Source organism: Synechococcus sp. CS-205 (assembly GCF_025128255.1).
Taxonomy (GTDB): Bacteria; Cyanobacteriota; Cyanobacteriia; order PCC-6307; family Cyanobiaceae; genus Regnicoccus_A.
In genome coordinates, this window is the sequence record NZ_JAHLZB010000036.1 from 1 (window position 1) to 51,224 (window position 51,224).

A 51,224-nucleotide genomic window follows, 5' to 3' on the forward strand; every position below is an offset into this window, starting at 1 on the left:
CCGTTTCTGATATTCCGGCCGGAGGGGTGGGCATCTCATGGAGTCTCTGCCTGAGATACAAGCGGGAATTACCGTGCCGTCAAGAGATCAGCAGGAGCGGAGTTCCTGGCGAGCCATCCCGACCCCTGAATGGATACCTTCGATCTTCTGTGAGGAGGCATTCGCCTCGAAGATGGGCGTGCCGGTGAAGCCGAACAGCTGGGCCCTGGGGAAGAAGGCCTTGATCGCCTTGTGGTTCTCGCCGAACTGGGAGCGGTGACACTCGTCGAAGATGAACACCAGACGCTTGTCTTTCAACGATTCGAGCTGCGCCTTATAGGTGGCCTGGCCGCTCCTGGCCCGTTGCTGATTGCGCTTGCTGTTCTCATCCAGTGCCAGCCCCAGTTTCTGGATGGTGGTGACGATCACCTTGTCGGCGTAGTCGTCCGACAGCAGGCGGCGCACCAGGGCCGCCGTGTTGGTGTTTTCCTCCACACAGCCGTCCTGGAAGCGGTTGAACTCCTCGCGGGTCTGGCGATCGAGATCCTTGCGATCCACCACGAACACGCACTTGTGGATGTGTGGGTTCTCCTTGAGCAGGGTGGACGCCTTGAAGGAGGTGAGCGTCTTGCCGCTGCCGGTGGTGTGCCAGATGAAGCCGTTGCCGTTATCGTCATCAATGCATCGCACCAGATGCTGCACGGCATACACCTGGTACGGCCGCATCATCATCAGCTTCTGTTCGCCTGCTAGGAGAACCATGTAGCGGCTGATCGTGCGCCCCAGATCGCATTTCGGCAGGAAGCGCGCGGCGAAGTCGTCGAGATGGGCGATCTTCTTGTTGTCCTCACCTGCAAATTCATAGATCGGCAGGAAACGCTCTTCGGCGTTGAAGGCGAAGTGACGGGCGTTGTTATTGGCGAAGTAATAGGTGCGATCGCGATTGCTGACGGCAAACAGCTGCATGAAGCAGAGCAGCGTGCGGGTGTAGCCGTTGCCGGGATCATTCTTGTACTCGACGATCTGCTCCATGGCCCGGCGTGGATTGATGCCAAGGCTCTTGAGCTCGATCTGCATCACCGGCACGCCATTGATCAGCAGGATCACGTCGTAGCGGTGGTGGCTGTACTCTGTATTGATTCGGAGCTGATTGATCACCTCAAAATCGTTCTTGCACCAATCTTTCAGGTTCACCAACGAGTAGTTCAGCGGCGTGCCGTCGTCTCGGGTGAAGGCATTGAGATTGCGAAGGAGCCTGGCAGCAGCGAAGACGTCAGGCGTGATGATCTCGTCGAGCAGCCTGGCAAACTCGCCGTCCGTCAACTTGACGCGATTCAGGGCCTCAAATTTCTCGCGAAAATTAAGCTCTAGCGCCGCACGGCTATTGATATCTGCGCGATAAACGTATTTCAGTTCAGTCTGGCTGGCTATCAAGTTGGCTTCGATTTCTTGCTCAGACATGAACTGCGGCCAAGCTTGTCCTTGCGGGAATTATAGAGCAGCCTATCCAAGCAGCACAGGCCATGGGGGATGTGTGAGATTTTGGTCGCATCTTTCAGGCTCTTGGTTGCCTTTGCATGGCCCGCACAACTAGTCATTGGAGGGTTCCGTGAACCATGCTCCCCGTTCCCTTGCCTTCCGATAACCACAGGCGGATGCGCTCTTCAGAGCTTGCCGAACCCTCTTGCGCCAATCGGTTCCAGGGGATGGAACCAAAATCTAGCCGTGGTTCACGGGTCCGCAAACCATCTGTTCATTGGGCTACAGAATGTCGGCGGGACTGCGCACGCCCAGTGGTCCGCGGTTCAGCACGTGCGTGTAGATCATCGTGGTGCTCACGTCCTTGTGGCCGAGCAATTCCTGGATCGTCCGGATGTCCTGGCCGCGCTCCAGCAGGTGGGTGGCAAACGAATGGCGGAAGGTGTGACTGCTGGCCGCCTTGAACACCCCAGCTGCAGAGACGGCCCTCTTCACGGCTTTCTGCACGAGGCTCGGATCCAGATGGTGGCGACCCTGGGTGCCTGAGGCTCGATCGTGCCAGCGACGCTCCTGAGGGAAGACCCACTGCCAGCCCCACTCTCGAGCGGCATTGGGGTACTTTCTTGCCAGGGCATAGGGCATCAGCACCTGGCCCCACCCGGCAGCCAGATCCACCTGATGCACTTGCCTGACAGCCAGCAGATGGTGCTGCAGGTCTGCCACAAGGCTCTGGGGTAGCAGCGTGAGCCGGTCCTTGCCGCCTTTCCCATCCCGTACGGTCAGTTCACGCCGCTCGAAATCCAGATCCTTCACGCGCAGCCGCAGGGCCTCCATCAGGCGCAAGCCGCTTCCATATAAGAGTCCCACTACCAGGGCCGGATCCCCCTCCAAGTGCTCGCGTACCGCCCGCACTTCCGCTTCGCTCAGCACCACCGGCAATCGGCGTCGGTTCCGCGCCCGCACCACACCCTCCAGCTCCAGACCCCGTTCCAGCAGCTCTCGGTAGAGAAACAACAGCGCCGCCAGTGCCTGGTTCTGGGTTGAGGCGCTCACCTGCAGCTCCACCGCCAGGTGGTTCAGGAAAGCATTCACCTCCGCGCTTCCCATCTCCCGAGGGTGGCGCATCCCGTGGAAGCGCAGGAAACGCCGCAGCCACTGCTCGTAGGTTTTCACGGTTCGGCGAGCGTAGTGGCGCACCTGTAATTCCTCCCGGTACCGCTGGATCAGGCCCGGTGGGCGCGAAGAGCTGGTCATGGGTCGGGAGAGATCGCCGCTCTCTGAGGATTCCCACCCACAACGCTTTCGAAATCAAATTGCCGGATTACTCACACCATCGCTTCCGGTTTCACCCACCGATCGAACTCCTCAGCGCTGATCTCGCCGAGCACCAGGGCCGCTTCCTTGAGGCTCAGCCGGTGCTCGTGGGCATGTTTGGCGATGGAGCAGGCGCGGTCATAGCCGATCGCCGGGGTGAGGGCCGTCACCAGCATCAGGCTCTGATCCAGCAGATCACTGATGCGACTCTCGTTGGCCTGGAGCCCTTCAATGCAGTGCTCGCGAAAGCTGGTGCAGCCGCCGGTGAGCAGCTCAATGCTCTCCAGCACGTTGTGGGCGATCAGCGGCTTGAACACATTGAGCTCGAAGTTGCCCTGGCTGGCCGCCATCTGCACAGCGCTGTTGTTGCCCATCACCTGTACGGCCACCATCGTGAGGCTTTCGCACTGGGTGGGATTCACCTTGCCCGGCATGATCGAGGAGCCAGGTTCGTTCTCCGGCAAGATCAACTCGCCCAGCCCACAGCGGGGTCCGCTGCCGAGCCAGCGGATGTCGTTGGCGATCTTCAGCAGGCTTCCGGCCAGCACCGTGAGAGCGCCATGGGTTGCCGCCAGGGGTTCATGGCCCGCCAGGGCCTGGAACTTGTTCGGTGCGCTGTTGAACGGCAGGCCGATCCGTTCGGCCAGCCGTGCCGCCACCTTCTCGCCGAAGCCTGGGGGGGCATTGAGGCCGGTGCCCACGGCCGTGCCGCCGATCGCCAGCTGGCGAACCTGGGGCAGCGTGTGACGCAGACTGTCGAGCCCCAGCTCCAGCTGGGCCCCATAGCCGCCGAACTCCTGGCCCAGGCTGAGCGGCACAGCATCCTGCAGATGGGTGCGACCGATCTTGATGATCCCTGCAAACCTCTCCGCCTTGGCATCCAGGGCTCTGATCAGCGCTTCCACGGCGGGAATCAACCGCCTCTCCAGTTCCAGCACCACCGCAATGTGCAGGGCGGTGGGAAAGGTGTCGTTGCTCGACTGGCTCAGGTTGACGTGGTCGTTGGGGTGGACCGGGGCCTTGCTGCCCAGCACGCCTCCGGCCGCCTCGATCGCCCGGTTGGCGATCACCTCGTTGACGTTCATGTTGGTCTGGGTGCCTGAGCCCGTCTGCCAGACCCGCAGAGGAAACTCCGCCGCCAGATCACCGCTGGCCACCTCTTCGGCCGCCGCCACGATCAGGGACGCCAGGGCCGGATCGAGGCCCCCCAGGTTGGCGTTCACTTCGGCGCAGGCGGCCTTGAGCTGGCCGAAGGCCCGCAGGATCGGCTCCGGCATCGCCTCGCCGAAGGGGAAGAAGTGAAGCGACCGCTGGGTCTGGGCACCCCAGTAGTGCTGCGCCGGCACCTCGAGGGCACCGAGGCTGTCGGTTTCGCGGCGTGTGGAGTCTCCCGGCGGGGTGGTCATCAGCCTGCGGGCACCACTTCGCTGTTGAGCTCATTGAAGCTGCGGGTGGCGCTGGTGCTGGCGCTGCCGGCGGGATTGAGCCCGGTGGCCTTGCTCAGGGCCGCACTGACGGCTTCACTGCTCACCTGGCCCTTGCCGTCGAAGACGACCCGGCCGGCCGGATCCAGCACCACCACCTGGGGGATCAGCCCCTTCCAGTAGTGGGCTGGGTCACTCGTGCCCTCGTCGGGGCGGTTCTGGAGCAGATCGGTGGTGAGCGGAATGATCTCCACGCGTGCACCCCACAGCCGCTGCAGCTCCGAGACCACGGGGGCGAACTGCTTGCTGTCGGCGCTGTCGTCGAGATAGAAGATCAGCACCACCGGCCGGTGGTCGGCCATGGCCTGGGCCAGGCTGCTGCGCGGTGGCACCAGGGAGCCGTTGCCGGCGTAGAGGGAATAGATGTTGCCGTCGTAGCTGTTGGTGGTGAGGGCGGCCGCCACCGGCCAGGCTGGCGCCAGCCACAGCCAGGCGCCCACGATCAGACTGAGCAGGCCTGAGTGCAGACAGGAGAGAAGCCCGGCTTGAAAGCCGAGGCGGGTAGGAACGCGCAACCGAACACCAGGTGGGCTGGAGCCATTGTGACCCTCAGGGTCGGCTGATGCTTCGCCCCAGGCCCTGGAGGATCCCGCGCCCCACCAGGCCGATGGCGCGACCGATCACCTGGGTGAGCACCACCACGACCAGATCCCCGACGCGTTGCAGCAGGGCACGCAGCTGGGGTGCGAGAGCGTCTCTGGCCTCCAGCGCCAGGGTGACGCTCTGCTGCAGCCAGCCCAGCTGGCGCAGTTCTTCGTCGCGGGGTTCGGTGAGCAGCAGGGGGCGGATCGTGCCTCCTTCCTCCAGGCGGTAGAGCAGCCGCTGGCTCTCATAGAGCTGGACGGGCTTCTCGAACCACTCGCTCCAGCGCTGCTGGGCATTGAGCTGGTTGCGCAGGCGCTCCAGGCTTCGGGTGGCGATCAGCTCCTCCACCAGCAGGTAGCGGCGCAGTTCCGGCCAGTCGCCGCAGCTGGCGAGCACGTCGGCACTGATGCGCTCGGCGCTGCGGATTAACCAGTTGCTCACCAGGGCTTCGAGATATAGAAGGGCCTGGGGTTCATCGGGGGCAAGCAGGCGGCCATCCACCAGCAGCGGCTGGGCGGAGAGCAGGGCCGCCAGCATCGGCTGGCTCGAGGGGAGTTCAGGGTCGTCGAGATCGAAGCTCCCCTCGCTGGTGAGCGTCTCGGCCACGGGCAGCAACGCGCCCTGCTGGGGCAACTGCACATAGGGGCCTGCCATCTGACGCAGCGCCTGGCGGCGCAGGTTGGGCTGCAGGGCCTGCCACCTCTGCTGGAGGTCGTCGCCGCGCAGGTGCTCCTGACGCAGCTCGCGCAGCAGCTGATCCAGTTGGGTGAGCAAGGCCAGGAACAGATCCCTGCGCCGCTCGGGGCTGAGTCCCTCGAGGGCGAACAGCTCGCTGCTGCCCTGGCGCAGGAGCTGTCCCTGGCTGGCCTGGCCCAGCCGTTGATGGATCGCCTCCCACACGGCCACGGCGGTGCGCTGCCGCAGGGTGATCGCGGTGCTGCCGCTGCTGGGGGGGCGTGGTTCTCGGGTGGGGGCCTCCAGCTCCAGGGGCACTCCCGTGGCACTCCAGGCCATCGACACCGGCCCCCAGAGCCAGATCACCAGCTGCCGGGCGGCGTGCAGCTCCCGCCGTCGCCCTTCCAGGATCAGCTGCAGCAGCAGATTGGTGGGGGGAGGGTCCAGCAGGCCACGGCAGACCTCCAGCTCCCGATCGATCTGCTGGAGGCCACTGATCAACAGCCACTGGCCGAGCCCCATCGTTCCAGCGCCCCAGGCACCCTCAGCCCTGGGGTTGGCCATGGTGTCGCTGCCGTCCCCCACGGCCACCACCCTGCCGCCTCCCAGCAGGGTGGACACGGCTCCGAGAAGGGCTTCCGGCTCGGGCTGCTGCAGAAGACCGGCGGCCGGCAGCTGCAGCAGCCACTCAGGACTGCAGCCGGGCTGAGCAGGAAGCAGGAGAAGCAGAGGCGCTGGCAGCCAGCGCTGCTCCAGGCGCTGCAGTTCCAGCAGCAGGTTGTCGGGATGAATCGGGGCCTCCAGGCTCCAGATCACCAGTTGAGGGGCGCCATCGAGCTCGGAGGGCCCGCTCGCCACCCGGCAGGGGGGGCTCGCCTCCTCCAGCAATCGTCTCAGCCCCTGACGCAGGAGCGGCTGGGCCAGCAGCAGCACCTGCGCACCCAGCTGCCCCCCTGGCCCCTGAGCGGGCAAAGGCTGAGTCACGCGCCGATCCTGTCCATGGGCTCAAGGTAACGAGAGCGGGCTGGAAACTCCAGAGGCCGGAATCGGTTCAGCTGCGGCGACGCCCGTAAAGCTGCAGGGTGTACGACTCGATGCTGTAACCGGTGAGATCCTCGATCTGGTGCACCAGCTCCTGGGGTAAGACCACGTCGAGGTCTTGGATGTCGCCGCTGTGCAGGCAGGTGAGGTGGCTGTGGGGATCGCTGCGATAGCCATAAAGCCGACCGCTGGCACGGTCGAGGCACTCGATCACACCGGCTGACTGGAGGGCTTCGAGATTCTGATAAACGGAGGTGTGGCCGATGTTGCGGCCCTGGGCGTTGAGCCGCTCGAAGATGTCGCGGGCGCTGAGGTGACGACGGTCGCTCCAGAGCAGTTCCAGAACCATCCGCCGCTGGCGGCTCAGGCGCATGCCCAGGTCGCGGCAGCGCCGGAAGGCCTGGGAGACCGTGGCGCGCACGTCAACCGGGGACGAATCCTGCCGGGAGCTGCCGTCGGCTTCTGAGGATTCTCCGGATCTCACCGGCACGTCTGTGGTGGTGAGGGCAACGGACACGGACCCGGTTGAGGAATGATCACTGATCTCTATGTTAAGGGCCTTGCCCAGCGTGATGGCTTCCATCGGGGGATGGGCCCGCTCCGATCAGTGCTCAGCGCAGCGCTTCGATCAGCAGACCGTCGCATCCAGGGGGTCCTGGAGCCGTGCGGATCCCACCGCCTGGAGGGCTTCGCGCAGGTCCACGCTGCCGTCGTAGAGGGCCCGGCCCACGATCACGCCCTCCACCCCCAGGGGGGCCAGGCTGAGCAGCGCCAGCAGGTCAGTGAGCGAGCCCACGCCGCCCGAGGCGATCACCGGCAGGGAGCTGGCGTCCGCCATGGCCCGCAGGGCCTCCAGGTTGGGCCCGGCCAGGGTGCCGTCGGTGGCGATGTCGGTGCTGATGATCGCCGCCACGCCGCTGCCCTCGAAGCTGGCGGCCAGTTCGGTGGCCATGGTGTGGCTCTCCTCGATCCAGCCTCGGGTGGCCACCTTGCCGTTCCGGGCGTCGATACCCACCACGATGCGGCCGGGATGGCGCGCCGCCAGCTGCCGCACCAGCTCAGGCTGCTCGATCGCCACGGTGCCGAGGATCACCCGATCGAGCCCGCAGGCCAGCAGGTCGTCGGCCCGCTCCGCCGTGCGCACGCCTCCCCCCAGCTGCACGGGGATCGTGAGGGCGGCGGTGATGGCGCGCACCACGCCATCGTTCACGGGCAGACCGCTGCGGGCCCCGTCGAGGTCGACCAGGTGCAGCCGCTCGGCCCCCTGCTCCTGCCAGGAGAGGGCCTGGGCCACCGGATCGTCGCTGAAGCGGGTGACCCGGTCGTAATCGCCCTGGTGCAGGCGCACGCACTGCCCGTCGAGCAGGTCGATGGCCGGGATGATCTGCATGGCGGCGAAGGGGAACTGGCGCTGGGTTGTGTTCCATCTTCCCTGGCCGCTTTCGGGGATGGTCTCCGTCTCAGGCTCGGGTTGCGGCAGTTGCTGCCAGCCCGGTAGCCAGTGCCGCTGGTCGCGCAGCTGCTTCAAGGGCACCACCAGCCGAAACGCTGGATCCAGCAGTGCCGAGAGCTCGATCGCCCGCTCACTTCCGCGCCCCCGCGCTCCGAGCAGCCGGAAATGACGATGACCGCCGCTCTCGGAAAGGGCGGCTGCCTGGGCGGTCCAGTGGGGCGGCAGGCGCGGCTGACTCCTGCTCACAACCCTGGTGCGAGCGTCAGTCCATAGGGGGTGTGATCGGCCGGCTCGCGGATCCCCAGTTGCTCGCGCCAGTCCTGCACCGACCGCTCCCAGCCCTCTTCCCAGCGCACCGCCGCCAGGCAGGAGGCGCTGCGGGCGATCGCCATGGCGTGGGCCAGAGCGGTGCTGAGCTGCTCGTAGTCGAGCTGGGCCGTCCGTTGCAGGCCCTGCTGACGGAAGCTGCTCAGCTGGGCGGCGGTGTTGAGCAGCACGTAGGCGGGAAAGCCGATCTGGCTGGCGGTGATCATCAGCACCCCGTTCTCGCCCACGGCACCCGTGCCGAAGCCGGTCACCACGTGGTGAATGTCGTGGGTTGTGCCGATCCGCTGGGTCAGCCAGCGCGCCTCGGTGTCGGTCGTGCGTGGCCGGAAGAACTCAGGGTCGTAGTTGAGATGCCTGATCAGCTGCGCATACCCGTGGCCAAGGCTTCCCTCCGGCATCTGGATCATGCGCTCGATGTCGGGTTGCAGGGGGGGATAGCGCTGATCCATCATCTCGGCGCCGCCGGGGATGGCGCGGAAGCGACGCACGCAGGCCTCCATCTGGGGGCTCTCGAGCATGTTGTCGACCAGGTCGGCCACCGAATGCAGATCGCCACCGCTGCGGCCTATGGCGGAGAGCAGTTTGAGGTTGTTGAGCGAGCGCAGCAGCTCGGTCCAGCGGGGCATGGCCTTGCGGGCGATCCAGCGCCTGCAGCATTGCAGCCGGGTCTGAGGCTGACGCCCCGGCCGCTTGAATGGCGCCCTCCCCGCTGAATGGCCGTGAAGATCCTGGTGATGGGTGGAACCCGTTTCATCGGCAAGCCTCTGGTGGCGCAGTTGCTCGCCGCCGGCCACCAGCTCACCCTCTTCACCCGCGGCCGCCAGCCCCTGCCCGAGGGGGTTGAGCATCTCGCGGGCGACCGCAGCGACCCCGCCGGCCTTGAGCCGCTGAGCGGCCGCTCCTTCGACGTGATCATCGACAGCAGCGGCCGCAGCGGCGCCGACAGCCAGGCTGTGGTGGAGCGCACCGGAGCGCCGAGCTATCGCTTCGTGTACGTGAGCTCCGCTGGGGTCTACGCCGACAGCGAGCTCTGGCCCCTGGATGAGGACGCCGCCACCGACCCCGCCAGCCGGCACGCCGGCAAGCTCGACACCGAGGCCTGGCTGCGGCAGCAGGCGATTCCATTCACCAGCTTCCGCCCCACCTACATCTACGGACCGGGCAACTACAACCCGGTGGAGAGCTGGTTCTTTGAGCGGATCGTCCACGGCCAGCCGGTGCCCCTGCCCGGCGATGGCACCACGATCACCCAACTGGGCCATGTCAGCGATCTGGCCACGGCGATGGCCCGCTGCCTGGATGTGGAGGCCGCGGCCAACCGCATCTACAACTGCAGCGGCGCCCAGGGCGTCACCTTCCGGGGCCTGGTGGCCGCGGCGGCCAGGGCCTGCGGGGTCGATCCCGAGGCCGTGGAGATCCGCAGTTTCGATCCTTCTGGCCTCGAGAAGAAAGCCCGCAAGGCCTTTCCGCTGCGCCTGGCCCATTTCCTCACCGACATTCACCGCGTGCAGCGGGAGCTGGCCTGGTCACCCGCCTTCGATCTCGAAGCCGGCCTGGCCGACAGTTATGCCAATGATTACGCCCTGCGCGGCCCCACCACGCCCGACTTCAGCTCCGATCAGGTTCTGTGGGCCGGCTGAGGCCGGCCCACAGGTAGGTGGCGCCGGAGCTGAGCGCCAGCAGCAGCGAGGGCCAGAACAGCCACCAGCCCAACCTTTGCAGGCCGCTGGCCAGAGGCCAGGTGAGGGGCCAGAGCAGCAGCAGCAGGGCCGCGAACTGGAGCACGGTCTTCGCCTTGCCGGCCGGGGAGGCCGGAGCGCCGCTGGCCTGGCCGGCCCGCCAGCCGGAGATCAGCAACTCCCGCGCCAGCAGCAGCCACACCGCCCAGACGGGCAGGGTCCCCTCCCTGGCCAGCCAGAGCAGGGGTGCGCTGATCAGGATCTTGTCGGTGAGAGGGTCGAGCCGTGCTCCCCAGACCGAGCCACCACCCGAGCACCGGGCCAGCCAGCCGTCGGCCCAGTCGCTGAAGCCGCCCAGCAGCAGCAGAACCCACGCCAGCCCCGCCTGGCCTGCGCCGAGGGCCAGCAGCAGGGGCAGTCCGAGCAAGGCCCGGGCCACGGTGAGTCCGTCTGCCAGACGACGGGACAGCGGCGCAGCGGGCCGATGCCCTGGCGGTTCGTGCGCGGTGGAACGCATCGGGAAAGGGTCGGGTCGTGCCCCCACGCTGGCCTAGAACCCTTGCAGATGCTCTGCCCCGATGACCACCGACACCCCAAGGACCGTACGGGTGGCCGATGCGATGTCCACACCCGTGCTGTCGGTGACGCCGACCACGCCGCTGCAGGACGCGGTGAAGCTGATGAGTGATCACCACATCAGTGGCCTGCCCGTGCTCGATGGGCAGGGGGCCCTGATCGGAGAACTCAGCGAACAGGATCTGATGGTGCGGGAGAGCGGCTTCGATGCCGGTCCCTACGTGATGCTGCTCGATGCCGTGATCTACCTGCGCAACCCCCTCGACTGGGACAAGCAGGTGCACCAGGTGCTGGGCAACACGGTGGCCGACGTGATGGGCCGCCATCCCCACAGCTGCAACGCCGACGTGTCGCTGGCGGCTGCCGCCAAGCTGCTGCACGACCGTTCCACCCAGCGGCTGTTCGTGTGCGAAGACCAGGCTGTGGTGGGAGTGCTCACCCGCGGCGATGTGGTGCGCTCCCTGGCGGCCGAGGGCTGATCTCCCTCCAGGGCAGGATCGCCCCGTCGGCCACCAGCCAGATCTGCTCGAGTGGATCGCAGGGATGTCCGCCGGTGAGCTGCCCGAAGGAGGGCAGCAGCAGCCGCCGACTCCTGATGTCGTAGCTGAAACAGGGCAGTCGCAGCCGGTCGCTGCGGTCGCCGATCAGCGCCACCGGATGCAGGTGACCGCAGATGTGCAGGTGATCGGCTGCCCCGGGCGGGGGCTGATCCTCGGGACCATGGCTGAGCCAGAGGGGGCCACGGGGCGTGGCCGGCTCCTGGGGCAGGCCCTCGATCCAGCTGCCCTGTTCGTGGTTGCCGCCGATCAGCCGCAGCGGGCAGCCCAGCAGCTGGGGCAGGGCCCTGAGCTTCTGACGCAGCTCCGCGGTGAGGCCCAGCCGGCTGTGGATCAGGTCGCCCAGCACCACCACCTCCCGGGGCTGCCAGCGGTGGGCCAGGGCCAGCAGGGCGTTGAGGGTGCCCGCATCCCCGTCGCTGGGCAGGGCGATGCCATGGCTCTGGAAGGTCTCGGCTTTGCCCAGGTGCAGGTCGGCCAGCAGCAGCAGCCGTTGCTGCGGGTCCCAGATGGCCTTGGCCGCCAGCAGCTCCAGCCGGTGCCCCTGCCAGTGGAAGGGGGCCCGATCGAGAGGGTGATCCGTCATCGCCGCGCCCCGGATCAGGTGGCCATCGCCGCCTGGTATGCCGGCCTGGCGCGGGTGGCCTCGATCGTGGCCTGAACCGCCGGGTACGGGCTCAGATCGAGCTGGGGGAAGAAGACCGGCAGGTAGGCCAGGTGAGCGTTCACCGCACAATCGGCCACACCCCAGACCTCACCGATCAGGGGGCTTCCTTTGGCCAGGAGCTGGTCGAGGGCGGCCATCAGCCGTGGGAATTCCCGCTCCCTGGCGCTTTCCACGAACAGGGCCGTGGCCAGGGTGGCGTTGGCGAACAGCACCCACTGCTCCGCCAGGGCCCGCTGCTCGGGGGTCGAGAACTCCTGGCCATAGCGATCGGCGAGGTAAAGCAGGATCGCGCCGCTCTCGAACAGGCGCAGGGGTTCCCCGTCGGGGCCGCGGGCGGCGCTGTCTTCAAGCGCTGGCACCTTGGCGAAGGGATTGATCGCCAGAAAGGCCTCCTGCCGGTGTTCACCGGCCTGCATGTCGAGGAGGTGCCAGGTGTAGGGGATCGCTTTCTCGGCCAGATACCAGCGGGGCATCGAGGCCCTGGAGCGGGCTCCGCCGTGGAGGGTGAGGGTCATGGGGTGGGTGCGGTGGAAATCCTCGCCGCAGAATGGAGCTTCACGGGGATGGAATGCCGGTGGACGACAGCCTGCTCCGTCTGGCGCCTTATCTGGTGGGCCGCGCCCGCCGCGGCATCGTCGGCGACAGCCGCTATGCCCGTTCCCTGCGCGAGGCGGTGCGGGAGGCCTCCCAGGATCCCGATGGCGGTGCCCTGCTGATCAGCGGCGAGCCCGGCCTGGAGAAGGACAACATCGCCGCGCTGATCCATTTCGGCTCCCCCTCCCGGAGGACGCTGATGGTGCGGCTCGACGGGGCGGTGCTGCGGGGCGATGGCGCTGAGTTGTTCGGCAGTGCCGGCCGTGGCGGTGAAGGCTCCCTGCTGGAGAATCCGCAGGTGGGGGCCCTGCTGATCGACAAGCTCGACCGCGTCGACCCCCAGCTCCTGCCAGCCCTGCTGGAGCTGGCCAGCAGCGGCCGCTGGCAGCCCCCGGATCCCGGCGCGGCCCCCCGCCACTTCCCGGGTCGGGTGGTCTTCACCACCGAGGCGGTGGTGCCCGGCTTCGAGCGCGCCTGCACACTGATCCGCGTGCCGCCGCTGCGGGTGCGGCGGCAGGACCTGGGCGACTGGCTTCGCTACGACCTGCGCCTCAAGAGCCGGGCCCTGGGCTGGCCGGTGGCACCGGTGGTGGGCACGGAGCTGATCCGGCGCCTGCAGACCCACGACTTCCCCGGCAATGTGCGCGAGCTGGAGGACCTGGTGGAGCGGGCCCTGCGCCAGCTGCCGGCGCCCAGCGAGGGCGAGCCGCCGCCGGAGCTGCCGGAAGAGGTGTTCTGGCTGCCCTCCCGCCAGAGCCGCCCACGCTTCGACCTCTGGCGCTGGAAGCCGGCCCTGCGCACCTGGATGCGCTCGCCACGGCTCTGGAACGCCCTTCTGTTCGGTCTGGTGAGCTGGCTGTTCGTGCTGGTGAACCTGTGGTTGTGGCTCGGCCCCCAGGATCGCGCCCACAACGGGGCACTGAATCTGTTCTGGGCCTGGTGGTGGCCTCTGATCCTGCTGGGGTATCCCCTGGTGGGCCGCCTCTGGTGCTCCTTCTGCCCGTTCATGGTCTGGGGTGAGATCAGCCAGCGGCTGGCCGTTGCCCTCGGTTGGCAGCCGGCCCGCTGGCCCAGGGGGGAGACCGACCGCTGGGCCGCGCCGGCCTTGGCCGCCGGCTTCGCCGCGATCCTGCTCTGGGAGGAGCTGGCGGATCTGGAGAACAGCGCCCGGCTGAGCAGCTGCCTGCTGCTGCTGATCACCGCCGGGGCCGTGGTCGGTTCCCTGCGCTTCGAGAAGCGCTTCTGGTGCCGTTATCTCTGCCCGGTGGGGGGGATGAACGGCCTGTTCGCCAAGCTTTCTGTGCTGGAGCTGCGCGCCCAGGTGGGCACCTGCAGCGGCAGCTGCAGCACCTACGCCTGCTTCAAGGGCGGCCCCGCCGACGGGGAGGGCCTGGCCACGGCCGGCTGCCCCCTCGGCACCCATCCGGCCCACCTCGACGACAATCGCAACTGCGTGCTCTGCCTCACCTGCGCCCAGGCCTGCCCGCACCGTTCCGTGCAACTGAGCCTGCGGCCTCCCGCCGCCGACCTGCAGCGGGAGATGGCTCCTCCCGACGGTGAGGCGGGTCTGATCCTGGTGCTGGCCGGTGGCGTCTGCCTGAAGTTCTGGGATCGCCTGCTCGGGGGACTGCCCATGGCCCCCGAGAGCCTGCAGGCCGGACCCCTGCTGCCGCGCCTGGCCTTCGCCGCCCTTGCCCTGGCGCTGCCCTCGGCCCTGGCGCTGGTTGCGCATCGGTTCGGGAGCTGGCTGACGCCGGCGGGCAGGGCCGCCCGGCGCCTGCGCCTCGGGCTCTATGGCCTGCTGCCTCTGCTCTGGGCCCTGCTGCTGGCGCGGCATCTGCCGGTGGGGATGGCGGAAGCGGGCCTTTGGCTGCCGGTCACCTTCCAGCAGCCACTCCCCGGCTGGAGCGCTGATCACCACGTGATCGCCTTCTGTCAGAGCCTGGTGCTGCTGGTGGGGGTGGGCAGCTCGCTGGTGTTGCTGCGCCGCCTGCTGCTGAACAGGGGGGCGGCCCTGTGGTGGGGCAGCGCCGCTGCCCTGGCGCTGGGGGCGGGGGGGCGCTGGCTGGTGGCGGGTTAGGCAGCCCGTGGCGCCAGGATGACCCTCGCCTTCACAACAGCGCGCAGAGCCGCCGGATGTCTGAGCTGCTGTAGAGGCTTCGGGATTCTCCCGGGGTGGCCACAGCGAAGTTGTGCTCCTTTGTGAGCAGGTTGGCGGCACCGAGGCGGTTGGCGATCTCGACCCGTTCCAGGCCGCGGCTGCTCCGCCAGAGGCGGCAGTCGTGGCGGGTGTCATGGGTGGTGGCCAGCAGGGCGGTGATCGCCAGGGCAGGCCCAAGCCAGTGGTGGCTCATCACAACGGCATCCAGTGGCGACCAGTGTCCAACCGGATGTGTTCCTCTTGCTACACCAAAGGCAAGGCGCTCCGCCAGGATTCCGCCATGGATGGAGAGCCCTATTGACTCGACGACGCCTCCAGCGCCAGCTTCCGGGTGAAACCCGCCACTGGCTTGAGTGCCGCCTGCACGCTCTCGAGAGCCGTGAGCGATTCGAAGAGGCCTATGCCCTGCGCATGGAAATGGCCGAGTGGCTGCTGGAAAGTGGCCACGATCAGCCGGTGAACAACCTCACCGTGGCGCGGCTGCTGCGGGATGGAACGGTGTTGGTGGATTCCCTGCTCAGCGACCCGACATAATCACCCCACAAGACTTTCCCCCATGACCATCGCCCTGCTGATCGCCCTGGTGGGTTCCCTGGTGCTGATGAACTGGATCGTCAAGAAACTGAGCAAAGCCTGAGTCGGGCCTTCCAGAGCTGGCATTGCTCAGCCGTCGTCTTCGGCTTTTCTGGCTTCGGCCACCAGCCGCTGCACCCGCTCCAGCACCGACTCGTTGCTCATGCGGTTGTTCAGGCGCTCCACGAGCAACGGGAACGCGAAGGGGCCAGGCCGTGGTGTGCGTTCCAGCAGCCGCTGGGCGCGGCTGAGGCGATCGAGGGCCTGGCGCAGGCGGCCCAGTTCCAGCTGCTCGTCCATCACTTCGCGGCGCGCCTGCTCCAGCAGGCGGTTGCCGGGTTCATGGCGGTTGAACACATCGAAGAGCAGAGCGGCGCTGATCTGCAGCTGGCCGCCGCTCTTGCGCTGGCCGGGGAAGCCGTTGACCACCAGGCCGGCAATCTGGGCGATGGAGCGGAAGCGGCGGCGGCAGAGCTCCGAGAGGTTGATCGAGGCCTCCAGATCCGCTTCCAGCTCCCCTTGATCGAGCAGGGCGTCGCTCCAGGCCTCGTACAGGGCTTCGAAGGGGTAGCCGCGGGGGGCCAGCAGCTCGAAGCCGTAATCGTTCACCGACACCGTGATCGTGGCCGCCTGGATCCGGGTGAGGCGTCCGGCCCAGAGGAAGCCCAGGCCCTCATGCACGAAGCGCCCCTCGAAGGGGTAGGCGAACAGGTGGCTGCCCTCGCGGCTGCGGGTCACTTCCACCAGGAACTGATCCTCCCGCGGCAGGCGCGAGAGGTCGGCCTGGCGGCGCAGCAGCGGCTCCAGGGCCCGCAGTTCGGCCGTGTCGAGCCGGTGATCGTCGGCACTGGCTGCCGCAGGTTCCGCCGCCTGGATGGCCCCGGCACAGCGGTGCACTTCCCGGCGCAGGTGAACGCTGAGCAGATCCGAGAGGGCCATCTGGCCCCCGGCCCAGGCGGGCACCGTGCGGCTCTTGCGGGTGCTGGCCTTCACCAGGGCGGTCATGTCGCGCAGCCGCACGAACTCCAGCTGCCGTCCGGCAAAAAAGAACACATCACCCGGCTTCAGGCGCGAGATGAACCCTTCCTCCACATGGCCGAGGGTGGTGCCGCGCACCACCTTGACGCTGATCGAACTGCTGGAGGTGATCGTGCCGATCCCCAGGCGGTGCAGGCGGGCGATGGCGGGATCCTTGACCCGGTAAAGGCAGGGCTCCTCCCGCTCCAGCTTGCGGAAGCGGGGGTAGGCGCCGAGGCAGTCGCCGCCGTGCTCGAGAAAGCGCAGACACCACTGCCAGCTGGACTGATCGAGGTTGCGGTAGCTCCAGCTGCTGCGGACCCGCTCCAGCTCCCGCTCCGGCTCGAAGCCCGGTCCGCAGGCCAGGCTGGTGAGGTGCTGCAGAAGCACATCCAGCGGCGCCACCGGCGGCCGGCGGGTTTCCACCAGCCCCTCCCCCAGCCCCCGCCGCATCGCCGACACCTCCAGCAGCTCCAGGGCGTTGGTGGGCATGAACAGCACCTGGGAGGTGCCACCGGGGTTGTGGGCCGAGCGGCCGGCCCGCTGCAGCAACCGGGCGAGGTTCTTGGCACTGCCGATCTGCACCACCCGCTCCACTGGCTGAAAGTCGACCCCCAGATCAAGGGAACTGGTGCAGACCACCCAGCGCACGTCCCCAGCCTTCACCCCGGCCTCGATCGCCTCGCGCTCGGCCCGGTCGATCGAGCCGTGGTGCAGGGCCAGACCGTCCTCCATCTCGGGGCAGGCGTAACGCAGGCACTGGTGCCAGCGCTCCGCCTGGTTGCGCGTGTTGGTGAACAGCAGGGTGGAGATGGCCGGATCCATGGCCGCCACCAGCTCCTCGTACATGCGCAGGCCCAGGTGACCGCCCCAGGGGAAGCCGTCGATCGACTCCGGCAGCAGGCTGCGGATCTCCGTGCCCCGTCGCACCCGCGCCCGCACCAGCAGGGGCTCCGTCGCCGCGCCAACTCCCACCGCTGCCCTGGCGGCCTCTTCCAGGTTGCCGATGGTGGCGCTGATCGCCCAGGTGCGCAGCCCCGGGCGCTGCCCCCGCAGCCAGCTCAGGGCCAGCTCGGTCTGAGTGCCGCGCTTGCTGCCCATCAGCTCGTGCCATTCGTCGAGAATCACCGCTTCGAGGCCCGCGAACAGCTGCGCCGCGGTGCGGTTCGCCAGCAGCACCGAGAGCGATTCCGGCGTGGTGATCAGGATCTGGGGCGGCTGAGCGAGCTGACGGCTGCGTTCACTGCTGGCGGTGTCGCCGTTGCGAATACCCAGCGTCAGCGGCCAGCCCATGGCCTCGATCGGCTCGCGGATCGCCAGGGCCAGATCGCGGCTGAGGGCGCGCAGGGGGGTGAGGTAGAGCAGGCGCAGGCCCGGTCCTGGATTCGCCAGCATGTCGGCGATGGGTCCCATCACCGCCGCATAGGTTTTGCCGGCGCCGGTGGGTACCTGGATCAGACCGTTCTGCCCGTGCAGATAGGCCTTCCAGCACTGACGCTGAAAGGGAAGGGGTCGCCAGCCCTTGTGGCGGAACCAGGCCTCGATCGGCTCGAGTGCAACGGGCTGGGAGGCCAAGGCGGGGGGGTCCGGATCAGGTGGTGAGGATGCCCACCACCACCGCGGCGATGGCCAGGATCACAGCCCCCAGCACCACGCCGGCCGCCACGTTGCCCTTGCGGATCTCGGCGCGGTAGTCGATCGGGGAGAGCTTGTCGAACAGCAACAGGCCCGCATAGATGAGGATGACCCCGACGACGGTCCACCCGACCGTCAGCAGGAGCTGGAGCAGGGGTTTGACCAAGGCGGCATCCCGACGCGCCATTCAGGCTAAGGACCGGTCCGGTTCACGGCCCGGACCGGCTGATGTGCGGCGCTGGCCGCTGCTGCTGGGGCTGTTGCCCCTCATCCCCCTGCTGGTCCTGCTGATGTCTCTGCTGGAGCGGCCCCAGCGCCAGCAGATCGCGGTGGCACCCGAGCAGTCGAGCACCAGCGAACCCCTGCGCCTGGAATCAGGGTGGTTCGGCAGTCCGCTGATCAAGCTGCAGGCCGAGCTGCCGGTGAACACCGCCATGGGTCTGGGGGTGGAGCTGCTCGATGCCGGCGGGGGCACCGTGCTGGAGCTGGCGAAAGACGGCTGGCGCGAGACCGGCATCTGGTCGGAGGGGGGTGAGAGCGGTCGCTGGGAGGAGAGCGACGCCGGCCTGCGGTTGTCCCTGCGGCCGCCGCGATCGGGGCTGTACCGGCTGCGGCTCACGCTGGAGGATCTGCTCGACACAGCCGGCCGCCCCCTGGAGAGCCCCCTGCTGGTGCGGCTGGAGGTGCGCAACCACAGCGTCGACGCCCCGTTGCTCTGGTTCACCGCCCTGGTGACGCTGTTGATGGCGGGGATCGCCATGAGGTCCATCTACCGCAACTCTCGCCTGCGCAAGGTGCTGCGCCTGGAGGACAACCGCCTGCGTCTGCGCTGCCGGCTGGGGGGGGCTGGCCTGGTGCGTGTGGAGCTGCGGGCCCGCTACGAGCGTCCCTCCAGCGACGCCGGCCCCCTCGCCCCCCGGCTGATGGCGGAGCTGCAGCTGGAGGCCAACGATGCCCTCGGCCGCTCGCGCCTGGTCTTCAAGCGCCTCTTGCCGGTGGCGGCCCATTCCAGCGACGGTGACCACTGGTTGAACGTGAACGAAGTGCTCCACCTCAAGGTGAGCGAGCCCCTCAGCCTGGGTCTGAAGCTGACGCTGCCTGAAACCATCGCGGATGGAGGCCAGCCCTGGGAAATCGAATGGTTGCGGCTGGTGCTGGAAGACGGGGTGCTCAGTCCCCGCCCGGTCGCCGCGCTGACGCTGGAGCCCTGAGATGGCGGCGGAGCGCACGTTGATCCTGGTGCTCACCCTCTCGGCGGTGACGGTGGGTACGGCTACAGCGGTCAGCCGGCCGTTCCTGTTCCAGCTCGGGCAGGAGGGAGCGCCGCCCGGGTCGAGCGGCGTCAGCTATCGCGGCAGCTACCGGGGGGGGCGCTGGGTGCCCAGCCGCGGTCGCTCTGACTGGTCGCGCTTCCAGGGGCGGGGCCCCGGGACGGCCAAGTAGGGATGCCGCCCCTCTCGCCGCTGCAGGTGCGGGTGCTGCTGGCCACCGCGGCGCTCTCCTCCAGCGTGGGACTGGTGCTGGAGCTGATGCTCGTCACCCAGGCCAGCTACCTGCTGGGTGATGTGGCTCTGGCCACGGGGGTGGTGATCGGCACCTTCCTGGCGGCCATGGGGCTGGGGGCCTGGCTGAGCCAGTTCGTGGGTGGCGGCGGCGACAGGGCTCAGCAACGGTTGTTGCGCGCCTTCCTGCTGGTGGAGCTCTGCCTGTCTTCGCTTTGTCTGCTGGGTCCGCTGGCCCTGTTCGCCCTGTTCAGCGTCGATGGACCGCTCTGGCTGGCCCTGGTGGTGGTGACCCTGCTGGTGGGGCTGCTCGGGGGCATGGAGGTGCCCCTGCTCACCCGGCTGCTGGAGAGCCAGCAGCACCAGCGCAAGGCCCTGGCCCGGGTGCTGGCCCTCGACTATCTCGGCGCACTGCTGGGCTCCCTGCTCTTCCCGCTGCTGCTGCTGCCCTGGTTCGGCCTGCTGCCCACGGCCGGCCTGCTGGCGATGGTGCCGCTGATCAGCAGTGCGGTGCTGTGCTGGGTGTTCCCCGGTTGCCGCCGCTGGCGCTGGCCGGTGAGCAGCGCCCTTCCTCTGGCGGCCCTGGCCGCCTGGGCGCTGGTGCCCCTGGGCAACCGGATCGAGGACGGCCTCTACGAGGATCCGGTGGTGGGGCGGATTCAGTCGCGGCATCAGCGCATCGTGCTCACCAGCCGCCGCGGTGATCTGCGCCTGTTCCTCGACGGGAACCTGCAGTTCTCCAGCCTGGATGAGTACCGCTACCATGAGGCCCTGGTGCATCCGGCCCTGGCCCTGCACGGGCGTCCCTTGCGGGTGCTGCTGCTGGGGGCGGGCGACGGACTGGCGGCGCGGGAGATCCTGCGCTGGGCCGGACTGCGCCGCCTGGATCTGGTGGAGCTGGATCCGCAGATGCTGCGGCTGGCGCGCGCGCACCCCTTCCTGCGCCGCCTGAACAAGGGGAGCCTGGAGGATCCACGGGTGCACACCCACGTTGGTGATGCCTTCGAGCTGGTGCGCCGCCTGCCGGGCCCCTACGACGTGGTGATCGCCGACTTTCCCGACCCCGGCAGCCCGGCCCTGGCCAGGCTCTACAGCGTGACGTTCTATGGGCGCCTGCTGGGCCGGCTGGCCCCCGGCGGGGTGCTGGTGACCCAGGCCTCCACCCCCTTCTTCACGCCGAAGGTGATGGCCTCGATCCAGGCCACCCTTGCCGAGCTGGGCCTGGTCACGCGCCCCTACAGCGTGGATGTGCCCAGCTTCGGGCCCTGGGGTTTCGTGCTGGCCCATCGCCCCGGCCAGCGCCTGAACCTGGACCCCCCGCCGGTCGAGGGGCGCTGGTTCGATCGCGCCCAGCTCCAGAAGCTGTTCGTGTTGCCCCGGGATCTGCGCCCTCCGACAGAGGCGGTGGTGCTGCCGAACCGGCTGTCGCGGCCGGTGCTCGATGCCTACCAGCGCCAGACCCGCTGGCGGCAGGACTGAACCCCACCCGGCACTGCTCGATAGGCTGATCTTCTCCGGACGTCTGGCTCCGGGCCGAGGCCGTGCCCATGGGCGTCTGGGTCCTGCTGGTGGTGCTGTTTCTGGCGGCCTGGGCCCTGCGCCAGCTGCAGAAGCGGCGTCGGCGCCCCGCGTCGTCCCCTCCCCAGGAGCGCACCCTCTTCGATCTGCGCACCGGCGACATCGTGCAGGCGGAGTCCCGCGACTGGGTGGTGGAAGACCGCCTGCTCTACGACGAGGAGGGCTTCCAGTGGCTGGAGTACCTGTTGCGCGACGGCGGCGAGGGCCGCTGGTTGTGCGTCTGCGAAGACGACTGGCTGGAGGTGAGCTGGCTGGAGCAGGGCCCCCAGGAGCTGGCCCGGCAGCTGGATCTCCAACCCGTCTCCTTCCCGGGGCGAATCACCTGGGACGGGGTGACCTACCAGCTCAAGGAGCAGGGCCGCGCCTCGGTGACCTCGAGCTCGCGCACCATGAACCGGCGGCTGAACGGCTGCCGCTACGGCGATTACGAGGGACCCGACGGCCAGGTGCTCTCCCTGGAGCGCTGGGATGGGGGCAGCCCCAGCTCCCGCCCGCCGGCCCCTGGCTCTGAGCCTGAGCGCGCAGAGGCTGAGGTGACGCTCGGCCGCCTGTTGGATCCCGCCTCCCTCGCCCTGCTGCCGGGGGATGGGCGCTCCGTGTACCGGCCCCTCAGTCCGGGGAGTTGATCTCCCCCAAAAGCTGGAGGGCCGTGGCGAGGCTGTCGGCCTCGGCCGCCGGCTTGTCGCGGCGCCAGCGCAGGATGCGGGGGAAGCGCACCGCCAGACCGCTCTTGTGGCGTGAGGAGCGCTGGATGCCCTCGAAGCCGAGGTTGAACACCTGCAGGGGCTCCACCGACCGCACCGGCCCGAAGCGCTCGATGGTGTGCCGGCGGATCCAGCGGTCGAGTTCGTTGATCTCGTTGTCATCGAGGCCGGAGTAGGCCTTGGTGAAGGTCACCAGCCGTGGGCTGCCCTCCCCGCCGGCCACGTCGGCGCTGGTGTCCCAGAGGCCGAAGGTGTAATCGGTGTAGAGGTTGGCGCGGCGGCCGCTGCCCGCCTGCGCGTAGAGCAGCACCGCATCGAGTTCCATCGGCTCGAGCTTGTGCTTCCACCAGTCGCCGCGGCGTCGGCCCACCCGGTAGGGAGACTCCAGCCGTTTGAGCATCAGTCCTTCGGCCCCCACCTGGCGGGCTCTGCCGCGCTGGTGCTCCAGCTCCTCCCAGCGGCCCAGGGGCAACGCCTGTGAGCACCGCAGGCGCTGCCGCTCGGGGTGATCACCCAGGGCCACGGTGTTGCACAGCTCCTCCAGCTGCGCCAGGCGCTGCTGCAGCGGTTCGCCGCGCAGGTCTGCATGGTCTGACTCCAGCAGGTCGTAGGCCACGAAAGCCATCGGGCACTGACGGCGCAGGCTGGCCCCCACGCTCCTGCGTCCGAGCCGCCGCTGGAGGGCCGCGAAGCCACGGGGGCGTTCCTCGCCGGGATCCCAGACGATCACTTCCCCATCGAGCACCGTGCCCTCCGGCAGGGCGTCCCCCAGGCTCACCAGCTCGGGGAAGCTCTCGTTCACCAGGTCTTCGCCGCGGCTCCAGAGGAAGCTGGTGCCGGCCCGGCGAATCAGTTGGCCGCGGATGCCGTCCCACTTCCACTCCGCCCGCCAGTCGGCCGGAGTCCAGCCGGCCAGCTGGGCCGGATCAAGAGGGCTGGCCAGGAAGAACGGAAACGGGCGGCTCGCCGGCACCGCTGCGCCGTCCAGCGCCGGGGCGAGCAGGGCGAGGAAGGCTTCAGCCGTCGTCCCGACGCCTCCCATCAGGCGCTGGGCGATTTCGGCCTCCTCCAGTCCAGCCAGCCGCGCCAGGGCCCGGGTCACCAGCCCCGTGGACACCCCCACCCGCAGGCCACCGGTGAGCAGCTTGTTGAACAGGAACGCCTGGCCCGGCGGCAGGCTGGCCCAGGCCTGCAGCACGGCTTCGGCCTGGGCGGCGGGCTCCAGTGCCGCGATCGCCGGCAGCTGCTGGCCCATCCACTCCGCCAGCGGCCGCTCGATCACCTCGGACTCGGGCAGTTTCAGCTGGGGCAGCAGCAGGGCGATCGTCTCGGCACTGTCCCCCACCTGGGCGTGGCAGTCGTCGAACAACCACTCCGGCAGGGCCGAGGCGGCCAGGGCGATCTCCCGCAGCCGCCGGCCCGTGATCAGCCGCTTGCGCCGCTTCCCGAGCAGCAGGGTGAGCGCCCAGGCCCCATCAGCGGGATCCACCGCTCGAAGGTAGTTCTCCACCGCCGCCACCCGGGCACGGGTGCCGGGGCTGCGATCCAGCTGCTCGTAGAGAGCGCAGAAGTCGCGCATGGGCGCCGGCTCGAGCGGATCGGCCTTCACCCTGGCAAGCTCCGAGACGGATCGCTCCTGGCTCCTTCCCTGTCGCTCGCGGGAGGATGGGGGCCAAGGCCCTGCGGCCACCCGGTGCGACAGCCCGATGAAGTTCAAGGACTACTACGAGAGCCTCGGCATCGAGCGGGGCGCGAGTGAGGAGGAGATCAAGAAGGCCTACCGGCGCCTGGCTCGCCAGTACCACCCCGACATCTCCAAGGAGGCGGGCGCCGAGGAGCGTTTCAAGGAGATCAGCGAGGCCTACCAGACCCTCTCGGATCCGGAGAAGCGCCAGGCCTACGACGACCTGGGCCGCCATCGCCCCGGCGAGGAGTTTCGGCCGCCGCCGGACTGGGAGACGCGCTTCCGGCAGGGCCAGGCCTACCAGGAGGTTGACCTCTCCGAGCTGTTCGAGCAGATGGGATTCCGCAGCTCCCAGCGACGGCGCCAGGCGGGAGGCGTGGACTTCCCGATCCGCGGCCAGGACGTGGAGGCCGTGGCCCGGCTGACGCTCGACGAGGTCTCCCGCGGCAGCCAGGTGACCCTGGAGCGGCCGGGCGGCGGCAGTGTGCGCATCCGGGTACCCCAGGGCGTGACCGATGGCGAGCGCCTGCGCATCCCTGGGCGCGGCGGTGCCGGCAGCGGCGGTGGCCCTGATGGCGATGTGTACCTGCACATCCAGGTGCAGCCGCACCCGCTGTTCCGGCCGGTGGGTCATGACCTCTACCTGGAGCTTCCGGTGACTCCCTGGGAGGCGGCCCTCGGCTCACAGATCGAGTTGCCCAGCCTTGACGGCCACGTGCGGGTGACGGTGAAGCCAGGCGCGCAGGCGGGCCAGAAACTGCGGCTGGCCGGCAAGGGGCTGCCGAAGCGGGGCGAGGGAGCCGGCGATCTCTATGCCGTGCTGCAGATCGTGATGCCCACGCAGATCAGCGAGCGTGAACAGGAGCTTTATCGTGAGCTGGCGACGGTGTCCACCTTCCAGCCCCGTCCGCACTACACCGGAGGGGCGACCCATGCCTGACGATCTCCTGATCCCCGTGGACGGCGAGAGTCCGGTGGAATCGGAGGAGCTGCTGGCGGCCTCGGGCCTGGCCCATGAGGAGCTGGTGGAGCTGGTGGAGTTCGGCGTGTTCGAAACCAGGGAGGGCGCCACGGGCTGGAGCTTCCAGGCCCGGGTGGTTCATCAGGCGCGGCGGGCGGTGAAGCTGCGGGACACCTTCGGGCTCAACCCCCCCGGGATGGCCCTGGCTCTCACCTACCTGGAGAAAATCGAGGCCCTGGAGCAGCGGCTGCGGGAATTAGAGTGCCTGCTGCCCCGATGAGGCCTGGACGGCCGTTGCCATGGAGGCTTCCGATCTCACCACCGGATCGCTGACCACCCGGCACCTGAGTATGCAGAAGGCCATCTTCCATCTGCTCAACGACTGACCCTCAGCCATCGGGCTGTGGCGCGGCAGGAGCCGTTCGAGGTCCACGACACGGATCCAGAACCCGCCTCCCGTTGGTGGGCTTCATCTCTCTAGGGTCGATGGAACAACGGGGCTGGGGGAGATCGTGTCACGCTCCTCCTTTGATCTCCAGGCCGCCCTGGCCGTTCCCTTCCCCACTCTGTGGCGCGGGCTGTCCACGCGGCAGCTGCGACCCGAAGTGATGGATCAACCCGGGCTGGAGGCCCAGGCCCATCACGACGCCCTGCGGGGGCTGGCCACGATCAACGCGTTCACCCGCAGCGCCGCCTGTTTCTTTCCTGCCATTCGCCGGCTGGTCCGCGAGTGTCCGGGGCGGCCCCTGCGCATCCTCGATGTGGCCTGCGGCGGCGGCGACACGGTGCGGGCCCTCTGCCGCCTGGGCCGGCGCGAGGGCCTCGACCTGGAGGTGCAGGGCTGCGACCTCAGCGCCGACGCCCTGGCTCTCGCCACCGCCGCGGCCCGGGCCGAGGGGCTGGAGGCTCGCTTCTTCCAGGCCGATGCGATCGGCGCTCCTCTGCCGGACGGCTACCAGCTGATCACCACCTCCCTGTTTCTGCATCACCTCAGTGAGGCCGACGCCGAGACCCTGCTGCGCCGCATGGCCGCCCAGGCCGAACGGCGGATTCTGGTGCACGATCTGATCCGCAGCCGGCTCGATCTGGCCCTCACCTGGCTGGGTACCCGGCTGCTGAGCCGCTCGCCGATCGTTCACATCGATGGCCCCCTGTCGGTGGGTGGCGCGTTCCGGCTGGAGGAGGTGGCGGCCCTGGCCGCCGCGGCCGGTCTTGAAGGTGCCCGGCTCAGCCAGTTCTGGCCGGAGCGGTTTCTGCTCTCCTGGAGCCGCGATGCCGCCCACGGCTGACGACCTGGCGCCCCTGGCCCGGCAACCCTGGGATGTGGTGGTGGTGGGGGCCGGCCCGGCCGGTTCCCTGGCGGCCCATGGCTGTGCCAGCCGGGGGCTGCGGGTGCTGCTGGTGGAGCAGCGCCGCTTCCCCCGCTGGAAAGTCTGCGGCGCCTGCCTCAGCCCCCAGGCCCTGGCCGCCCTGGACGCCGCCGGCCTGGAGCACCTGGTGGAGGAGCAGGGGGGGCTTCCCCTGCAGCAGCTGCAGCTGGGTGTGGCCGGGCGGGTCAGTCCCATCGCCCTGGCCCGGGGCCAGGCCCTCTCCCGGGCCCGCTTCGATCAGGCGCTGCTGGAGGAGGCCGAATCCGCTGGCGCCACCGTGCTGGCGGGCACCCGGGCCGCACTGGGCGCCAACGAGGCCGGCGCTCGGGAGGTGGTGCTGCGGCAGGGTGCTGGCCGGCAGAGCGTCCGCGCCCGGGTGGTGCTGATCGCCGCTGGCCTCGCCCACCGCTGCCTGGACGACGAACCCGGCCTCCACACGCAGATCGAATCCGGCAGCCGGGTGGGAGCCGGCTGTGTGCTGCCCGCGGAGGCCGCCGCGGTGCCGCCTGGAGTCCTGCAGATGGCCGTGGGGCGTGGGGGCTATGTGGGGCTGGTGCGGGTCGAGAGCGGCGAGATCAACCTGGCCTGCGCCCTGGATCGAGACCAGCTGCGCGCCAGCGGTGGAGCGGGCCCGGCCTGCCAGCAGCTGCTGATGGAAGCCGGCTTCCCGCCGCTGCCGGAGCTGCCGGAGGGCTCCTGGCAGCTCACCCCACCCCTGAGCCGCAGAACGCGCCCGCTGGCGGGCCATCGCCTGCTGCTGCTCGGGGATGCCGCCGGATACGTGGAGCCGTTCACCGGTGAAGGCATGGGCTGGGCCCTCACCTCAGCCCTGGCTGCTCTGCCCCTGGTGACCCGTGGTCTGAGGCACTGGGATGGGGTGATCGAGGCGGACTGGCGGCGCCGTCATCAGCAGTGGGTGGAGCGCCGGCAGGGCTTCTGCCGCGGGTTGGCGCTGCTGCTGCGGCATCCGTGGGCCACCCGCAGCCTGCACCGGGGCGCGGCGCGGCTGCCCGCTCTGACCAGCTCCATGATTGAGGTCCTGCAACGCCCCGCCCTGCCCAGCCCGATCAACTGACCCTCCCCATGCCCCTGTCCCTGCTCGGCATCGGCACCGCCGTTCCGACGCAACGCATCAGCCAGTGCCAGGCCCTGGCCCTGGCGCCTCAGATGGACACGGCCAGTCCGCGTCAGCAACGCCTGCTGGAGCGGATCTACCAACGCTCCGGGGTGGAGCATCGCCACTGCGTCCCTGTGGCCACCTCTGCCAATCCCTCCACCGCCGAGCGGATGCGGCGCTACCAGCCGGCGGCCCTGGATCTGGCCCTGCGGGCCTCCCGCCTGGCCCTGGCGGATGCCGGCGTGGACGGGACGGCGATCACCCATCTCATCACCGTGTCGTGCACGGGCTTCGCCGCGCCGGGATTTGATCTGGCGCTGATGGCCAGCCTCCCCCTCTCCAGCGGTGTGGCTCGCACCCACGTGGGCTTCATGGGCTGCCATGGGGCGCTCAACGGCCTGCGGGTGGCCCGGGCCTTTGTGGAGGCTGATCCCAGGGCCTGCGTGCTGCTCTGTGCGGTGGAAGTGTGCAGCCTGCACCTGCAGGAAGGCTGGAATCCCGAGCACATCGTGGCCAATGCCCTGTTCGCCGACGGTGCCGGCGCGGTGGTGGCCGTGGGCGGCGAGCCGTCCGCAGCGGGGACGCTGCAGCTGATCGCCTCGAGCTCCACGGTGCTCCCCGACAGTGCGGCGTTGATGGGCTGGATCATCGAAGACCACGGCTTCGCCATGGCCCTTTCCACCAAAGTGCCCAGCCTGATCGCCGCCCAGCTGCGCCCCTGGCTCGACCGATGGCTGGAAGACCAGGGGGTGGGGTTGGAGGACATCGGCCAGTGGGCCGTGCACCCGGGCGGGCCGCGCATCCTGGCGGCGGTGCTGGAGAGCGCAGCCCTCGATCCCGCCCGGATCGACGTGTCCACCGCCGTGTTGCGTCAGTTCGGCAACATGTCGTCGGCCACGATCCTGTTCATCCTCGAGCGTCTGCGCAGCAGAGCTTGCGACGGACCATGCCTGGCCCTGGGCTTCGGCCCGGGCCTGACGGTGGAGGCGGCTCTGCTGCAGCGCAGCCAGCGGGCCTGCGGGCCCGACTGACCAGACATCAGAACCAGCCTCCCGCTTGAATCCAGCACCCTGACGATCAATCTGGATGCGGCCAGAAGCACCAATGCCGGATGATCGGGGGTTGCCCCGATTTCGCAGACAAGTCGATAAGGGTCATGCCATGACCATCAGACTCTCCATCGATGACCAACTCCACCAGAACCGGGCGCCAGTTGATGGCCCAGATATGGCCTAACGCTTGCCATCACCTGGCCGCAGAGAGCCATGGGTGAATGCCCAAAGTGGGCGCAGTAGCTTTGCGGTGGCGGGTCAGGTGCATGGCTGTGTTAGGCCAATGTTGCATGGCGCTTACCTTCTGCGTGCCACATAGAAGCCGTAGCTGTAAATGGCTCGGTACCGTTCGTACATGGATGCTTCTTGACGCTCCATTTCGACCAACTCGTCGGCTTCCGGCTTCCCGGCATTGCGTCGCAAGAAATCACTAATCCTTGCTTCCGTAGGTCGATAATAATTTTCGATCCAGCACTCCGGTGGAAGAACGAGGTATCCCAGAAGGTCATAGCCAATACCTTCAAGAATCGTGATCTTTTTAGAGGCCGTGGCTATTTCAGGATATTCCGTTTCCCAGAACTGCTTGATGTCATCCGGTGGATTAGGATGAAGCCAAGTGATCTCGGAAACTGCGAGGACACCACCAGGCCGCAGAAATCGGCGCCACGATTCGACGCCCTTAGCAAAGCCCATGTTGTAAACAGCGCCTTCAGACCAGATGAGATCCAAAGATTCATCTGCGAACGGAAGTGCTTCCATTGACCCTTCCGTGGGTAGTACGCGGTCAGAACAAGCTGCTTCGCGTGCACCATCCTCGAGGACTTTCAAGAATTCTGGGAACAGATCGACTGCCGTGATCCGTGCCTTCGGAAGTTTATCTGCCAATACCAGTGTAGACGCGCCAGTTCCGCAGCCGATATCGGCAACCTCAACATTTGATTCCGGATCGATGCCAGACAACTTCAACGCAAGTGAGGTCTGCTCCTTGCCGCCCGGACCTTGACGCTCCCCATCACAATGCAAGTCCACCATCAGGGAGTGCATTACTGCTTCGTCCATTAACTGCAAGACTCCAGATCGCTATGCAGTTTAACTCAATCCACTGAGCTGCCTAACGCTGCCCCTGAGTGGCAGGCAGGGAGCTATCGCTATCGAAGTCGACTCAACGACGGCCTGCCCACTCCTGGGGCTTGTTCGAAGGTGTCGCATCTCCACAGGCAGCGTCTCCGGCCTTACGCCTCCTCTGCAAAGCTCAAGACACCTCCGCTTCACTTCTCACACTGGCGCTCAACTTCAGTCCAAGTGCTGAGACGACCTTGAGGATGGTGCTAAAGCTCGGGCTGCGCTCTCCAGACAAGGCCTTGTAGAGGCTCTCCCTCGAAAGTCCTGATTCTCTGGCCACCTTTGTCATCCCCTGGGCCCGCGCGATGTCGCCCAAGGCCTTGGCAATGAAGGCAGAATCACCATCCGACTCCTCGATACAGGCTTCTAGATAGGCCGCCATCTCCTCCGGTGTGCGGAGATGCTCGGCAACGTCGTAGGGAGTCGTCGTGGTTTTCATCAGGTCTCCTCCGTTAGGTTGGCCGCCAGCAGAAGGGCCTCATCAATGTCCTTGGCTTGTGAGCTCTTGTCTCCGCCAGCCAAAAGGATGATCAAGGCAGTTCCCCTCTGCAGGTAGTAGACCCTGTACCCAGGGCCGTAGTTGATCCGCAACTCCGACACGCCGGCCCCAACGGGCTTGACGTCACCAGGATTGCCGCCGATGAGGCGCTCGATCCTGGCCAGAACCTTCGCCCGGGCTCTCAGATCACGGAGACCCGCAAACCATCGGACGAACCGCTCTGTCTGGCGGACTTCAACCATCTACCTACTGTAGCCTCCTGGCTACGACCCTGCAACGCTGCCTTGGCGGCTCCCATCGAGGACGACAAATCCTTCGAACAGCATTTAGGTGGGTCCGGTATCCACCTCTCTCTCGCTCCCAGTTGCCGTTTAAGATCTCTGATATCTGGATGCCATTGGCTGAAATCCTTGCCAGCATAAGGCCCTTTCTGGCCTTTGCCTTCGTTGAAGAGAACTTAGGCGGGTCCGAAAAGTAGATGTTCGCTGCGTTACCGAAGGTCGACTGGGCTCATCACCCCACAGGGGCCACGATTCAGGATACGGGTTCAGATCATCGTGGTCGTCACGTCACTGTGCCCCAGCAGGTCTTGGACGGTTCGAATCTCATGGCCATGCTTCAGCAAGTGAAGGTTCACACGAATGCCGAACGTTGTGACAGTTGGCCTGACAGCTGATTCCTTGGCTCAGGACAACTCGTTTCATGGGCTTCTGGATCACTGATGCATTGATGGAGTCAGAGGCTTGCGTGGCGGGTCCATCGCCCATCAAGAGCATCTTGGCGTTGGTCCCTGAGGCGGGTTGGGATTGGTGCGGATGGGCTCAGATCCATAGCCCTGCAGGTTGTTTTCACGGCACGCGTGTGGCTTCCAGGGGCTCCAGGAGCAGGGCCTGGCTGTCTTCCAGGGGGATCGACGCTCCGGCCAGCTGGGCGTCTGAAATCTTCAGCCCAGGGGAGCCCAGCCGCAGCGACCAGCGTGCTGTCTGATCCGGGAACAACTCCGGCAGGCGGATGGCCATCGGCTCCCCGCCCATGTGGGCGACCAGTGCCACCGCCGCACCTTCGCCGCCAGCCCGCCGCCATCCATAGAAGATCGTGGTGGTGGGGGTGGTGAGCAGATCCAGCCGGTCGTCGCCACCTGCCAGGTTCTCGCTCAGCCAGGGCCGGGCTCGGCGGAACTGACGCAGGGCGAGATTGTAGTCGGCCTGCTCGGGTTCCACCCGATCGACGTGCCGCCAGATGTTGCAGGCTTCGTGCATGTCCTCCATGAAGCGGCGGGCAAAGGCCTTCAGCCAGGCCACGTCCACCACGGGGGCATCGCCGCCGGCCTCGATAGGCACAACGCTCTGGCAGGCCGCCACCATGCGTTCGAGGTCGTAATCGGTGGCCTCGATCGCTTCACCAAGGGCAGCGAGGAACCGGCGCAGCGTCTCGAACTCCTTGAACCCCAGCTGCTTGATCGCCTGAAACAGACCTGGATCGCGGTACTGCTCGGGGCTGAACTGCCAATCGAGAAATCCCGGGGCCTCCTCCGCCACCACCTTCACGCCATAGCGGTCATCGGTGTTGCGGAAGAACCCCCAGGGTGCTCGCATCAGGCAGTGGATGAAGTCCATCGGCAACCCCGGCGCGAAGCCGTAGGTGAGGGCACCGATTGCAGGGTTGTCGTAAGCATTGGCCAGTACCTCCGGCAGGGTGCTGCCCAGGCGCGGGTTGATCCCCTCCGAAACCAACACCTGGGTGCCACGACGCAGGGTGTCGTGGTTGCCGCAGCCGGTGACCCAGCGGGAGCCGAACTGCATCTTTTCGCACACCCGCCGCCACTTGCGCGCCCAGAACCCTTGCAGCGCCGGGGTGTTGTGGGCGAAGATCAGCGGTCCCCACTGGTAGGCCTCGCTGCGCAGCTCCACCAGATCGCGGTACGTGGAGATCTCTTCCCAGCCCTCCGACGGCCAGGGGCGGCCGTCCTCATAGATCACAAAGGGGCGCCAGCGGGCAGGGCCGATCTCCTGCACCAGATCACCCATGGCCATCAGATAGGGATCGTCGTACTCCACCCGCTCGCTGAGCGGATTGAAGTACTTGAAGTCCTGGCCGCCATCGATGCGGATGCCATCGGCGCCGGTGTTCACCTTGCGCCGCTGCATCTCCAGCAGAATCGCCCGCACCACCGGGTTCTGGTGGTTGACATCCTGGCCATACATGTTCGGCCCCTTGAGGTAGCGCCCGTTGAGAAGGTCGATCGCCTGATTGTCGGCGTGGCCGTAGACAAGGTCGTAGATCAGGCGGATTGGCCCGCTGGGGAAGGTGTGCAACTCGGTGATGAACTCCACCAGTTCATCGGGTCGCAGGGTTTCCAGCAGTGCTGGATTGGTGGCGGCACTGCCGAAGATCACCACGTCGTAGCCCCAGTTCTGCATCTCAGGGCGGCGCAGCCTCACCCGTACTCTCCCCGGCGTGCTCAGAATCACCTCGGTTTCGGGATCCAGGCTGCTCTCGTCGTCGGCCCTCAGGCTGAAGGCTTCTTCGTCGTCACCGGCGCCTGCACGGGCCTCCACGCTGGGCTCGATGGGCAGCAGCTGCACGGCGTCGTACCCCACCAGATTGGTCTCAGCCGGGGTCAGGGGCATGCCGGCACGAACTTTGCGGGCCAGCTCCCGGAACAGGGCGGTGAGTCCGGAGATGTAGCCGTTCGGGGAGGCTGTGCGCACATGCAGCTGGAGGATGTTGCCTGGCGCAGGGATCCCGTACACCGACGGGGCGCCGCCATGGTCCTCGAGCGGCAGGGCTGCCAGCTCCTCGGCCATCGCCTCGTAGTACGACCGGTCGGCTCGGCGCTGCTGCAGCCCCTCGAGGTCGTAGACCTCGGCAGGCGCGTAGACCCCGAACGGATAGGACGCCGCCAGGGGATCACCCACCACGCGCACGGCGTTGGTGTCGGGGGAGAGGTAGCGCAGCCAGTAGAGCGAGCCGATCGTGTTGGCGTCGCCGGCCCGCAGGCCGCTCACCACTCCCCAGCGGTAGTCGCCCTGCTTCTCGAGCTGCACCGCCTGGCGATGGAAGCGCACCATCTGCTCAGGGCTCCTGGGATCGATCGACTCCAGCGGCGTGAACACCTCCAGCAGGATGTTGCGCGGCTGAATCACGTCCCCGGCGAGCTCCGGAGTCCAGAAGCCGATCGTGGTGAGCCCGTCAGGCTGCCAGTGGGCGCCGAGGCGGGTGGCGAACTGGCGGGCCTTCTCCAGGGTGGTGGCGTCGCTGGTTTCGATCGCCGCGGCCCAGGCCAGCAGCTCGGCGGTTGGCCCGGCCTCGAGCGAGCGGAGCCAGGGACAGGGGAGAACGGGAGCCTTCGGACACGTCGTCTGCAGAGCGGGATCAGAACACAGGCAGGCGGCCTCAGGGTGCCACGGGTGCCTTGCGCCGCTGCTCACAGTCTTCGGCCGGGGGTTGGGGGTTTCCCTGCCACCACTGCTTTCACCGAGTTCTAGTCATTTTTTTTGTGACGCACGGCTTCAAGTCTCCAGCCTGCCTTTTCTGTGAGCTGATCGGAACATCAAGGCTGAAGACCTGAGTCCTTTGGTCGACCCGAGCGCCCCTCACAGAAGCAAGCCGACCATTCACCCGTTGAAGATCGGTTTCATGGTCTCCCCATGCAGGCGGTTTGGCGCACTGTTGCCGGTTGTTCTGGGGGCAGCCTTGGCCCTTCTTTCGGCTTGGACTCCCCCGGTGATTTCTGCTCCGCAGGGAAGGCCTTTTTCTGATGCGCTCTGGAGGATGATTGAGTCCTGTCTGGCACCTGAGCAGGCGGGAAGTCACTGCAACTATCCCTCCTTTCTCCTCTCCTGCTGTCATGATTGCTGCAGCCCGGATCAGGATGTGGTTTGGGCTTTGACTCCAGGCCATGTGGCCATCCGCAACTTCAGCAGTTGTGGTTGTGAGCCTGGCTTCGTGGCTGGCCTGGCCATGCCTTGCCAGAAGATCACAGGCTTGGAGGATCCACGGCGGCCTAATGGAACCTGTCCGATCTGAGAGGATCCCCGCGACGCTTGCGGATCCTTTCGTTCATGTCAGTGCTTGCTGAGTTTTCCCAGTTCGCTGTCCAGCAGGCTCACCATTTTATGAGCAGCACTATTGACGGCTTGGTCAACTGTGAGGGCCAGGTCGCTGACCGAAGTCGGTTCGCGTCCCGCCAGCCTCGCCTCAAGCAAGCATCGCTTATCCACGACGCCTGACTTCGACGTGCTGTTTTCGTCACTGAGGTGTACTTCCAGCCTGGTGATGTGATCGGAGAAGCGTGCCAGAACGTGTTTGAGAGTTTCCTCAACGCTTTGAGCCAGTGCTTCGGCACCGCTGATGTTCTTGTCTGTATTGACTTGGATATGCATGTCGGGCGTCTCCATGGATGGCAGGCAACCTAGGCCTATCTTCTTGTTAGCTAGAATTGTTTGCAATGCCAATCATGGCTTCACATCCCGTATAAGGTGCCCATTCCCAGGGTCGACGGCTGAAGGCCCTGCTTGTTGCACGGGACTGACTTTCCGGGACGCTGGTGTTGATTGGGTGAATGGTTTCTAAAGACCCTTCTGGGTTCGCCGGCTTGCTGTCAAGCAGCGATCCATTGAAGTAAGATCATCATCAGCATCTTGTAGTATGCGATGGTTGCTGCTAAATCGGGGCTGGTAGGCATGGGTTTCCCCGGTGATCTCTTGAGTTTCTTGTGATATGGCCATGATTGGGTTCATGTTGTTGTGGTCTGCCTCGACCCTTGCATCGCTAGTCCATTTGGTAGTTCACTTGGACTAATGCTCGCAGCTTCTAGCCATCGCAGGCAGCAATGACGACGTCCTGCCCGCTGATCAGGCGTTCATCAGCAGCGAAGCTGCCTGGGCGCCATCCGGATCGGGAATTTCGAGTGAGGGTTGTCCTTTGAACTCTGTAGGGCGCAGAACAACCCCAGCCCGCCCTTTCAGGAGCCCTGGCTATTCATGTAGGTGCGGACGTTACGCACCGCCTGGGTGGCGTAAGGATCTCCAGGCCTGGCCTGAAGGGCCGCCTGGAAGTAGTTCAGGGCCTCGGCGAAGTGATGGCGCTCGTTGGCGTCATAGCCCAGGCGCATCATGCGGTCATAGCTGATGGCGTTGATTGACGCAGGCCGGCCGGATGTGCTCTCGATCAGGGCATGTTTCTGGTTCCAGAAGGCGATCGTCGCCATCCGGTCGTTGGGTCGCTCGTAGAGGGCGCTCCGGAAATAGTCGATCGCCAGGCTGGGTTCCTTCTCCTTGGCTGCTGCATAGCCCAGGCGCATGTAGCGGTCATAGGAGGATTCCCCGGCATAGCCCACGGCTGCCCCACTCAAAGAGGCCTGCTCGATCTGAGGAAGGGCCACTCCCTTCTCGCCGCCGATATAGGCGCTGACGTTACGCACGGCCTGGGTGGCGAAGTAGTCCCCTGGCCGTTGCTGCAGGGCCCTTTTGAAGTTGATCAGGGCCGACTGGTAATCCCGGGCATGGGTTTCGTCATAACCCAGACGCATGTCTTTGTCGTAGGCACTTTCAGGGGGCGTGCGATCGTTCGGGGAAAGCTTGGCATGCAAGGCACGTCGTGCGTTCCAGTAGGCGATTGTGGCCTCTCGATCGTCTGGCACGTAGAGCAGGGCTTCGCGGAAGTGGCTGGTTGCTGCCGTGTAGTCGCTGCGCTTCGAGGCTGCAAAACCAAGCCGCATGGCCGTGTTGTAAGGCGATCCAACAGCCTGCACCGCCTGGCTGATCAAGTTGGCTGAGACGTTGTGGCTGGTCTGGCTCCACGGCTCGCTGGCCTTCGCAGCTGAAATCATCAGCACGGCCGTGGCCAAGAGGGGGGAGAGCCAGGCGGCTGCAGCCAGCCCCTGCCGGCAGATTTTCGAGGGGACTGCATCGACGGATTGAGCAACCATCACGACAAAAGCATCAGTTCCAGAGATAGACAGTCAGGGGCAGGAGTGCCCAGGCTGTTATCGGATTGAGACAATGATCATCACATGACCTGGCTGTTGCCCAGCAGCGTCACCTGCCTGATGTTGCCTCAGGTTTCTGCGTGCCGAACAGCAGTCAGTTGTCCATAAGCCGGGTTTCCATAAGCCAGTTGTCTGTTCGGCTGCAACGTGTTCAGCGTGCGCATGGTTGGTTGTGGCCATCTCAATGGCACTCCCAGGCATCCTTGGCGATCTATCAGCTGGTCGGCCCAGCCTGCTCAAGGTGGCAGGGGTTCCTGGCTGTCTCCTTCATCATTGCGCTCTCCCTCGAACGCCCGCCCCAGGGGTGCAGCGCTGAGGCCTTCCACCTCCCGCAGGTAACGCGCCAGGCCATCGCTGTTGCCGTGGGTCACGTACACCTGGCGAGCCGCGGATTGCCTGACTGTGTGCAGCAGGCCGTCCCAGTCGGCGTGGTCACTGAGTGTGAAGCCACGTTCGAAGCCGCGTCGCCTCCGGGCGCCGCGAACGGCCATCCAGCCGCTCACGAAGGCGGTCTGCGGATTCTTGAAGCGCTTCATCCACGCCGAGCGGTGGGCCGAGGGGGGGGCGATCACCAGGCGGCCCGCCAACGCTTCGCTGCGCGGCAGCTCACTCACCGGGCGGGTGGGCACCATGACGATCCCCTGCTGCCTGTAGGCGGGCATCAGGGTCTGCACGGCCCCATGCAGGAGCACCTCCTCCTCCACCCCGAGGGCCGCCAGTTCCGCCAGCAGCCGCTGGGCCTTGCCGAAGGCATAGGCGAACAGCAACGACGGTCGCTCCGGTGCACTCTGCCACCACTGCAGGATGTCGGCCGCCACCTCCCGACCCGGCCTCCAGCGGTACACCGGCAGCCCGAATGTGGCCTCGGTGATCAGCACATCGGCCCCCACCGGCTCGAACGGGGCGCAACTGGGGTCGGCATCTCGTTTGTAGTCGCCGCTGATCAGCCAGGTTTCCCCGCCAGCCGTGATCCGCACCTGAGCAGAACCCAGCACATGTCCGGCGGAGTGGAACGACACCACGGCCTCTCCGATCCTCAGCTCCGTGCCGTAGTCCACCGCCGTGAGGGTGATGCCGGCTCCCAGCCTCTGGCGCAGCACCGCCTCGCCGCTGCCCACCGCCCAGTAGGCGCCGCATCCCGATCGGGCATGGTCTGCGTGGGCGTGGGTGATCAGGGCCTTGGCCACCGGCCGCCAGGGATCGATCCACGCGCCGGCCGCCGGGCAGTAGAGCCCCTGGGGGGTGAGCTGAATCAGGCCGCCGGCCGGCAACGCCATGGCGCACTCCGGTGGCCGCGCTGCCGCCGGGATGGGGATCGATGCATCCTGGCGGCCCCTGCGCGTTGACGGCGGCAGATCGCTCCCCTAGCCATGGAGCAGGCTCTGCAGGATTCCATGGCGCTCGACACCCATCGCGACGAGCTGGAGGCCACCGCCGCCGCCCTTGCCCGCCCCGGCAGCGGCCTGCTGGCCGCGGATGAATCCACCGGCACGATCGGCAAGCGCTTCGCGGCGATCACCCTGGAGAACAGTGAGGAACACCGTCGCGCCTACCGCACCCTGCTGGCCACCGCCCCGGGGCTGGGAGCGTCGATCAGTGGGGTGATCCTCTACGAGGAAACCCTCTTTCAGCAAGCCGCTGCAGTGGGTGGTCTGGCGGCTGGATCGATTCTCGAGCGCTTCCGGGACCAGGGCCTGGTGGTGGGCATCAAGGTGGATCAGGGGGTGGAGCCCCTCCCCGGCGGCTTGCCCGGCGAGAGCTGGTGCACCGGGCTCAAGGGACTGCAGGAGCGGGCTGCCCGCTACTACGCGCGCGGCGCCCGTTTTGCCAAGTGGCGGGCGGTCTTGCGCATCAGCGCAGATGGCTCGCCGTCGGAGCTCTGCGTGCGTGAGAACGCCTGGGGACTGGCCCGCTACGCCCGCACCGTGCAGGAGGAGGGGCTGGTGCCGATCGTGGAGCCCGAGATCCTGATGGACGGCGACCACGACATCCTCACCACCGCTGCGGTGCAGGAATGGGTGCTGCGCACGGTTTATGAGGTTCTCGGTCTCAACGGGGTGTTCCTGGAAGGCAGCCTGCTCAAGCCCTCGATGACCCTGCCCGGCGCCAGCTGCCCCCAGCGGCCCAGCCCCGAGCAGGTGGCCGAGTTCACGGTTCGCACCCTGCGGCGCTCGGTGCCGGCTGCCGTGCCGGCGATCCTCTTTCTCTCCGGTGGCCTGGGCGAGGAGGACGCCAGCGTGTACCTCAACGCCATCAATCAGGTGCCTGGCTCGCCCTGGCATCTCGGCTTCTCCTACGGCCGCGCCCTTCAGCATTCCTGCCTCAGCCACTGGGGCGGCAGCGACACGGCGGCCGGTCAGGCGGCCCTGTTGGCGAGGGCCACGGCCAATGGCGATGCGGCCCGGGGGCTGTACGTGGCCGGATCCCAGCCTTCCGACGACGCGGCATCGCTGTTCGTGGCCAACTACAGCTACTGAGCCGGCAAGCCTCAGGCGCTCAGCTCCAGCATCCGCTGGATCGGTGCCAGGGCCTTCAGGCGGATCACTTCATTGAGCTCGATGGCCGGCTCCATCCGCTCCAGGCACTGCCAGAGCTTCTCCAGGGTGTTCAGGCGCATGTAGGGGCAGGCATTGCAGCTGCAGCCGTCCTGACCCGGCACCTCCAGGAACGTTTTCTGCGGCAGCCGCTGACGCATCTGGTGCAGGATGCCCGGCTCGGTGAGCACCAGGAACGTGCTCGCTTCGCTGGTGCCGGCGCGCCGGAGCAGCTGGCTGGTGGAGCCGATGAAGTCGGCCAGATCCAGCAGATTGGGCAGGCACTCCGGGTGGGCGATCACTTCCGCCTGCGGGTGCTCCAGCTTCAGCCGCAGCAGAGCCTGCTCACTGAAGGTTTCATGCACGATGCAGCCCCCCGGCCAGAGGGTGAGGTCGCGGCCGCTCTCGCGGGCCACCCAGCGGCCCAGGTTCTGATCCGGCGCGAACAGGATCGGCCGATCGGCCGGCAGCTGCTGCACCAGCCGCACCGCGTTGCTGCTGGTGCAGATCAGGTCGCTCTGGGCCTTCACCGCAGCTGAACAGTTGATGTAGCTCACCACCAGGTGGTCGGGGTGCTCGGCGCGAAAGGCGGCGAAGGCGTCGGCGGGGCAGGCATCGGCCAGGGAGCAGCCCGCCTCCAGATCAGGCAGCAGAACCGTTTTGTCAGGGCTGAGGATCTTGGCGGTCTCCGCCATGAAGTGGACCCCGCAGAAGACGATCACCTCGGCGTCAGTGCCGGCGGCCTGGCGGGAGAGCTCGAGCGAGTCGCCGATGAAATCGGCCACGTCCTGGATCTCGGGACTTTGGTAATAGTGCGCCAGGATCACGGCCTTGCGGGCCTGACGCAGCTTGTCGATCGCGGCCGGCAGGTCGTGGGGGACGGCTGGGGCTGTGAGGGCCGCAAAAACCAACCTCGACCTCAACTGGGGCAGGATGACCCCAGCCTAGGGAGTCGCCACGGCCCATATGCGTCTTGCCATTGCCGGGGATCTGCACGGGCAATGGGACCGGCGTGACGTGGCCCTGTTGGCTCGCCTCTCCCCTGATGCGCTGCTGGTGGTGGGCGACCTCAGCGACGGCCAGGAGCGCATCGCCGCCAGCCTGGCCAACCTCGAACTTCCCGTGGCCTGCATCCTCGGCAACCACGACACCGGCAAGGACCACAGCGGCCGCAGGCTGCAGCGCCAGATCGACCTGCTCGGGGAGCGCCACTGCGCCTGGGCCGTGCGTCACCTGGCGCCACCCGGCCTGGCCGTGGTGGGGGCCCGCCCGGGCAGTGCCGGCGGCGGTTATCACCTCTCCAAGCCGATCCAGGCCCTTTGGGGGCCGGTGGAGTTGGCCGAGTCGGCCGGGCGGATCGCCGCGGCAGCTCTGGCGGCGGATCCGGATCTGCCCCTGGTGGTGCTGGCCCATTGCGGGCCCAGCGGCCTCGGCAGCCTGGCCAGCGACCCCTGTGGCCGCGACTGGAAGTCGCCCGCCTGCGACTGGGGCGATCAGGACCTGGCGATGGCGATCGAGCAGATCCGCCCGCACCGGCCGCTGCCCCTGGTGGTGTTCGGCCACATGCACCATGCCCTCAAGCGCGGGCGGGGGGAGCGGCGCAGCTTTCTGATCGATCGTCGCGGCACCGCCTACCTCAATGCCGCCTACGTGCCCCGCCATGCGGTGGACGGCACGGGGCGGCAGCTGCGTCATCTGGCCTGGGTGGAGCTGGAGGCCGGCCAGCTCCGCCATGCCAGCCACCGCTGGTACGACACCGAGGGTCGGTTGCTCTACGAACAACGGCTGCACGACCAGCCCGTCGCGGGGCAGCAGCCTGTTGCTGGTCACTCTGAGGCGCTGCGGTGCTGATCTATGCCGCCATCAGCGGCCACGGCTACGGCCACGGCTCCCGCAGTGGCGCGATCCTGCTGGCCCTGGCGCAACGGCAGCCCTCCTGGCGGCTGGTGCTCTCCACGTCATTGCCCGAGTCCTTTTTACGCACCGTTTTTGGTGGGGTTCCTTTCGAGCGGCGCCCCTGCGCCTGGGATGTGGGTGTGGTGCAGGCCGATGCGCTCGGGGCTGACCCCGCCGCCACCCTGCTGGCCCTCGACGATCTTGAGCGCCGCCTGCCCGAGCAGATCGCCGCAGAGGCCCGCTGGCTCAAGGCCCAGGGCGTACCGGTGCTGCTGCTGGGTGATGTGCCTCCCGCCGCGGCGCGGCTGGCCGAGGCCGGGGGGTGGCCCCTGATCTGGGTCGGCAATTTCGGCTGGGATGCCATCTATGCACCGATGGGTGGTCCCTTTCCCGCCTGGGCCGAGCGTTGCTACCAGCTCTACCGCCGGGGCCAGGGACTGATCCATGCTCCCTTCTCCATGGCGATGCCCTGGGGGCTGCCTGAGCTGCGCATCGGCCTCACGGTGGCGCCGCTGCGCGAGCGGGCGGAGGCTCTGCGTCAACGGCTTGACCTTCCCGAGCGGGCACGCTGCGTGCTGGTGAGTTTCGGTGGGCTGGGATTCCAGCTGGGGGAGGAACCCTTCCACCGCTGGCCGGATCATGTCTTCGTGAGCACGGATCCCTCGGCCGCAGGGGCGGCCAACGTGCGGCTGCTCCCGCAGGGTCTGCGCCTGCTGGAGTTCATGCCCCTGGTGGAGCGGTTGATCACCAAGCCCGGCTACAGCAGCTTCTGTGAGGCCCTGGCCCACGACGTGGGCATTCATCTGGTGCACCGGGAGGGCTTTGCGGAAGCCCCGGTGCTGGAGGAAGGCCTGCGAGGCCATGGCCGCCACCGCCTGCTCAGTCAGCAACAGCTGCGGGAGGGCGACTGGCAACTGGATCAACCGTTGCACCCCGCGTCCGCTGGTCCCCTGGCGCGCGATGGCGCTGAGACGGCCGCCTGCTGGCTGGAGCAGCAGGCTCTGGCGAACAGCTGAAATTGCTGGGGAGCATTGCAGCGCAAGCGATCTGGTGTCGGTCGCTACTGCCGCCGATGGCGCAATCAGCAGAACTGATCGTCAGGATGTCGAATGATTTCGCATCAACAAACCCTGTGCTCAACAGTGATGTGAACCTTGCTGGCAATTCTGATAGCTGGTGGACGGTTGTTCGACCGTCACTGATGCGATCCCGGCGGTAAGGCTCGTTCGACAAATTGCTGCTCAACCCAACCCCGCCGAGATGTACTCTTCCATCGCTTCGACGGTTTCTTCTGAGTTGCCCAGTGATCACTAAAGCTGAGTGCACCCATCAGGGTTGCTGATCCACAACACCAGTCTTTTTTCATTCAGACAGTTCTTGCTTCGCTCAGCAGTACAGAGCCTTCCTGAACTTTCTCCCATTTCGCTCCTCCAGCAGGGCAGCGATGTCCCAGGCCGATTCCACACGGGATCAACCCAGGTCTGACCGTGACCATGTTTCGTCCTCTCACCCCTTGCCTGTCTTGATCTCTCCCGCTTCCTGCTTCCGTCGACTGTGCCTGCCGGCGCTGGCTCTGGCCTTGACCGCCCCCGCCCATGCCACGGCCTGGGAGGAGATCCGACTGCAGGGAGCTGCGCCGGCCAGCCAGCCCCGTTCCATGGCGATCGCCAGGCCCGGAGATCAGCCGGGGCTGCGCACGATCTTCGCGATCACCCCGGAGCGCCGAGCGCTGCTCAACACCATCCGCTTCGCGGAAGGCACCTGGGCCAATGGCGAAGATCTGGGCTACCGGATCATGTTTGGCGGCAGCCTGATGGCCTCCCTGGATCGCCATCCGGATCGGGTCAACCGCACCGCCCGCTATGCCAGTGCCGCCGCCGGTGCCTACCAGTTCATGCCCTTCACCTGGTCGATGGCCACCCGGGCTCTGGGCATCAGAGGCTTCGGCCCCCATGTTCAGGACCAGGCGGCGATCTTCCTGATCCAGCGCCGGGGAGCATTGGCGCTGGCTGATCGCGGCGTTTTCACCCCCCAGCTGGCGGCCAAGCTGGCGCCGGAATGGGCCTCCTTCCCCACCCTCGCCGGCCGCAGCTTCTACGGCCAGCCCGTCAAGCGCTACACCCAGCTCAGGGCCTTCTACGAGGCCAACCTGGCCAGCCTGCGGGCGATCGACAATGTCCGCACCGATCTGGCCCAGGCTGCTCCCCCGGTGAAGCCAGCCTGCAACGACGACAGCCTCAGCTGTGCCCTCCAGCAGATCGGCGACGAGCGCTGAAGGCCTGGGGGCTGGCTCTCACTCGCCACCGCCGGAACTTTCTCCAGCGGTGGGTTGACCCACGGTTTTCTGGGCGATGAGGTAGGCCGCCACGGCGCTGCCCAGGAATCCCAGTCCGTTGCGCAGCACCGGCAGCCAATCCGAGGTGCGGGTCACCACCGGCCCCAGACCGAAGATCACGAAGAGCATCACCCACAGCGGTGAGAGCAGCAGCACCCAGCTCCAGGCCACCACTTCGCCCTGTTTGCGGGGATAGCCGGCAAAGCCGACGATCAGGCCCCCCAGCGCCGAGGTGCAGAAGGTGAGCAACCACTGCTCCTGGGGCAGACCGGGCACCACCTGGCAGCCACCCCTGTCCAGGCAGGTTTCCACTGCCGTGAGTGCATCCACGATCGCGCCGTCCTCGCCGTGGTCACGCACGTAGTACTGGTTGCCGAAGCGGGTCTGCAGCTCCACCCAGAAGGTGCGTGGCATCAGGGCGAAGAGCGCATCGCCCACGTTGAAATTGAGCAGGTTGCCGCCGCGGGGATCGGCCACCAGCAGCACGCTGCGCTCATCGAGTCCCCAGAACTCCTTCACCGCCAGACCGGGGGTGCGCTCGTACTGGGTGAGCACCCGCAGTTTCCAGCCGCTGCTGGCTTCGAACTCGTCGAGCTGCTGCTCGAGGCTCGAGCGCTGGCCATCGGTGAGCGCCCGGGCCAGATCGATCACGGGGGTGGGGTGATCGGGCAGGAGTGAGGGATTGTCGGCGGCCTGGGCCATCCCTCCCGCAGCCCCCCCCAGCGGCACCAGCAGCAGCACCGCTGCGGCCAGAACGCCAAGCAGGGTGCGAAGGAAAGAGCTGGCGCCAGGGGGCATGGGGCTGCTTCAGTGGCTCTTCATTCTCTCCGAGCCGCCTCCCCCCCGTGCCGCTGCCCGCCTGGCTGGAACAGCGTCTGCTCCAGGCCGGCGGCAGCGTGCCCTTCCGCACCTACATGGAGTGGGTGCTGCACGACCCCGAGCATGGGGCCTACGGCGCCGGCCGCCTCAGCATCGGCCCCCGGGGTGATTTCGCCACGGCCCCGTCCCTCGGCCCTGATTTCGCCGCCCTGCTCGCCCCCCAGATCGCCCGCTGGTTGCAGGAGCTTCCCAGCGGACCCCTGAGCCTGGTGGAGGCCGGCCCCGGCGAAGGCAGCCTGGCGGCCCAGCTGGCGGAGGCGCTGATGGCCGGCTGGCCCCAGCTGGCCGAGCGGCTGGAGCTGGTGCTGGTGGAGCCCAACGCCGGCATGGCCGTACGCCAGCGGCAGCGCCTGCAGGGCTGCCCCCTGCCGGTGCGCTGGAGCGGCTTTGCGGAGATGGCTGCAGCTCCGCTCAGGGGAGTGGTGCTGGCCCACGAGGTGCTCGATGCCCTGTCGGTGGAGCGGATCGAGCGCAGCGGGACCCACTGGTGCCGACAGCAGGTGACGCTCCAGCAGGGGACCCTGCGGCTGGAGCCCGGCGAGCCCCTGGAGCCGGAGGATGGGGCGCGACTGGAGCCCCTGGGACTTCTGCCCCTCGATCAACGGCGCCCTGAGGGCTGGTGCAGCGAGCTCCATCCCGGGCTGGCCCCCTGGATGGCGGGCTGTGGCGCTGCCCTGGCCCAGGGCCGGCTGCTGGTGATCGACTACGCCCTCGAGGCCTGGCGTTACTACGCCCCCCAGCGAAGCAACGGCACCCTGATGGCCTATCGCGCCCAGCAGGCCAGCTCCGATCCCCTGCTGCAGCCCGGTGAGTGGGATCTCACCGCCCACCTCTGCCTCGAGAGCGTGCTGGAGGCCGCCGCCGCCGCCGGCTGGCAGGTCCTCGGCCAGACGCGCCAGGGGGAGGCCCTGCTGGCCCTTGGTCTGGCCCAGCGGCTGCATGGGCTGCAGCAGCAGCCGGCGGGCGGCGCCACCGAGGGCGACCGGAGCGTTGGTCCCCAGGGTCTGGCGGAGCTGCTGGCCCGGCGTGAGGCCCTGCTGCGCCTGGTGGATCCCGCTGCCCTCGGCGACTTCCGCTGGCTGGCCTTCAGCCGAGGAGAGGCCGCCTCGGCGCTGGCCTCCGGCGCGGACTTGTTCCTGCAGGAGCCCGGGAAGGGCACGTAACTTGCCCTGATGGAGTCCACCATCCTCGATGTCGACCTGCTGGCCTTCGAGCGGGGTGACGCGCGCAGCAGGCGGGCGGTGGTCGATGGGGTGCGGCGCAGCCTGGCCACCGGTTTCGTTTACACCAGCAGCGATCTCTCTACCGATCTGCTCGACACCTCCTACGGGATGCTGGAGCGCTTCTTCGCCCTCGATGGAGACACCAAGCGACGCTTCACGGCTGTTGGTGCCTCCGGGCAGACCGGCTACACGGGGTTGCTGGTGGAAACCGCCGCCGGCAGCGAGCGAGCCGACTGGAAGGAGATGCTCAACTGGGCGGCGCCGATCCCGGCCGCCCATCCCTTGCGCCGCCGTTATCCCCTGCTCTATCCCGACCCGCTGCTGCCGGAGGCGGTGGTGCCGGGCATCAGTGATGTGCTGCAGCGCTTTCATCGGGCTCTCGCCGATCTGCAGCGGCGCTTCCTGCGGGTGGTCGCCCTCGGCCTCGGCGCCGCCGAGAGCTTCTTCGAGGAGATGGTCAGCGAAGCCCCCACCCTCAGCCGCGCCATCCGTTACCCGCCCATGGCGGCTGCCCCCGGCCCCGGGCACCTCTGGGCCGCCGCCCACGGCGACATCAACCTGATCACCGCTCTGCCCCGGTCCACCGGCGCCGGCCTGGAGGTGGAGGTGGACGGCGGCTGGGTGCCCGCACTGCCGCCCGAGGGGCGGGTGATCATCAACAGCGGGCTGATGCTGGAGCGGCTCAGCAACGGCCTGATCTCCGCCGGCCTGCACCGGGTGGTGGCGCCCCCCGATTCCGTTGAGGAGAGGTTGAGCGTGGTGCAGTTCTGCCATGCCCGGCCCTCCACCCTGCTGGCGCCCCTGGCCAGTTGCTGCACCCCGGAGAATCCCCAGCGCCTGACAGGGGTGCTGGCCGCGGATGCCCTCGAGGAGGTGCTCTACCGCATCAACCTCCTGTAGCGGAGGACCTCCGGGTCTGAGCGCGCCCGCGCCTGTCGCTCAGGCGTGGCGGCAGTCGCTGGGGATCCACCGCCTGGAGCGTGCGCATGTTGACGGTGCTGTCCCGGCGGCGGCCGCTGCTCCAGTCGTAATCGAGCACGGTCAGGGTCTGGAACGGAGCGGTGCGCTGGCCAAGCAGCCGGCGCGGACCGCTGCCGAGGGCCCCCAGCTGGATCAGGTCGAGCTGTCCGGCCCGCCCGGGGTAATAGGCATGCTGATGGCCACTGATGTAGGCCTCCACCTGGGCGCGCTCCAGGATCTGACGCAGCTCCCGGTCCCTGGCCACCACATTGCCGGCGGTGTCGCGTCCCTGGGCCACTCCCAGCAGGGGAAGGTGTCCCATCACCAGCCGCCGCTGCGCCCCACGGGCCGCAGCGCTCTCCAGGCTCCGCTCCGCCCAGCGCAGCTGTTCCGCGGGAATCTGCGCTGAGGAGGCATCGAGCACCAGCAGGAACAAGTCGTCCTGGAGCACTGAATAGAAGAAGGGAAAGCCGGAAGCGTCTTCGAAGGTCAGCCCCAGATTCCTCTGCTGGCCACGCCAGAAGCGGCTGGCCTCCTGCCGCTCGCGTTCGAAGGAATAGCGGCCGCCCACCCGGCTGCTGGAGGCGTCGTGGTTGCCCATCGCCGGCAGGAAGGGCAGCCCTGCCTGCCGCAGGGGCCTGAGCACCTGGCGATCGAAGCCCGCCCACATGGCCTTGAGCCGGGCGGTGCTCAGGCTCGCCTTCTGCCCGGCCACCATGTCGCCGGCGCAGACCACCAGATCGGCGCGCATCGAGGGGATCAGGGCGATCCCTCGTCCCACCTCCGGGATGTAGGTGGTGGAGCCGTAGCTGGAATTGAGATCACTGATCAGCACCAGGCGCCGATCGCCACGGGGGGGGAGCCTCAAGCCGGTGGCGGCCGCTGCAGCCGGGGCTGCCTGCAGCTCCCGCCAGGTGCCGAAGGCGGCAGCCCCCAGGGCCAGGCCACCCAGGCCGAGGATCTGGCGTCGGGTCAGGGTTGGGGCCATGGGCGCGTCGCTGCCGCTACCGGCCCATGCTGCCGCGACCGGTCCAGAGTGGCTTCTCCGTTCGGCACAGCCGGCATGACCACGCCCCAGACTCACACCACCCTGGTTCTGGCGGCCGATCAGCCCGATCGTCTCGCTGGGTTCTATGCCGCCCTGCTCGACACCCGCGCCGAGCAGGGGCTCCAGGCGCAGCACTGGCGGTTGGCCTGGCCCGGTGGTGGCCGGCTGGAGATCTATGCCCCTTCCTCCAGCCGACCCCAGCCCCGCAGCTCCGGCCGCCTGGCCCTCTGCCTGCAACGCTCCTGCTCAGCCGCGGATCGTCTCCAGCAGCTGCAGGCCTGGGTGGAGCAGGCCATGGCTCTGGGGGCCATGGCCCCGGAGGCACCCCGGCTGGAATCGTTCGGTGCCGAAGCGTGGCTGCACGATCCGGAGGGAAACCGGCTGCTGCTGCTGGTCTGCTGAGGCCAGCAGCCCGTGCGCTGAACCCCAATAGGCTGCTCCGGGCCAGAACCCTGGCTCGCCCTCCACCTGTGGGCACCAACCGATGCGAAGGATCTGATGAGCAGCAACGAATTCCGCTACGAGCCGGTGGAGAGATTCGGCGAGGGGCTCACCACCAGCCGCCCCTGGAACACCACCGCCCTGGCCGGAGTGGAGCTGCTCAACGGTCGCGTCGCGATGCTGGGCTTCAGCGCGGCCATCGTGGCTGAAGGGCTCACCGGCAAGGGCATCGTCGGCCAGCTGCAGGCCGTGCTGGCCTGGTACCTCGGCTAACGGCCGTAGAAGGAGGTGAAGGAGGCCTTGCCCAGGCTCTGGCTGTTCACCATGAAGCCCACCAGGGCGGCTGAGGGGTCGGGGGGCAGCTCCAGGGTCTTCACTTTGAGCGCGTGCAGGGTGAACGTGTAGCGGTGGGGGGCGTTGCCCACCGGCGGGCAGGGTCCGCCCCAGCCAGGGGTTCCGTAGTCGCTGCGGATCTGGCGGGCACCCGGCGGCAGGCCGGAACCATTGCTGCGCCCCGCGCCGGTTGTCAGCCGTGAGCTGCTGACGGGGATGTCCACCATCAGCCAGTGCCACCAGCCACTGCCCCCGGTGGGGGCATCGGGATCGTGCACCAGCAGGGCGAAGCTCTGGGTCTGGGGCGGCGGCTGGCTCCAGCTCAGGGCCGGGGAGATGTTCTCCCCCTCGCAGCCGAAGCCGTTGAACACATGCTTCATGCCAATGCTGCCGTTGGCCTCCAGGTCGGAGCTGCTCAGGCTGAATTCACTCGCGAGGGCCTCGGTCCCCAGGCCACTGATCACTACCGCCAGCAGGGCACAGGCGGCTCGCCTGATTCGGCAGGCACGTTTGGAGATTGGCAACATGGAGGGGTGAGCTTCCAGGCCTGAGGCTATGCGCCCCAAGCCTGAATCAGAGGCAGCCCTGGACGGAGATGCGGTAGCTGAATCCCAGGGCGCCCGGGTCGTTGCTGGCCCCCACTTTGAAGTTCATCTGGCTGGCCTGCTTGCCGGCAACGGCGGGAAACGGGCCGAACATGCGGCCGGTGCCCATGGGCGGATTCATGGTTTCATTCACCACCTGCAGTGAGCTGCCATCGCTGAATTTCATGAAGCCCTCCACCGGATACTTGGCGCCGGGGTCGGATGAATTGGCGGTGAAAAAGAACTTGTAGCTGGTGTAAGGCTTGTCGACGATGAAATCGGTGTTCCAGTTCGACTTGCCGATCAATTTGCCCCGACTCACCGACTTGGCCACGATCGGTGTCGTGCCGTTGCCGCCGATGGGATTGAGGAAGGTGCAGCGGGGCGCGGCCTGGGCAAGGCCAGCGCCAGGCAGGGCCAGCACCAGTCCGCTGGCGACGGCCAGTCCAAGGCCAGCGATCTGACGGCCTGCGTGCGAATGACCTGCAAACGGTTGAAGCAGCTCAGCCGTTGTCTCATCGGTCATGGTCTTGGTCATGGTCAGTCATCAAGTCCAGAGGACTCTTCATCCTGCCACTGCCGTCCCCATCACCCAGCAAGGCCCTGCGCCAGCGCTTGAGGGTGCGCAGGCAGATGCCGATCTCACCGCAGGCGCTCACCAGGGAGGCGCCTGCGGTATTCGCCTCGCCGATCGCCGATCGCCCGATCGAGCTCGGTGAGCTCCTCGGCATGGGCCACCACAGCTGTTGCCGCGGCCTCGATCAATGCGGCGTTGGCCAGAGGCGCCATGGCGTGGAAGCAGAGAGCTCAGTATGGGAATTGATTGGCCCATGGCACGGCCAAGCCCTCAGTACCGAGACTCGTCCTGGTATCGATCTGGAATGCACGGCGCCTTTTTGTAACGCATCCAGGCCTATCCATCGACTGCGTTCCTTGTTGCCCTTCGCGGCTCCCGGGCCCCGATCAGATCTCGCTGGCAGAAGGAATGTCAGCAAAGATGCTGTTTCCCAACCATGATGGAATGTCACGCGTCAGCGCCTTGAGGCCGGCGACCTGGAGGTCGCCGGAGGCGATCGCCTTTCGGTACGTGGTACCCCCCATCCAGATCCCTGCCATGGTGCGAACATTGGTGGTGAAATAGACATCGACGTCTTTGCCTGGATCGCTGACGCAGATGTCCACGTCTTCGTCCACGACCAAAAGCCACCAGTCGGACATGTCAGCAATATCGGTGAATTTGAAGCGCACCACGGTCTCACGGCCGATCAGGTTGTCTGGCACGACGCTGCGCTGCAGGTAGAGCATCAACAGTTCCACGTCATAGTCGGTGTCTGTGAGGTGTTGGCGTGCCCAGCGCATCCCCCAATCGCCGATTTGCCGAATGATCGGCAGCAGCTCTTTGCAGGACGTGGTTGGGAAGTACTCGTAGCCCCGCTGACCCTGAATCTTCTTTTTGACCACCAACCCCTGCGCCTCAAGGGAGTGGAGCCGCTTGGTGAGAATGGTCGGAGAAATCAGGCTCAACCCTCGCTGCAACACGTTGAAGCGGCTTCCACCCATCAACAACTCTCGGATGATGAGAAGGGTCCATTTCTCACCAATGATCTCCGTGGCTTTGGCCACGGGACAGAACTGCCCGTACTCCACGCAAGGCGCCTCTCGGAGGTCGACTTTCTGAACTGTAGGTTGTTACTTCAGAAAGTGTAGTTGGTTGCTACAGGCTGCAACGTTGTGGCTGCGCCCACGGGTTTTTAGAGTCCGGTTACCGGGCCAAGCAGGTCCGGAAGATCCCAAACCATCTCCCACAGGAGACTACCGATGAAACCCTTGATGATTCATACCGTGCACGACTGTGCGGAGCCGGTTGCTTCCACGCTCAGAGCTACGCAGAGTTCCCTCGGCTTCATTCCGAACCTGTTTGGTGTGCTGGCAGAGTCGGCGCCGGCACTGGCGGCCTTTGCTGCTCTGAACAACCAGTTCGCCAGGACGTCCTTCAGCCCCACCGAGCGCGAGCTCATCGCGCTCACCGTCAGCGCGGACAACCACTGCAGCTATTGCGTGGCCGGTCATAGTGCCTTCGCCGCCATGCAGGCTGTCGATGAGGGCGTTGTGCAGGCCCTGCGCGACGGTCAGCCGATCCCTGATCCGCGGTTGGAGAGCCTGCGTCGTTTCACTCTTTCTCTTCTGCGCTCCCGCGGCATGGTGTCCAGCACGGAGATCAAGCAGTTCCTCAATGCTGGCTATACGCAGCAACAGCTTCTCGAGGTGATCCTGGGTATCACCGTGAAGGTCATGAGCAACCTGACGAACAACGCCATTCGCATCCCTCTGGATGAGGTGTTCGCGCCTTACGCGTGGCAGGCCCCTCGCATTCCCATGCCAACAATTCAGCCCAAAGCTGCTTAGAAGGAGAATCCCAATGAACATTGACATGAGTAATGTCGAGACCTTCGCTGGCCAGGTCGTCACCGACATCGCTGCAGCCTTCTCCGGTGTCATGACCAACATCGGGCATAAGCTCGGGCTCTACAAGGCCATGGCCGGCGAGGGCTGGATCAGTTCACAGCAACTCGCTGCGAAGACCTACACCGACGAGCGCTATGTTCGTGAATGGTTGAACAATCAGGCCGCCGGCGGCTACGTTGCATATGACGTGGAGACCCGTCGTTATAACCTGCCCGACGAGCACGTGCCCGTGCTCGCTGATGACGACAGTCCCCTGTTTCTGGTCCCTGCCCTCGAGGTGGCCTCCTCACTCTGGATGGACGAGGGTCGGGTCATCGAGGTCTTCAGAACTGGCGAGGGAATCCCCTGGAGTGATCATCACCATCGGTTGTTTTGCGGCAGTGAATCCCTGTTCCGTCCGGGTTACAAGGCTCACCTGGCATCCGGCTGGATCGCCGCCCTCGATGGCGTTGCCGAGAAGCTCGCGGCAGGAGGCAAGGTGGCCGATGTGGGTTGTGGTCATGGTGCCTCCACCCTCGTCATGGCCGAGGCCTTCCCCAACTCCACCATCGTTGGGTTCGACTCCCACGAGTCATCGATCGCAACAGCACGCCAGCGCGCCGCTGACGCGAAATCCCAGGGATGTGTCCGGTTTGAGCTGGCAAGTGCAAAGGGCTATGGAGAGCAGGGGTTCGACCTGATCTGCTTCATGGATTGCCTGCACGACATGGGCGACCCTGTTGGGGCGGCCCGACATGCGAGACAGGCTCTCAAGGACGACGGCACCCTGCTGCTGGTGGAGCCGGCGGCAGGGGACGGTGTCGAGCAGAATCTCAATCCGGTCAGTCGTCTGTACTACGCCGCGTCAACGGCGGTGTGCACACCTTGTTCCAAATCGCAGGATGTCGGGCTGGCCCTTGGCGCCCAGGCCGGCGAGGCACGATTGTCTGAAGTGTTGCGGGAGGCTGGCTTCAGAAGTGTGCGCCGCGCCGCTGAAACGCCGTTCAACCTGATTCTCGAGGCACGCAAGTAGGGCCTCCTGAAAAAGCTATTGCTCGGGCCAGCCTCTGATCCAGAGATGCCTGCGCCGTGATCATCTCAGCATGTAGCCAAACTCAGTCCCGATGAAATGAGCGGCGTGGGGCGCCTCTCAGAGGCGATACATGCCA

52 protein-coding genes and 1 pseudogene are annotated in these 51,224 nt (G+C 67.0%); 23 read left to right on the plus strand and 30 right to left on the minus strand.

Translation table 11 applies throughout. The annotated features are described in order from the left end of the window. Positions 1-87: 87 nt before the first annotated feature. The 9 genes and pseudogenes from KQ297_RS09130 to KQ297_RS09170 all read right to left on the minus strand — a co-directional run bounded on the left by KQ297_RS09130 (position 88) and on the right by KQ297_RS09170 (position 8,963). A complete protein-coding gene (locus KQ297_RS09130) occupies positions 88-1,440 on the minus strand; it encodes a DEAD/DEAH box helicase family protein (RefSeq protein WP_259739143.1) in 1,353 nt (450 codons plus the stop codon). A gap of 300 nt (positions 1,441-1,740) precedes the next feature. Then, complete coding sequence (locus tag KQ297_RS09135; RefSeq protein ID WP_259739144.1) at positions 1,741-2,712, minus strand: integron integrase; 972 nt, start codon at positions 2,710-2,712, stop codon at positions 1,741-1,743. A 71-nt stretch (positions 2,713-2,783) separates the two neighbouring features. Further along, positions 2,784-4,178 carry a class II fumarate hydratase gene (fumC, locus tag KQ297_RS09140; RefSeq protein WP_259739145.1) on the minus strand — a complete coding sequence of 465 codons (1,395 nt, stop codon included), beginning with the start codon at positions 4,176-4,178 and terminating at the stop codon, positions 2,784-2,786. Beyond that, positions 4,178-4,771, minus strand: coding sequence for a thylakoid membrane photosystem I accumulation factor (locus tag KQ297_RS09145; protein ID WP_259739146.1), 594 nt, complete (start codon positions 4,769-4,771; stop codon positions 4,178-4,180). The genes fumC and KQ297_RS09145 overlap by 1 nt, the downstream gene beginning before the upstream one ends. A gap of 34 nt (positions 4,772-4,805) precedes the next feature. Next, on the minus strand, positions 4,806-6,500 hold the full coding sequence (locus tag KQ297_RS09150) for a DUF3685 domain-containing protein (protein WP_259739147.1): 1,695 nt from the start codon (positions 6,498-6,500) through the stop codon (positions 4,806-4,808). Between the two features lie 67 nt (positions 6,501-6,567). Continuing rightward, positions 6,568-6,930, minus strand: coding sequence for a Fur family transcriptional regulator (locus tag KQ297_RS09155; protein ID WP_259739187.1), 363 nt, complete (start codon positions 6,928-6,930; stop codon positions 6,568-6,570). Between the two features lie 255 nt (positions 6,931-7,185). Continuing rightward, positions 7,186-7,947: a 1-(5-phosphoribosyl)-5-[(5-phosphoribosylamino)methylideneamino]imidazole-4-carboxamide isomerase gene (gene hisA / locus KQ297_RS09160; protein WP_259739188.1), complete on the minus strand. Its 762-nt coding sequence runs from the start codon at positions 7,945-7,947 to the stop codon at positions 7,186-7,188. A 105-nt stretch (positions 7,948-8,052) separates the two neighbouring features. Then, a pseudogene (locus KQ297_RS09165) lies at positions 8,053-8,256 on the minus strand (TIGR02450 family Trp-rich protein); the annotation flags it as partial. Beyond that, entirely contained in the window at positions 8,253-8,963 is a 711-nt protein-coding gene (locus KQ297_RS09170) for a Coq4 family protein (RefSeq protein ID WP_259739148.1), read from the minus strand. The pseudogene KQ297_RS09165 and the gene KQ297_RS09170, both read right to left, overlap by 4 nt. A 93-nt stretch (positions 8,964-9,056) precedes the next feature. Between KQ297_RS09170 and KQ297_RS09175 the strand changes: the two genes are divergently transcribed. Then, on the plus strand, positions 9,057-9,977 hold the full coding sequence (locus tag KQ297_RS09175; RefSeq protein WP_259739189.1) for an NAD-dependent epimerase/dehydratase family protein: 921 nt from the start codon (positions 9,057-9,059) through the stop codon (positions 9,975-9,977). On the opposite strand, the gene KQ297_RS09180 is transcribed toward KQ297_RS09175, so the two are convergent. Continuing rightward, the gene (locus tag KQ297_RS09180; RefSeq protein ID WP_259739149.1) at positions 9,946-10,533 is read right to left on the minus strand and encodes a CDP-alcohol phosphatidyltransferase family protein; all 588 of its coding nucleotides are present in this window, start codon (positions 10,531-10,533) and stop codon (positions 9,946-9,948) included. The genes KQ297_RS09175 and KQ297_RS09180 overlap by 32 nt on opposite strands. Before the next feature lie 103 nt (positions 10,534-10,636). Here KQ297_RS09180 and KQ297_RS09185 point away from each other — a divergent pair, with 103 nt between their 5' ends. Beyond that, positions 10,637-11,071, plus strand: a complete 435-nt coding sequence (locus tag KQ297_RS09185; protein ID WP_259739190.1) for a CBS domain-containing protein — start codon at positions 10,637-10,639, stop codon at positions 11,069-11,071. On the opposite strand, the gene pdeM is transcribed toward KQ297_RS09185, so the two are convergent. Both pdeM and KQ297_RS09195 read right to left on the minus strand, forming a co-directional pair. Further along, positions 11,028-11,735, minus strand: coding sequence for a ligase-associated DNA damage response endonuclease PdeM (gene pdeM, locus KQ297_RS09190; protein ID WP_259739150.1), 708 nt, complete (start codon positions 11,733-11,735; stop codon positions 11,028-11,030). The two genes, KQ297_RS09185 and pdeM, sit on opposite strands and share 44 nt — an antisense overlap. 14 nt (positions 11,736-11,749) lie before the next feature. After that, positions 11,750-12,331 carry a glutathione S-transferase family protein gene (locus KQ297_RS09195; RefSeq protein ID WP_259739151.1) on the minus strand — a complete coding sequence of 194 codons (582 nt, stop codon included), beginning with the start codon at positions 12,329-12,331 and terminating at the stop codon, positions 11,750-11,752. 53 nt (positions 12,332-12,384) lie between these two features. On the opposite strand from KQ297_RS09195, the gene KQ297_RS09200 reads away from it, so the two are divergent. Then, positions 12,385-14,490, plus strand: coding sequence for a 4Fe-4S binding protein (locus KQ297_RS09200; RefSeq protein ID WP_259739152.1), 2,106 nt, complete (start codon positions 12,385-12,387; stop codon positions 14,488-14,490). A 31-nt stretch (positions 14,491-14,521) separates the two neighbouring features. Here the strand turns inward: KQ297_RS09200 and KQ297_RS09205 are convergent, their stop codons facing one another. Continuing rightward, positions 14,522-14,764, minus strand: coding sequence for a hypothetical protein (locus tag KQ297_RS09205; protein WP_259739153.1), 243 nt, complete (start codon positions 14,762-14,764; stop codon positions 14,522-14,524). Positions 14,765-14,868: 104 nt separating this feature from the next. Here KQ297_RS09205 and KQ297_RS09210 point away from each other — a divergent pair, with 104 nt between their 5' ends. Next, positions 14,869-15,105, plus strand: coding sequence for a hypothetical protein (locus tag KQ297_RS09210; protein WP_259739154.1), 237 nt, complete (start codon positions 14,869-14,871; stop codon positions 15,103-15,105). 129 nt (positions 15,106-15,234) lie between these two features. On the opposite strand, the gene KQ297_RS09215 is transcribed toward KQ297_RS09210, so the two are convergent. Together KQ297_RS09215 and KQ297_RS09220 are read right to left on the minus strand one after the other, a co-directional pair. Further along, complete coding sequence (locus tag KQ297_RS09215; protein ID WP_259739155.1) at positions 15,235-17,736, minus strand: ligase-associated DNA damage response DEXH box helicase; 2,502 nt, start codon at positions 17,734-17,736, stop codon at positions 15,235-15,237. Positions 17,737-17,752: 16 nt separating this feature from the next. Next, positions 17,753-17,962: a DUF350 domain-containing protein gene (locus KQ297_RS09220; RefSeq protein ID WP_006170691.1), complete on the minus strand. Its 210-nt coding sequence runs from the start codon at positions 17,960-17,962 to the stop codon at positions 17,753-17,755. A 94-nt stretch (positions 17,963-18,056) separates the two neighbouring features. On the opposite strand from KQ297_RS09220, the gene KQ297_RS09225 reads away from it, so the two are divergent. The 4 genes from KQ297_RS09225 (at position 18,057) to KQ297_RS09240 (ending at position 21,502) form a co-directional block, all read left to right on the plus strand. Beyond that, a complete protein-coding gene (locus KQ297_RS09225; protein WP_259739156.1) occupies positions 18,057-19,007 on the plus strand; it encodes a hypothetical protein in 951 nt (316 codons plus the stop codon). Position 19,008: 1 nt separating this feature from the next. Further along, positions 19,009-19,239: a hypothetical protein gene (locus KQ297_RS09230; RefSeq protein WP_259739157.1), complete on the plus strand. Its 231-nt coding sequence runs from the start codon at positions 19,009-19,011 to the stop codon at positions 19,237-19,239. A gap of 2 nt (positions 19,240-19,241) precedes the next feature. Then, positions 19,242-20,777 (plus strand): polyamine aminopropyltransferase, encoded by a 1,536-nt coding sequence (locus KQ297_RS09235; RefSeq protein WP_259739158.1) that lies wholly within the window; start codon positions 19,242-19,244, stop codon positions 20,775-20,777. A gap of 68 nt (positions 20,778-20,845) precedes the next feature. After that, positions 20,846-21,502 carry a DUF4178 domain-containing protein gene (locus KQ297_RS09240; protein WP_259739159.1) on the plus strand — a complete coding sequence of 219 codons (657 nt, stop codon included), beginning with the start codon at positions 20,846-20,848 and terminating at the stop codon, positions 21,500-21,502. Here KQ297_RS09240 and KQ297_RS09245 read toward each other — a convergent pair. Continuing rightward, a complete protein-coding gene (locus KQ297_RS09245) occupies positions 21,486-23,159 on the minus strand; it encodes an ATP-dependent DNA ligase (protein ID WP_259739191.1) in 1,674 nt (557 codons plus the stop codon). The two genes, KQ297_RS09240 and KQ297_RS09245, sit on opposite strands and share 17 nt — an antisense overlap. A gap of 127 nt (positions 23,160-23,286) precedes the next feature. On the opposite strand from KQ297_RS09245, the gene KQ297_RS09250 reads away from it, so the two are divergent. From KQ297_RS09250 to KQ297_RS09270, 5 genes are all read left to right on the plus strand, one after another. Then, complete coding sequence (locus tag KQ297_RS09250) at positions 23,287-24,204, plus strand: DnaJ C-terminal domain-containing protein (RefSeq protein WP_259739160.1); 918 nt, start codon at positions 23,287-23,289, stop codon at positions 24,202-24,204. Next, positions 24,197-24,505, plus strand: a complete 309-nt coding sequence (locus KQ297_RS09255; protein WP_259739161.1) for a chaperone modulator CbpM — start codon at positions 24,197-24,199, stop codon at positions 24,503-24,505. Before KQ297_RS09250 ends, KQ297_RS09255 begins: the two co-directional genes overlap by 8 nt. 232 nt (positions 24,506-24,737) lie before the next feature. Continuing rightward, a complete protein-coding gene (locus KQ297_RS09260) occupies positions 24,738-25,514 on the plus strand; it encodes a methyltransferase domain-containing protein (RefSeq protein WP_259739162.1) in 777 nt (258 codons plus the stop codon). Then, positions 25,498-26,670 carry an FAD-dependent monooxygenase gene (locus tag KQ297_RS09265; protein ID WP_259739163.1) on the plus strand — a complete coding sequence of 391 codons (1,173 nt, stop codon included), beginning with the start codon at positions 25,498-25,500 and terminating at the stop codon, positions 26,668-26,670. The genes KQ297_RS09260 and KQ297_RS09265 overlap by 17 nt, the downstream gene beginning before the upstream one ends. 8 nt (positions 26,671-26,678) lie before the next feature. Next, on the plus strand, positions 26,679-27,743 hold the full coding sequence (locus tag KQ297_RS09270; protein WP_259739164.1) for a type III polyketide synthase: 1,065 nt from the start codon (positions 26,679-26,681) through the stop codon (positions 27,741-27,743). A 318-nt stretch (positions 27,744-28,061) separates the two neighbouring features. Here the strand turns inward: KQ297_RS09270 and KQ297_RS09275 are convergent, their stop codons facing one another. From KQ297_RS09275 to KQ297_RS09305, 7 genes are all read right to left on the minus strand, one after another. Continuing rightward, positions 28,062-28,823: a class I SAM-dependent methyltransferase gene (locus KQ297_RS09275; RefSeq protein ID WP_259739165.1), complete on the minus strand. Its 762-nt coding sequence runs from the start codon at positions 28,821-28,823 to the stop codon at positions 28,062-28,064. A 193-nt stretch (positions 28,824-29,016) separates the two neighbouring features. Next, positions 29,017-29,325 carry an addiction module antidote protein gene (locus KQ297_RS09280; protein WP_259739166.1) on the minus strand — a complete coding sequence of 103 codons (309 nt, stop codon included), beginning with the start codon at positions 29,323-29,325 and terminating at the stop codon, positions 29,017-29,019. Further along, positions 29,325-29,627 (minus strand): type II toxin-antitoxin system RelE/ParE family toxin, encoded by a 303-nt coding sequence (locus KQ297_RS09285; protein WP_259739167.1) that lies wholly within the window; start codon positions 29,625-29,627, stop codon positions 29,325-29,327. The genes KQ297_RS09280 and KQ297_RS09285 overlap by 1 nt, the downstream gene beginning before the upstream one ends. Before the next feature lie 606 nt (positions 29,628-30,233). Next, on the minus strand, positions 30,234-32,816 hold the full coding sequence (gghA, locus tag KQ297_RS09290) for a glucosylglycerol hydrolase (protein ID WP_259739168.1): 2,583 nt from the start codon (positions 32,814-32,816) through the stop codon (positions 30,234-30,236). A 636-nt stretch (positions 32,817-33,452) separates the two neighbouring features. Beyond that, complete coding sequence (locus KQ297_RS09295; RefSeq protein ID WP_259739169.1) at positions 33,453-33,785, minus strand: HPF/RaiA family ribosome-associated protein; 333 nt, start codon at positions 33,783-33,785, stop codon at positions 33,453-33,455. 566 nt (positions 33,786-34,351) lie between these two features. Continuing rightward, positions 34,352-35,317, minus strand: a complete 966-nt coding sequence (locus tag KQ297_RS09300) for a hypothetical protein (RefSeq protein ID WP_259739170.1) — start codon at positions 35,315-35,317, stop codon at positions 34,352-34,354. Positions 35,318-35,613: 296 nt separating this feature from the next. After that, positions 35,614-36,654, minus strand: a complete 1,041-nt coding sequence (locus KQ297_RS09305; protein WP_259739171.1) for a ligase-associated DNA damage response exonuclease — start codon at positions 36,652-36,654, stop codon at positions 35,614-35,616. Positions 36,655-36,771: 117 nt separating this feature from the next. On the opposite strand from KQ297_RS09305, the gene KQ297_RS09310 reads away from it, so the two are divergent. Further along, the gene (locus KQ297_RS09310) at positions 36,772-37,854 is read left to right on the plus strand and encodes a class I fructose-bisphosphate aldolase (protein WP_259739192.1); all 1,083 of its coding nucleotides are present in this window, start codon (positions 36,772-36,774) and stop codon (positions 37,852-37,854) included. 11 nt (positions 37,855-37,865) lie between these two features. On the opposite strand, the gene nadA is transcribed toward KQ297_RS09310, so the two are convergent. Next, entirely contained in the window at positions 37,866-38,822 is a 957-nt protein-coding gene (gene nadA / locus KQ297_RS09315; RefSeq protein WP_259739172.1) for a quinolinate synthase NadA, read from the minus strand. Between the two features lie 55 nt (positions 38,823-38,877). On the opposite strand from nadA, the gene KQ297_RS09320 reads away from it, so the two are divergent. The 3 genes from KQ297_RS09320 (at position 38,878) to KQ297_RS09330 (ending at position 42,082) form a co-directional block, all read left to right on the plus strand. After that, complete coding sequence (locus tag KQ297_RS09320; protein ID WP_259739173.1) at positions 38,878-39,762, plus strand: TIGR04168 family protein; 885 nt, start codon at positions 38,878-38,880, stop codon at positions 39,760-39,762. Continuing rightward, positions 39,756-40,823: a hypothetical protein gene (locus KQ297_RS09325; RefSeq protein ID WP_259739174.1), complete on the plus strand. Its 1,068-nt coding sequence runs from the start codon at positions 39,756-39,758 to the stop codon at positions 40,821-40,823. Before KQ297_RS09320 ends, KQ297_RS09325 begins: the two co-directional genes overlap by 7 nt. 557 nt (positions 40,824-41,380) lie before the next feature. Next, positions 41,381-42,082, plus strand: coding sequence for a glycoside hydrolase family 104 protein (locus KQ297_RS09330; protein WP_259739193.1), 702 nt, complete (start codon positions 41,381-41,383; stop codon positions 42,080-42,082). An 18-nt stretch (positions 42,083-42,100) separates the two neighbouring features. Here KQ297_RS09330 and KQ297_RS09335 read toward each other — a convergent pair whose 3' ends face one another. After that, the gene (locus KQ297_RS09335) at positions 42,101-42,940 is read right to left on the minus strand and encodes a TPM domain-containing protein (RefSeq protein ID WP_259739175.1); all 840 of its coding nucleotides are present in this window, start codon (positions 42,938-42,940) and stop codon (positions 42,101-42,103) included. Positions 42,941-42,987: 47 nt separating this feature from the next. Here KQ297_RS09335 and KQ297_RS09340 point away from each other — a divergent pair, with 47 nt between their 5' ends. Together KQ297_RS09340 and KQ297_RS09345 are read left to right on the plus strand one after the other, a co-directional pair. After that, a complete protein-coding gene (locus KQ297_RS09340) occupies positions 42,988-44,184 on the plus strand; it encodes a class I SAM-dependent methyltransferase (protein WP_259739176.1) in 1,197 nt (398 codons plus the stop codon). Positions 44,185-44,193: 9 nt separating this feature from the next. Continuing rightward, positions 44,194-45,144: an isopenicillin N synthase family oxygenase gene (locus KQ297_RS09345; RefSeq protein ID WP_259739177.1), complete on the plus strand. Its 951-nt coding sequence runs from the start codon at positions 44,194-44,196 to the stop codon at positions 45,142-45,144. Here the strand turns inward: KQ297_RS09345 and KQ297_RS09350 are convergent. Further along, the gene (locus KQ297_RS09350; RefSeq protein WP_259739178.1) at positions 45,131-46,192 is read right to left on the minus strand and encodes a metallophosphoesterase; all 1,062 of its coding nucleotides are present in this window, start codon (positions 46,190-46,192) and stop codon (positions 45,131-45,133) included. The two genes, KQ297_RS09345 and KQ297_RS09350, sit on opposite strands and share 14 nt — an antisense overlap. Positions 46,193-46,267: 75 nt before the next feature. Here KQ297_RS09350 and KQ297_RS09355 point away from each other — a divergent pair, with 75 nt between their 5' ends. Both KQ297_RS09355 and KQ297_RS09360 read left to right on the plus strand, forming a co-directional pair. Continuing rightward, complete coding sequence (locus KQ297_RS09355) at positions 46,268-46,654, plus strand: VOC family protein (RefSeq protein WP_259739179.1); 387 nt, start codon at positions 46,268-46,270, stop codon at positions 46,652-46,654. A gap of 96 nt (positions 46,655-46,750) precedes the next feature. After that, on the plus strand, positions 46,751-46,966 hold the full coding sequence (locus tag KQ297_RS09360; protein WP_259739180.1) for a chlorophyll a/b-binding protein: 216 nt from the start codon (positions 46,751-46,753) through the stop codon (positions 46,964-46,966). Here KQ297_RS09360 and KQ297_RS09365 read toward each other — a convergent pair. From KQ297_RS09365 to KQ297_RS09380, 4 genes are all read right to left on the minus strand, one after another. Beyond that, entirely contained in the window at positions 46,963-47,553 is a 591-nt protein-coding gene (locus KQ297_RS09365; RefSeq protein WP_259739181.1) for a YbhB/YbcL family Raf kinase inhibitor-like protein, read from the minus strand. The two genes, KQ297_RS09360 and KQ297_RS09365, sit on opposite strands and share 4 nt — an antisense overlap. 46 nt (positions 47,554-47,599) lie before the next feature. Next, positions 47,600-48,148 carry a hypothetical protein gene (locus KQ297_RS09370; RefSeq protein ID WP_259739182.1) on the minus strand — a complete coding sequence of 183 codons (549 nt, stop codon included), beginning with the start codon at positions 48,146-48,148 and terminating at the stop codon, positions 47,600-47,602. A gap of 104 nt (positions 48,149-48,252) precedes the next feature. Beyond that, a complete protein-coding gene (locus KQ297_RS09375; RefSeq protein WP_259739183.1) occupies positions 48,253-48,399 on the minus strand; it encodes a hypothetical protein in 147 nt (48 codons plus the stop codon). A 174-nt stretch (positions 48,400-48,573) separates the two neighbouring features. Then, a complete protein-coding gene (locus KQ297_RS09380) occupies positions 48,574-49,233 on the minus strand; it encodes a helix-turn-helix domain-containing protein (RefSeq protein ID WP_259739184.1) in 660 nt (219 codons plus the stop codon). Positions 49,234-49,428: 195 nt separating this feature from the next. On the opposite strand from KQ297_RS09380, the gene KQ297_RS09385 reads away from it, so the two are divergent. After that, on the plus strand, positions 49,429-50,016 hold the full coding sequence (locus KQ297_RS09385) for a carboxymuconolactone decarboxylase family protein (RefSeq protein ID WP_259739185.1): 588 nt from the start codon (positions 49,429-49,431) through the stop codon (positions 50,014-50,016). Between the two features lie 25 nt (positions 50,017-50,041). After that, entirely contained in the window at positions 50,042-51,088 is a 1,047-nt protein-coding gene (locus KQ297_RS09390; RefSeq protein WP_259739186.1) for a class I SAM-dependent methyltransferase, read from the plus strand. Positions 51,089-51,224: the final 136 nt, after the last annotated feature.

Bases quoted from the DNA above. Each gene is read 5' to 3' on its own strand.
- KQ297_RS09130 (WP_259739143.1), bottom strand. From the start codon at position 1,440: ATGTCTGAGCAAGAAATCGAAGCCAACTTGATAGCCAGCCAGACTGAA.
- KQ297_RS09135 (WP_259739144.1), bottom strand. From the start codon at position 2,712: ATGACCAGCTCTTCGCGCCCACCGGGCCTGATCCAGCGGTACCGGGAG.
- fumC (WP_259739145.1), bottom strand. From the start codon at position 4,178: ATGACCACCCCGCCGGGAGACTCCACACGCCGCGAAACCGACAGCCTC.
- KQ297_RS09155 (WP_259739187.1), bottom strand. From the start codon at position 6,930: ATGCGCCTGAGCCGCCAGCGGCGGATGGTTCTGGAACTGCTCTGGAGC.
- hisA (WP_259739188.1), bottom strand. From the start codon at position 7,947: ATGCAGATCATCCCGGCCATCGACCTGCTCGACGGGCAGTGCGTGCGC.
- KQ297_RS09170 (WP_259739148.1), bottom strand. From the start codon at position 8,963: ATGCCCCGCTGGACCGAGCTGCTGCGCTCGCTCAACAACCTCAAACTG.
- KQ297_RS09180 (WP_259739149.1), bottom strand. From the start codon at position 10,533: ATGCGTTCCACCGCGCACGAACCGCCAGGGCATCGGCCCGCTGCGCCG.
- KQ297_RS09185 (WP_259739190.1), top strand. From the start codon at position 10,637: ATGTCCACACCCGTGCTGTCGGTGACGCCGACCACGCCGCTGCAGGAC.
- pdeM (WP_259739150.1), bottom strand. From the start codon at position 11,735: ATGACGGATCACCCTCTCGATCGGGCCCCCTTCCACTGGCAGGGGCAC.
- KQ297_RS09195 (WP_259739151.1), bottom strand. From the start codon at position 12,331: ATGACCCTCACCCTCCACGGCGGAGCCCGCTCCAGGGCCTCGATGCCC.
- KQ297_RS09200 (WP_259739152.1), top strand. From the start codon at position 12,385: ATGCCGGTGGACGACAGCCTGCTCCGTCTGGCGCCTTATCTGGTGGGC.
- KQ297_RS09205 (WP_259739153.1), bottom strand. From the start codon at position 14,764: ATGAGCCACCACTGGCTTGGGCCTGCCCTGGCGATCACCGCCCTGCTG.
- KQ297_RS09230 (WP_259739157.1), top strand. From the start codon at position 19,009: ATGGCGGCGGAGCGCACGTTGATCCTGGTGCTCACCCTCTCGGCGGTG.
- KQ297_RS09235 (WP_259739158.1), top strand. From the start codon at position 19,242: ATGCCGCCCCTCTCGCCGCTGCAGGTGCGGGTGCTGCTGGCCACCGCG.
- KQ297_RS09240 (WP_259739159.1), top strand. From the start codon at position 20,846: ATGGGCGTCTGGGTCCTGCTGGTGGTGCTGTTTCTGGCGGCCTGGGCC.
- KQ297_RS09245 (WP_259739191.1), bottom strand. From the start codon at position 23,159: ATGCGCGACTTCTGCGCTCTCTACGAGCAGCTGGATCGCAGCCCCGGC.
- KQ297_RS09250 (WP_259739160.1), top strand. From the start codon at position 23,287: ATGAAGTTCAAGGACTACTACGAGAGCCTCGGCATCGAGCGGGGCGCG.
- KQ297_RS09255 (WP_259739161.1), top strand. From the start codon at position 24,197: ATGCCTGACGATCTCCTGATCCCCGTGGACGGCGAGAGTCCGGTGGAA.
- KQ297_RS09265 (WP_259739163.1), top strand. From the start codon at position 25,498: ATGCCGCCCACGGCTGACGACCTGGCGCCCCTGGCCCGGCAACCCTGG.
- KQ297_RS09270 (WP_259739164.1), top strand. From the start codon at position 26,679: ATGCCCCTGTCCCTGCTCGGCATCGGCACCGCCGTTCCGACGCAACGC.
- KQ297_RS09275 (WP_259739165.1), bottom strand. From the start codon at position 28,823: ATGGACGAAGCAGTAATGCACTCCCTGATGGTGGACTTGCATTGTGAT.
- KQ297_RS09280 (WP_259739166.1), bottom strand. From the start codon at position 29,325: ATGAAAACCACGACGACTCCCTACGACGTTGCCGAGCATCTCCGCACA.
- KQ297_RS09285 (WP_259739167.1), bottom strand. From the start codon at position 29,627: ATGGTTGAAGTCCGCCAGACAGAGCGGTTCGTCCGATGGTTTGCGGGT.
- KQ297_RS09295 (WP_259739169.1), bottom strand. From the start codon at position 33,785: ATGGAGACGCCCGACATGCATATCCAAGTCAATACAGACAAGAACATC.
- KQ297_RS09300 (WP_259739170.1), bottom strand. From the start codon at position 35,317: ATGGTTGCTCAATCCGTCGATGCAGTCCCCTCGAAAATCTGCCGGCAG.
- KQ297_RS09305 (WP_259739171.1), bottom strand. From the start codon at position 36,654: ATGGCGTTGCCGGCCGGCGGCCTGATTCAGCTCACCCCCCAGGGGCTC.
- KQ297_RS09310 (WP_259739192.1), top strand. From the start codon at position 36,772: ATGGCGCTCGACACCCATCGCGACGAGCTGGAGGCCACCGCCGCCGCC.
- KQ297_RS09320 (WP_259739173.1), top strand. From the start codon at position 38,878: ATGCGTCTTGCCATTGCCGGGGATCTGCACGGGCAATGGGACCGGCGT.
- KQ297_RS09335 (WP_259739175.1), bottom strand. From the start codon at position 42,940: ATGCCCCCTGGCGCCAGCTCTTTCCTTCGCACCCTGCTTGGCGTTCTG.
- KQ297_RS09345 (WP_259739177.1), top strand. From the start codon at position 44,194: ATGGAGTCCACCATCCTCGATGTCGACCTGCTGGCCTTCGAGCGGGGT.
- KQ297_RS09350 (WP_259739178.1), bottom strand. From the start codon at position 46,192: ATGGCCCCAACCCTGACCCGACGCCAGATCCTCGGCCTGGGTGGCCTG.
- KQ297_RS09355 (WP_259739179.1), top strand. From the start codon at position 46,268: ATGACCACGCCCCAGACTCACACCACCCTGGTTCTGGCGGCCGATCAG.
- KQ297_RS09360 (WP_259739180.1), top strand. From the start codon at position 46,751: ATGAGCAGCAACGAATTCCGCTACGAGCCGGTGGAGAGATTCGGCGAG.
- KQ297_RS09365 (WP_259739181.1), bottom strand. From the start codon at position 47,553: ATGTTGCCAATCTCCAAACGTGCCTGCCGAATCAGGCGAGCCGCCTGT.
- KQ297_RS09370 (WP_259739182.1), bottom strand. From the start codon at position 48,148: ATGACCAAGACCATGACCGATGAGACAACGGCTGAGCTGCTTCAACCG.
- KQ297_RS09375 (WP_259739183.1), bottom strand. From the start codon at position 48,399: ATGGCGCCTCTGGCCAACGCCGCATTGATCGAGGCCGCGGCAACAGCT.
- KQ297_RS09385 (WP_259739185.1), top strand. From the start codon at position 49,429: ATGAAACCCTTGATGATTCATACCGTGCACGACTGTGCGGAGCCGGTT.
- KQ297_RS09390 (WP_259739186.1), top strand. From the start codon at position 50,042: ATGAGTAATGTCGAGACCTTCGCTGGCCAGGTCGTCACCGACATCGCT.